Origin of the sequence: Pseudophaeobacter arcticus DSM 23566 (assembly GCF_000473205.1) — a bacterium.
GTDB lineage: Bacteria > Pseudomonadota > Alphaproteobacteria > Rhodobacterales > Rhodobacteraceae > Pseudophaeobacter > Pseudophaeobacter arcticus.
On sequence record NZ_KI421507.1, the window covers coordinates 2,281,845 to 2,339,165 of the forward strand.

The following is a 57,321-nucleotide window of genomic DNA, read 5'->3' on the forward strand; positions in this document are numbered from 1 at the left end:
ACGCGAAGTGTCCCGCTACACCTCACAGCATTAGCCAAGCGGACTTAGCAGTTTTGCAAAAATTTGAAAAAGTTGCTCCAAAACCCATAATTCGCACGAGTTTGCAAAAATTTGCAGGGCCTTCGGGGCTATAGTGCAAATTTTTGCGCGTCTCTGTGACGCAAGGTTATGATGATTGCTTGCTCCGGAGCTGCGCTTGCGCATAACTCTTTTGAAACAAAACGCGTGGAGGACGCCGATGTCTTACAAAGAGATATATGCCAACTGGAAAGCCGATCCTGAAGCCTTTTGGATGCAGGCCGCCGAGGCAATTGATTGGGTGGAGGCCCCGACCAAAGCGCTGACCGACAAGGGCGACGGGCTGTATGAATGGTTCGCGGATGCCCGCGTCAACACCTGCTACAATGCGGTGGATCGCCATGTCGAGGCCGGCAGAGGCGAGCAGACGGCGATCATCTATGACAGCCCCATCACCCATACCAAACGCGAGATCTCTTATGTGGAGCTGCGCAACCGCGTGGCCAATCTGGCAGGCGCACTGCGGGCCAAGGGCATCGAGAAGGGCGATCGCGTCATCATCTATATGCCGATGATCCCCGAGGCGCTGGAGGCCATGCTGGCCTGCGCCCGTATTGGCGCGGTGCATTCGGTTGTCTTTGGGGGCTTTGCCGCCAATGAGCTGGCAGTGCGCATTGATGACGCCACCCCAAAGGCCATTATCGCTGCCTCCTGCGGGTTGGAGCCGGGCCGTGTCGTACATTACAAACCGCTGCTGGACGGCGCCATCGAGCAGGCCGCGCACAAGCCCGAGTTCTGCGTTATCCTGCAACGCGAACAAGAGGTTGCCGAGCTTATTGAAGGCCGGGATGTCAACTGGCACGGCTTCCAGTATGGTGTTGAACCTGCCGAATGTGTGCCGGTGGAAGGCAATCATCCCTCCTATATTCTCTACACCTCTGGCACCACGGGCCAGCCCAAAGGGGTGATACGTCACACCGCCGGTCAGCTGGTGGCGCTGAACTGGACCATGAAGAACATCTATAACGTCGATCCGGGCGATGTGTTCTGGGCGGCGTCCGATGTTGGTTGGGTCGTGGGCCACAGCTATATCTGCTACGCGCCGCTGATCCATGGCAACACCACGATCGTCTTTGAGGGCAAGCCCATCGGCACACCGGATGCGGGCACCTTCTGGCGGGTGATCTCGGAACATAAGGTCAAAAGCTTCTTCACCGCCCCCACCGCATTCCGTGCGGTCAAGCGCGAAGATCCCAGGGGCGAATTTGTCGGCAAATATGACCTCAGCTGCCTGGGCCAGGTCTATCTGGCCGGTGAGCGCGCCGATCCCGATACCATCACCTGGGCGCAGGATAAGCTGAAGGTGCCAATTGTGGACCACTGGTGGCAGACCGAAACCGGCTGGTCGATTGCCGCCAACCCGCTTGGCATTGAAGAACTGCCCACCAAACTGGGCTCCCCTGCGGTGCCGATGCCCGGCTATGAGGTCGATATCCTGGACGAAGGCGGCCATCCCATTGCCGCCGGAGAGCTGGGGGCCATTGCCATCAAGCTGCCCCTGCCCCCCGGCACCTTGCCAACCCTGTGGAATGCCGAAGAGCGCTTCAAGAAAAGCTATCTCACCACCTTTCCCGGTTATTATGAAACAGGGGATGCCGGCATGAAGGACGAAGACGGCTATCTCTATATCATGGCGCGCACCGATGACGTGATCAATGTCGCCGGGCACCGGCTGTCGACTGGCGCCATGGAAGAGGTCCTGGCAGGCCATCCGGATGTGGCGGAATGCGCGGTGATTGGCGTCGCTGACCAGCTGAAAGGTCAGGCACCACTGGGCTTTCTCTGCCTCAATGCCGGGGTTGATCGCGATCCCAGCGAAATTGTGGCCGAAGTGGTCAAGCTGGTGCGTGAAAAGATCGGACCTGTGGCCGCCTTCAAACTGGCCATTGTTGTTGACCGCCTGCCCAAGACCCGTTCGGGCAAGATCCTGCGGGGCACCATGGTCAATATTGCCGATGGCACCGCCTGGAAGATGCCGGCGACCATTGATGATCCGGCGATTCTGGATGAAATCACCGTCGCCCTGCAGAGCCTTGGCTTTGCAAAGGGCTAGCAACTGACCGATGTGGTCGAAGGGCAGCCCTGCCTTTCGACCACATAACGCACAGCTCAGCCGAAATCTTGTCCGATGCGCTAATTTCTAAAAACGGAAACCGGAATTACCTCTGGTTTCCCTTGCAACCCAAAATCACCGCTCTACCCTGCCGCGCAGGAGATGAGCAAAATGAACACAGATGATATTTGGCGCCTGAGCGCCACCGAACTTTCCACCCACACCCGCGCTGGCGATATTTCCGCCGAAGCGGCGGTACAGGCCTCGATTGACCGGATGAATGCGGTGAACCCTGGCCTGAATGCGGTGGTTGAAGACCTGAGCACCGAGGCGCTGAACCGCGCCCGGGATCTCGACAAGGCCCGCACAGCGGGTGCGGCGCCGGGGCCGCTTCAGGGGCTGCCCGTCACCATCAAGATCAACGTCGATCAGGAAGGCCATGCCACCTCTAACGGGGTGACAGCCTTGAAAGACCTGATTGCGCCCGGGGATGCGCCCGTGGTCGCCAATTTGGAAAAGGCCGGCGCTGTGGTGATTGGCCGAACCAATACGCCCGAGTTCTCCTTTCGCGCTGATACTGATAATCCGCTGTTTGGCCGCACCCATAACCCCTGGGGGCGACATATTTCCCCCGGAGGCTCATCCGGGGGGGCTGGTGCTGCGGTGATGGCGGGTATTGGCGCCCTGGCCCATGGCAACGATATCGGTGGCTCGCTGCGGTTTCCGGCGGCGGCCAATGGCGCGGTGACAGTAAAACCAGGCCTGGGACGTGTCCCTGCCTGGAATCCCAGCCAAAAGGCAGAGCGCGGCATGCTGGCGCAGTCCATGTCGGTGCAGGGACTGATCACCCGCTCGGCTGCGGATCTGCATCTGGCGATGCCGTCGCTGATTGCGCCAGATCCGCGCGACCCGTTTCATGTCCCCCTGCCCTGGCGCGGAGAGCCTCTTGAAGACCCGATCAAGGTCGCCTTTACTCGCAACACCTTTGGCTATGACCTGCACCCAGAGGTCAATCTGGCGCTAGAGACAGCCCGTGATGCGCTGACAGATGCTGGCTATGTCGTTGAGGAGGTTGAGCCCCCCAATGTGTTTGAAGCCGGGCGCACCGGTTATCGGGCACTGATGGGTGAAGTCTATGCAATGATGAAGCAGGACGTCGATGCCGCCGGCTCCGATACCGTCCGCCAGATCTTTGACGTCTATTTTCAGGAATTCCCGCCCTTTGCCGGCACTGAGCTGTTGCAGATGATGGCCAAGCGCAGCCACTATGCGCGCCAATGGTCCATGTTCATGCAGGACTATCCTTTGGTTCTCACCCCGTTCCTGCCGCAGCCATTTTTCAAACCCGACCGCGACACCGAAGGCGCGGAAGGCGTGCATGAGGTACTAGGCTGCGCCGTCTATTCCTATGCTATGAACTATCTCGGCCTGCCTGCGGGCTGCGTGCCTGCGCGATTGGCCCCGCTGGCAAGCGGGCCGCAGCCGATCAATGTGCAGATCGTCGCCCGTAGCTGGCGCGAAGACATGGCGGTGGACGCCTGCATCGCGATAGAGCAGCGGGTTGGTCGGTTTAGTCCACATCTTTGGGATCTTATGGCCTAGGGCCCCCCGGCCCCAAGAGGTGTTTCACGGCCTCACAGCCACCCGAAAAAAACAGGCTGTGAGGCCCCTGTCCAATAGGGCTGCTGATCTGTAGGACGGACCAGCTGACACCAAAGGAAACCGGGAGATAGAGCGACCCATCTCCCGGCACCTTTCGTACAATGAAAACTCGCTGACGCACGACTGCCTTCCGCCAAAGGGGCCAAATTCGTCGCTCAAGACGGAACCAGCTCCAGCTAAAGGCAAACAAGAAAGCAAGACGCCCTGCCTGAAACTCCCGTTTGTTCAGAGTGCCTCAGTCCAGAGGCAGTGCACCAGCCCTCTCACAAAAATGTGATCGCATGTCGCACAGAGCCGTTTCGCCATAGCCACCTAAAATTTGCCTGCTATCCGGCTGAATTTCATCAGATTTAACCAGATGCACAGGGTGTTTTCAGGTAAACTGCTCTGAGATCAGGCGCTCTTCCAGGCCATGACCCGGATCAAACAGGATCTTGTGCCGGATGCTGGGTTCGGTCTGAATTTCCACCCATTGGATATCTGGGCAGGAGATAGAATCCGCATCGGCCATGACCGGCCGTTTGTCCGCCTCCAGCACGTCAAAGCGCACCTTGGCGCAGCTGGGCAGCAACGCCCCCTGCCAGCGACGCGGGCGAAAGGCGGCAATAGCCGTCAGCGCCAGCACATCAGAGCCAATGGGCAGGATCGGCCCATGCGCGGAATAGTTATAGGCGGTGGATCCCGCCGGGGTGGAGACCAGCGCCCCGTCACAGACCAGCTCTGACAGTCGTTGGCGACCATCTACCGAAATCTTCAGCCGTGCCGCCTGCGGGCCTGCCCGCAGCAGTGAGACCTCATTGATCGCCAAGGCCTTGTGGACGGCACCATCCCTATCCATCGCGGTCATCGACAGGGGATTGATAATCTCTTCCTCTGCCGCCTCAAGCCGGGCAAGCAGGCCATCCTCATGGTATTCATTCATCAAAAAACCAACCGTGCCCCGGTTCATACCATAGACAGGCAAGGCCAGATCAACCGCCTCGTGCAGGGTTTGCAGCATGAAGCCGTCCCCCCCCAGAGCCACGATCACATCGGCATTTTCCGGCTGCGCATTCCCGTGCTGTTTCACCAGGGCATCACAGGCCGATTGCGCCACGGGGGCGTCACTGGCCAAAAAGGCGATTCTCATTGTCACTAAACCCTGTTTCCGGTGTGAGCCATTTTGTTCCGAAACAAGCACAGCTGAACCACAAAGACCAGTGTTGCCGCTCTATGTTCGATTATTGCCGCTTTACAGCCTTTAAGATCTGTGATGTTTCCGATAGGAAATCTCACAGATTACCCAACCCTGCCACCTCCTACTTAGCGGAGCCACCATGACAGCGACCACCCGTGATCCCGGATTCTTCACCGAAGCCCTCTCTGATCGTGACCCAGAACTCTTTGGCGCAATTACCGACGAGCTGCACCGCCAGCGCGACGAGATCGAACTGATTGCCTCCGAGAACATCGTCTCTGCGGCCGTGATGGAAGCGCAGGGCTCTGTGCTCACCAACAAATACGCCGAAGGCTATCCCGGTCGCCGCTACTATGGCGGCTGCCAGTATGTCGATGTTGCGGAAAACCTCGCCATTGACCGCGCCAAGCAGCTGTTTGGCTGTGAGTTTGCCAATGTGCAGCCCAACTCTGGCTCTCAGGCCAACCAGGGTGTGTTCCAGGCGCTGATCCAGCCCGGCGATACCATCCTTGGCATGGACCTCTCTGCTGGTGGTCACCTGACCCATGGCGCGCGGCCCAACCAGTCGGGCAAATGGTTCAACGCCATTCACTACGGTGTGCGCGAAGACAACAACCTGATCGACTATGATCAGATCCAGGCGCTGGCAACCGAGCATCAGCCCAAGCTGATCATTGCGGGTGGCTCAGCCATCCCGCGTCAGATCGACTTTGCCAAGTTCCGCGAAATTGCTGATTCCGTCGGCGCCTATTTCATGGTCGACATGGCCCATATCGCTGGCCTGATTGCCGCCGGAGAGCACCCCTCGCCCTTCCCACATGCCCATGTGGCAACCACCACCACCCATAAAACTCTGCGCGGTCCGCGTGGCGGCATGATCGTCACCAATGACGCGGATATCGCCAAAAAGATCAACTCGGCGATCTTCCCCGGCATCCAGGGTGGCCCGCTGATGCATGTGATCGCAGGCAAAGCCGCCGCTTTTGGTGAAGCGCTGCGTCCCGAATTCAAAGAGTACCAAAAGCAGGTCCGCGCCAATGCGGTTGCCCTGGCGGATGAGCTGGTCAAAGGTGGCTTGGCTATCGTCACCGGCGGCACCGACACCCATGTGATGCTGGTCGATCTGCGCCCCAAGGGTGTGACCGGCAACATTGTCGACAAGGCTCTGGGACGCGCCCATATCACCACCAATAAAAACGGCATCCCCTTTGACCCTGAAAAGCCCACAGTGACCTCTGGTATCCGTCTGGGCACCCCTGCGGGCACCACCCGTGGCTTTGGCGAGGCTGAATTCCGCGAGATCGCGCAGCTGATCGTCGAAGTGGTTGATGGCCTGGCCGCCAATGGCGAAGAGGGCAATGCCGAGGTCGAGGCCACTGTACGTGGCAAGGTCTCTGCGCTTTGCGCCAAATTCCCGCTCTATCCCAACCTCTAAGGTCTGGAAGAGCGAACTATGACATAGGGCGCCGCTGGATCTTTCAGCGGCGCCCTTTTTCCGTCTGCCCCGGGGCCAAAGACATTTTGAAAACCACCAGTCAGTAATCAACAATCAAAAACCACCGGCAAATTCCTGGACTTTGACCTGCGCCACCGCCCTGACGCATTGGCGCGCTGCTTGATGAAAAGGGCAGTTCAGATAAAGCCGCGCCAGCGCAGGACGATCAGCAGCAGCACAAAAACCACCAGTACGGAAAACGCCATACTGCCCAGGATCTCGAGCACGCGCCCCTTGCGACGATCAGCAGCGTCGATCTTTCTCAGGTGATTTTTCACTTCCCGAGCGGCCTTTTTCAGGGATTTTTCATCCTGGGTCTGGCGCAGTTTGGGATGCTCCAGCATCGGCAATGCATCGGCCAGACGCATTCCTTGTTTATAAATCCGCCGCGGCAGCTGGCGTCGGGCCTTGCCCAAAGCAGCTGCCAGATCCCCCGACGCCGCAGCGTGGGATTTCAACAACTCCTGAACCTCTTCGATATCTGCAAAGATGTCTTGGGCCATTGCTTTGTGCTCCGCTCTTGGGCGCGCAACGCGCCGCCCCGGTTTCCTGCACACAGTAGTTACCGCAAGCATCCCTGCGCCTCAATGGGTCTGGCCATGCCTCGGCCCGAAGGGTATCACTGCCTCATGCTGAACTACATTCTACATGGTACCCCCACCGATAAGCCCTCTTTGCTGGTTGCGCATGGTCTTTATGGCTCTGCCCGCAATTGGGGGGTGATCTGCAAAAGGCTCGCGGATGAGCGGCAGGTGGTGGCGGTCGATCTGCGCAACCACGGGCACAGCCCCTGGACATCGAATCACAGCTACCCGGAAATGGCCGAAGACCTGGCCGAAGTCATTGCGGCGCATGGCGGCCAGATGGATGTGATTGGCCATTCCATGGGCGGGAAAACCGCCATGATGCTGGCCCTGAATCATCCTGAAATGGTGCGCCGCCTGATTGTCGCTGATATCGCCCCGGTGCCCTATGGCCACAGCCAAATTCAATTCATCAAAGCGATGCGCGCGGTGGATTTTGACCAGGTAGACCGACGCAGCGATGTTGAGGAGCAACTGGCCAAAGCCGGTGTCGAGCCTGCCTTGCAAAGCTTTTTCACCCAGTCGCTTGATCTTCCAAACAAAGCCTGGCGGCTCAACCTGGACACGCTGGCACGGCATATGCCCGACATCATGTCCTTTCCCGAAACACCAGCCCAGTGGCAGGGTTCTGTGCTTTTTCTGGCCGGGGGCAATTCGGACTATGTGCGCCGCCAAGACCGCGAGGTCATCTTGGCCCGGTTCCCCAACGCCCGCTTTGCCAAGATCCCCGGCGCCGGCCATTGGCTTCATGCAGAAAAGCCACGCGAGTTCGAAGCCAATGCCCGCGCCTTTTTAAACGCCTGACCACCTAAACAGGGCCACCCTCAGCGCGGCCCCCAGAAGACAGGCTCATTCAAGACGGGTCCATTCAAGACAGGCACATTCAAGACAGGGCGCTTCTGCGGCCACCTTTGGGTGGGCCAGTCCAGATGGTCGGCCAGTCCAGATGGTGGGCCTATCCAATTGATAGGGGGCTGCCCAGTGGGGCAGTTAATGTGCCGCGTTTCGATAGAGCTGGCGCGCCACCAGCCAAGCCACCGGCAGACCCAGAACTGCGCCACCAACTGCCGCCAGCAGGATTGCATTCACCGACACAAACCCGGCAACCAGAACGGCGATCACACCAACCCCAGCCAGGCTGCTGCCAATGAGAGAATAAAGAATGGATGCAAGGCGTAACATGGGGGCCTCCTCGGATGCCAAGTTAAGAATATGAATCATGTCCTAACCAAACCCGCGCCACTCTTCTTTGATCCGGATCAGTTCACCTCAAACACTCATGCCGCGATCGACAGGTTCTTCTACCGGTGCGCCCGCCTCTTTCCACTCGGCAAAGCCACCGACGTTGTAGACCTCGCCATATCCCATATCTTTGAGCAGCTTACCCGCAAGGGCGGCACGGCCACCGCTGGCACAATGCAGCACCACAGGGCGATCCGCACGCAGGGCGGTATCATAAAAGGGGCTGGCCGGATCGGCGCGAAACTCCAGCATGCCGCGCGGAATATGATGTGATCCGGTAGCGCGGCCCTGCACTTCCAGCTCGGGTGCATCGCGTACGTCCAGCAACAAGGCCCCCTGCGCGATCAAGTCCTGCGCCCGGGCCACCGGGATGCGCGCCACTGCTGCATTTGCTTCAGCCATCATCTCTTGCAAGGAAATTGCCATTTTTCTCTCCTGGAACTCGCTTGGCATCACCGGATGCCTGCCGCTTTGCTCCAAGATGGCGCTGTTCGAAAGCTGAGAAAACCCCTGTTCAACGGGATGTGACTATTTGGCCAGAGGCAGATCATACAGGCCAACATCGCGGTGTATGGCCCAGTCATCGCCATTCCTGGCGGCAAAACCGTCACGCCAATAGACAGGCGTCACTACGGTATGATTTTTGAGGGGGAAACTTGGTGCCCAGGAGAGGACTCGAACCTCCACATCGTTGCCAATACTAGCACCTGAAGCTAGCGCGTCTACCAATTCCGCCACCTGGGCAGGTGTCGTGTTGGGGCCGTATACGGCGATGCGCGGTGGGCGTCAAACGGAAAATCGAAGCTAGACAATAAAAATTCACGACACCGCCCGATAGCAGGCAGGATCCCAGGAGGTTTTCATAGTCAGGTTTCTTTTCAACAGCTTATCCCGTCAGCCAGGGGGAGGTCAGAGGGCGGGCAAGAGGGTTAAATTTTCTGCCCTATTTGATCCTGCGCAAAGCGAGGCCATGCAATAAGGGACAAATGGGAGTCATGAAACAGATTGATCGCCTTGCCGCGCTTGGGCTTTTTGACAGCCGCGTGCCCCGCTACACATCCTATCCCACTGCCCCGGTGTTTAGCCCCGATGTCGGGCTGAGCTCGCAACGGCGGCAGCTGGCAGCCCTGGACCCAAAGGTTCCGGTCTCGGTCTATATCCACATTCCTTTTTGCGAACGCCTGTGCTGGTTCTGCGCCTGTCGCACCCAGGGCACCCAATCGCTGAGCCCGGTTGAAAGCTATATCGGCACTCTGGAGGCCGAACTTGCCTTGCTGGCAGACACCCAGCCAAAAGGCCTGCGCATGGGGCGGCTGCATTGGGGCGGCGGCACTCCTACAATTCTGCCTCCTGCCTTGATCCACAGACTGGCCCGCGCTGTCAAAGATGTATTCCCTCAGACCCCAGACTGGGAGTTCTCGGTTGAGATCGACCCGACTTTGGTGGACCGGGACAAGATCGCCGCCCTAGCCGCCGAAGGCATGAACCGGGCCAGCATCGGCATCCAGGATTTTGATCCCCTGGTGCAAGAGGCCATTGGCCGACAGCAGCCCTATGAGGCGACCCTGGCCTGTGTCGAGGATCTGCGCGCTGCCGGCATTACCTCGCTGAATGCAGATCTGGTCTACGGCCTGCCGCATCAGACCCCGGCCCGCATGGCGGATACCCTGGACAAGGTGCTGAGCCTCAAGCCCGACCGCATCGCGCTGTTTGGATATGCCCATGTGCCCTGGGTTGCCAAACGCCAGAAGCTGATTGACGAGACGGTTCTTCCAGACGATCAGGCGCGCTTTGCCCTGGCTGGACAATCGGCAACCGCCTTTGCCGAAGCCGGGTTCCAAGCCATTGGCATCGACCACTTTGCCCTGCCTGACGACGGCCTGGCCAAGGCGGCGCGTAGCGGCCATCTGCGGCGCAATTTCCAGGGCTATACCGAAGACACCTGCCCTGCCCTCATCGGTATTGGAGCCTCGTCAATCTCGCGGTTCCTGGGCGGCTATGTGCAGAATGCTGCGGCTACTCCGGCCTATATCAAACATATCGAGGACGGGCACTTGGCTGGCGCACGGGGCCACGAGATGACAGAGGAAGACCAGATGCGCGCCCGCGCCATTGAGATGATCATGTGTGACTTTACCCTGGACCGAAGCGCTCTCAACCTTCAGTTTGGCGCGCTCACCGCCGGACTGGACGCGGATCTGGAACAGGTGGCTGCACGCTTTGGCGATCTGGTCCGTCTGACGGACACAAAGCTGGAAATCACCAAGGCGGGACGCCCAATGACCCGGATCATTGCCAGCCTGTTTGATGCCCATATGCCTGCGGATGCCAAATTCAGCCGCGCCTCATAAACCGGTTGGGTGGCCCTCATGCCGAGAGACCGCCCCACAGCCAAGGCCGCCATTTCATCAGCACGGCACTACGCCCAGGTCAGAAAAGAATGAGGGGGCAAACCGGATGGTTGCCCCCTCATCTGTTGTTCAATCCCGTCGATCAGATCGAGGTTCCGGGCTCACTTCTGTGCCAGGCTCCGGGCCCTGATCAGAACCCACGGCCAGACGGGTGCGACGCATAGATCGCTGCGATCTTTTTCACCGCCTCTTCCGGGCTCAGCTCTTCGCTTTCGCCGCTGCGGCGCGAGGTCAGTTCAACCACACCGTTTTTCAGACCACGCGGGCCAACAGTGATGCGCCAGGGCAGGCCAATCAGATCCATGGTGGCAAACTTGCCGCCAGCGCGTTCCTTGCGATCATCATAAAGCGGCTCCAGGCCCAGGGCCGTCAGCGCCGCATAAAGCTGGTTACAGGCCGCGTCGGCCTCGTCGTCACCCTGCTTCAGATTGACGATACCACAGTGGAACGGCGTCACGCCTTCGGGCCAGATGATGCCCTTGTCATCATGGCTGGCTTCGATGATGGCGCCCAACAGACGCGACACACCAATGCCATGCGAGCCCATGTGAACCGGGGTAGGTTTGCCATCTGGCCCCTGCACGGTTGCGCCCATGGCTTCGGAGTATTTGGTGCCAAAATAAAAGATCTGGCCAACCTCGATGCCGCGGGCCACCCGGCGGCGCTCTTCCGGCACCTCGTTGAACAGGGCCTCGTCGTGGGTCTCATCTGTGCGGGCATATTTTGAGGTGAATTCCTCCAGCACGCCCTGACACTGCTCAACATTGTCATAGTCGATTGCGCGGTCGCCAAAACTCAGATCGGTGACGGCGCTGTCATAAAAGACCTCGCTCTCGCCGGTTTCTGCCAACACCAGGAACTCATGGGTGTAGTCGCCACCAATCGGGCCACCATCCGCACGCATCGGGATCGCTTGCAGGCCCATGCGCTCATAGGTGCGCAGGTAGCTGACCAGATGACGGTTATAGGCGTGCAGCGCGTCTTCCTTGGTGAGGTCGAAGTTATAGCCGTCCTTCATGTAGAATTCGCGCCCCCGCATCACGCCAAAGCGCGGACGGATCTCATCGCGGAATTTCCACTGGATGTGATAGGCGGTCAGCGGCAGATCCTTGTAGGAGCTGACATGGGCACGGAAGATATCGGTGATCAGCTCTTCATTGGTGGGACCATAGAGCATATCGCGGCCATGACGGTCGCTGATGCGCAACATTTCGGCGCCATAGTCATCATAGCGCCCCGACTCTTGCCACAGATCTGCCGATTGGATCGTCGGCATCAGCATCGGAATGTGACCGGCGCGCATCTGCTCTTCATGCACAATGCCCTCGATCTTTTTCAGCACACGGAAGCCAAGCGGCAACCAGGAGTAAATCCCGGCAGAGGATTGCTTGATCATCCCGGCCCGCAACATGTAGCGGTGGCTGACAATCTGGGCCTCGGAGGGGTTCTCTTTCAGAACAGGCAGGAAATAGCGGGACAGGCGCATGATGGCTCCAGAGCTGATGTGGTTCGTATATTCGTGATCCCGCCCGGTTTAGTGGCTGTGACGGAGACGAGCAAGGGCAGAGGTACGAAAGCGCTGTCCGCCTGGCAATTCCATCGCCACGCCCGGGAGCTTTTGGCGAGCTTCCCGTGCCCGCGTGTCGCTTTTTCATCCTCACACCGCAAAAATAACTTGAACGGTCATACAAGAATAGCTCTGTTAGCGGAAACCTTCCGGTCAGCCCGGAGCTGCCTTGCTGTCTTTGAGGAGAAAGACTTGAACAATACCATTCTTGAACCAGCCCGTGAGATACCGGTGATCCATGAAACCGAAGTGCTCGTGGTGGGGTCTGGCCCCGGTGGGCTGGCGGCGGCATTGGCCGCTGCGCGGGCTGGCGTCGCAGTGACTCTGCTGGACCGGTTTGGCTGCTTTGGCGGCAATATCACCACCGTCGGCGTGGAGGGCTTTGCCTGGTACCGCCATGAGCAAACGGTTGAGGCCGGCGGTATCGGCGGGGAATTCGAAGATCGCGCCAAAGCCATGGGCGCCGCCGTGCCCGAAAGCCAGTCCCTTTCCTATGAGCTGGACAGCGAGGGCTTCAAGCTTGTGGCGGACAAGCTGGTAGAAGAGGCCGGGATCCACCCCATGCTGCACCGGGTCTTTGTGGCACCGATCCGGGAAGGCAGCCGCATCACCGGCATCATCGTCGAAAGCAAGGCAGGCCGCGAAGCGGTGCTGGCCAAACGGGTCATCGACGCCACCGGCGATGCTGACATTGCCCATATGATGGGTGCCCCCACGATCAAAACCCCGGCAGAGCAAATGCAGGCGGCCAGCGTCATGTTCCACATCGCCGGTGTCGACAAGCAAAAATTCCTGGAGGGCGTCAAGGCCGATCCGCAGACCTATGCCGATTGGTCCACCGGCGAATGGCAGGTGGAGACCTCCGGCAAGGAAGACAAGATGTATTCTCCCTTTTTGGCCAAACCCTTTGGACAGGCGATCCGCGACGGGGTGATCCCCGCGCATCTCAACACCATTGGCGGCACCTGGGGCGCGGTGCATGACAGTGGCGAAATGACCTATATGAACCTGGTGCATCTGGCAGGCGTTGACGGCACCGATCCCGACAGCATGACCCGTGGCGAGATCGAAGGCCGCAAACAGGCCATGTTGGCGATACGGGCGCTGAACGCCTACACACCGGGCTGCGAGGCGGCGCGGCTGCGCAATTTTGGCATGACAATCGGCATTCGCGATACCCGCAAGATCGACGCGCACCACAACATCACCGAAGATGAGACCCGCAATCAGGGCCGCTTTGACGATAGCATCGGGATATATCCCGAATTCATTGATGGTTATGGGGTGCTGATCCTGCCCACCACCGGGCGCTATATGCAGATCCCCTATCGCGCCATGTTGCCAAAGGGAATCAAAAGCCTGCTGGTTACCGGCCGCGCCATTGGCGGCGATAAAATCGCCCATGCCGCCACCCGCAACATGGCCTGTTGTGCGGTTGCGGGGCAAGGCGCAGGCATTGCTGCTGCCCTGTCGGTCAAATCAGACTGCGCGCTGGATGCGGTTGAGATCACCGCTCTGCAGGCAGAGCTGAAGCGTCAAGGCGTCAGGATACACTGATCCGGCCCATCGCGGCCCTGCCCGGCCCGCTACCGGATAACAGAGGTCACGGCGCCGTCCGCAGGGGTGAGCGCCCGAGCATGACATTCGGCGCAAAAAACAGCTAAGATCAGAACCAGAGACGCGCGCTCCCCTTGCAAGGGGAGCAGCCTTGGGCGATGACTGGGCAAGGATCACATGGATCAGTCCGCAAAAAGGCAGTGCAGTCATGGCCCTTCCGGCAAAAAAGCAATTTAAATACTGGGGCATTGCCGCCCTGATTTTTTCCGTTGTGATGTGGTCTCTGGGCGATGTCTTACTGCCATTTGTGCTGGGTGCGGCCATTGCCTATCTGATTGACCCTATTGCCGATCGGTTGGAAACCATGGGGTTAAGTCGCGCGGCTTCCACGGCGGTGATTGTGGTGCTCTCGATGCTGGTCTTTTTGCTGGCTTTGCTCATCGTGGTTCCGACGCTGATCAACCAGATGATTGACCTCACCGAAACCCTGCCCAAGGCCTTTCGGGATCTGCGGGCCTTTGCGCAGACCCATTTCCCCTCGCTCTTTACCGAAGGCAGCCGGGCGCAACAGACCATTGCCTCAATTGTTGGCACATTGCAGGGCAAAGGAATTGAACTGGTTGAGGGCATCGCCGGATCCGCAGCTTCGCTTCTTAATGTATTGGTATTGTTTATCATTGTTCCAGTGGTTGCCGTCTATCTGCTGCTCGACTGGGACCGGATGATTGCCCGTGTGGACGAGCTGCTGCCGCGCGATCACGCCCCGGTCATCCGCCGCCTGATGGCGCAGATCGACGCGGTTCTGGCCTCCTTCATTCGGGGCATGGGCACCGTCTGCCTGATCCTGGGCAGCTACTATGCCATCACGTTGATGATTGTTGGCCTCAACTTTGGGCTGGCGGTGGGCTTCATTGCCGGGATGGTCACCTTCATTCCCTACCTTGGTGCGCTGATTGGTGGCGCATTGGCCATTGGGCTGGCCCTGTTCCAGTTCTGGGGCGACTGGTGGTCGATTGGCATCGTCGGCGCAATCTTTGCCTTTGGTCAGGTGATCGAAGGCAACTATCTCACCCCCAAGCTGGTGGGGAACTCCGTCGGATTGCACCCGGTCTGGCTGTTGCTGGCTTTGTCGGTATTTGGCGCCCTCTTTGGCTTTGTTGGCATGCTTGTTGCCGTCCCTCTGGCCGCCGCGCTTGGGGTGGTTGCGCGTTTCCTGGTTGAGCAGTATCTCGACAGCCGATTGTACCAGGGCCTGGAACACCCGGCACTGCAGCAGAAAGACGAGTCCTGATATGGCCCAGCAACTCAGCTTTGATTTGCCCGCCAAGACGGCTCTGGGGCGGGACGATTTTTTTGTCGCCCCCTCCAATGCCATGGCCGTGGCACTGTTGGATCCTTCGTTTCACTGGCCCAGCGGCAAACTGGTCCTGACCGGGCCTGCCGGCTCTGGCAAGACCCATCTCGCCCATGTCTGGGCCAGCCAGACCGGTGCCAAGATCCTGCAGGCCGGCGACCTGCAAGAAGACCAGGTGCCAGACCTGGCGCAGGCTCCGGTGGTGGTGGAAGATGTCCCCGCCATCGCTGGCAATCGCGACACCCAGAATGCCCTGTTCCACCTGCACAATCTGGTTCTGTCCAATGGTCATGCGCTGATGCTGACCGGGCGAGCCGCCCCAAATCTTTGGCAGCTGTCACTTGCAGATCTGCAAAGCCGGGTGCAGGCCGCTACCCATGCAGAGCTGCAAGCCCCAGATGATGCGCTGCTCGCTGTGGTTCTGGCAAAACTGTTTAACGACAGGCAGGTAACGCCAAAACCTGATGTCATTCCCTATCTGGTGGCACATATGGATCGCTCCTTTGCAGCCGCCGCTGTCATCGTGAACCAACTTGATAGCATGGCCCTTTCCGAAGGGCGCACTCTGTCGCGGCCACTAGCGGTCAGGCTGATGTCACAAGAACGTCCAATTGATCTGCTACAAGTAACCAAAAATGTCGCATATAGCGGCGATTGACCAGACTCCGGGCTTGGCCCATCGTGACGCTGTACCGCAGAATTTATGAGGCGACTATGACCGCAGACAAGGACCGCCCCACCCCTGATTGGGGCCCTTTTGGTCGCCCCGTTTTTGAAGACCCCAGCGCCCGCGCCCTGTCGCGTGTTGGTGTTGTTGACGTCGGCTCCAACTCGGTTCGTATGGTGATCTTTGACGGCGCCGCGCGCAGCCCGGCCTATTTCTACAACGAAAAAATCATGTGTGCCCTGGGCGCAGGCCTGTCGGAAACGGGCAAGCTGAACCCCAAGGGACGCGTCAGGGCGCTGGCAGCGCTGCGCCGGTTCCAGCACCTGGCCCAAGGCATGGGGCTGCCGGGGCTGTCGGTGGTGGCCACAGCCGCCGTGCGCGACGCCGAGGATGGTCCGGACTTCTGTGCGGAAGTTCTGCGGGAAACCGGGTTAAAGATATGGGTCATTGATGGGCGCGAAGAGGCCCGGCTTTCAGCTCAGGGTGTCTTGCTGGGCTGGCCTGGGTCTTATGGGCTGGTCTGTGATATTGGCGGCTCCTCGATGGAGCTGGCCGAAATCCATGACGGTGAGGTTGGCAAACGCGTGAGCTCATCACTGGGGCCGCTCAAGCTGCGCGATATCAAAGGCGGGCGCCGCGGGCGCAAGGCACATATATCGTCGGTCATGAAGGAACTGAGCGCCGAAATGGGCCAGCAGACTGACCGGCTGTTTCTGGTCGGCGGCAGCTGGCGTGCCATTGCCCGCGTTGACATGTTGCGGCGTGGCTATCCGTTACGGGTTTTGCACGAATACCGCATGACCGCGCGGGATGTCCGTGAAACCCTGAAATATATCGATACCAACGACATCGAAGAGCTGCGCGCCGCCTGTGGCATCTCCAGTGCCCGGATGGTGCTGATCCCCTATGCGATCGACGTGCTGTCGCGATTGGTCAAAACCTTCAAGCCCAAGGATATAGCAATTTCCAGCTACGGCATTCGCGAGGGCCTGCTCTATGAGCAGATGCCGCAGCGGCTGCGTAACCGGGATCCGCTGGTGGAATCCTGCCGCTTTGCCGAGTCAAAAGACGCGCGTCTGCCCGGATTTGGCAAAACCCTTTATGAATTTGTCACCCCCCTGTTCAGCTCTGGGCCGCAAACCCAGAAACGCCTGATCAAGGCGGCCTGCCTGCTGCATGATGTCAGCTGGCGCGCCCACCCGGACTATCGCGCCGAAGTCTGTTTTGACAACGCAACCCGCGCCAATCTTGGCGGCTTGAAACATTCCGAACGGATCTTTCTGGGCCTGGCCCTGCTGCATCGCTACCGCAACAAGAGACAGGGCACCGCCTTTGAGTATCTTTATGATCTCTTGGACGAAAAGGGCCAAAAGGAAGCGGAGATCCTGGGCAAGGCCATGCGTTTTGGCGCCATGCTGATGGTCAGCGAGGATGGCGACATCGGCACATTGAAATGGCAACCCCGCAAACGTCATCTCTGTTTGGAGCTCCCCGGTGCCTCGGAAGATTTGTATGGCGAGGTGGCCGAGAGCCGTCTAAAATCCCTGGCCGAGGCATTGGAGGCCGAGCTTAGCGTCAAAATCACCAAGTAGGGCCAGATGACGTGGCCACGCGCCAGCTCTCCTTTTGGAGCGGTGGCATGTAGGGGGAATCACAGATCTGTGGATCCGTCGCCCGCCCCCTCAGAGGCCCCGCCTTCAGGTGTCTCGACCTCTGGTTCATCTGGTTTGCGGCGGATAATGATATCGCCATTGGGTAAGATTTCGGGCGCCTCATAGCGGCTCCAGTCTTCAACCTTGTCAGCGATTTCAGCCAGTGCCGGCCCCATTTCCGCCAGGAAGCTCTGCATTGAAGGCCCAATCTGGGACATCAGCCCTTCCAGCTCTTGCAGGGAGGGCGCCATTTCTTCGCGCAGCCCTTTCCAGAATAGCTCAGCCCCGCGCTCCATCAGGCTGGAGCCATCCTGCCTGTCTTGGGGCTGCCTGTCTTGGGGCTCACTGTCTTGGGGTTCATTTGTCTGCGCAACAAGGGGGAAAGCCATCAGGGAACAGGCAACAGAACCGGCAATAAGGGCGGGGGCGAGAATATGTTTCATGTGGTCAATATAGTCTCTCTGTGTAGGATTTTAAGTCAGCTCAAGGTCCAGCGAGACCGGAAAATGATCCGACGCCGCCAAGAGCGCCTCCCGCAGGGGAATGTTGTCATAACATTCGGCATCCTCAAACGGGTGCCAGATGCGCCAGCGCGGCGCATAGGCCTCCAACCCGTGGGAGATCATGATATAATCAAGAAGAGCGCGAAGATAGCTCTTGGTCTCTGGGTTATAAAACCGCGAGGTCGAAGGCAGCACGGTCTCGCGTGGTTTCAGCAGGCGCTGCGCATGAGGATCGGTCAGCTCGCTACCCATGACAATCTCAACCGAGGATTTTCCAAACAGGCGTTCATATTCGTCCAGCCCCGGCCCGTCATTGAGATCCCCCATGACAATCACATGTTCGCCGGCCTCAATGTGGTCTGTGACACGCCGGTGCAGCCAGATCGCCTGCGCCAGCTGCTTGCGCCGGTTGGCAATGGCAAGCCGCACCACGTCTTTGGCGTTATCAGCCCCATGCGGGGCCTTTGATTTCAGGTGCGCACCGATCAAACGCAGAGCCACGCCCTCTTTGGTACTGACCCGCAGCTCTAGCGGTGGCTTGGAAAACCGGACCCGGTCCATCCGGTCATCCACATCCAGATCAATAAGAAAGCTCTTGTCAAAGCCTGGCGTCTCTTGGCTGGACTGGGGATCGACCTCGACGGTCAGCACAGTTGGATCATAAAGCAGTGCAATCTCTTGATGGGTCTCTGTGGCAAAGCCGGAAACGGCAATGTTGGTGCGCAGACCTGCCTCTGCCGCAAAGCGTTCCAACGCCCTGGTACAGCGCTGTTTTCGCCCGGTGTTTGGCGCCTCGACAACCATCACCGCATCCGCATCCAGGCGTTGCAGCACATGGGCAATTCCCCGGCCCTGGGTGTAGCGATCCACGCCATAGCGCCCAGAGGGTTTACCATCGAGCATCAAGTTATCCGCATCGTCAAACAGATGCGCGAACCATTCGATATTATAGGTGACCAGGCGCATGTTTTTCGCATCCATTGATCTGATCCCAGGCCCGGTTGATATCAATCATGCGTTTTTCTGCCAGTCGGACCGCCTCTTCCGGCACGCCGCGCCCGATCATTGCGTCCGGGTGGGTGTCACGCACCAGTTTGCGCCAATGTTTGCGGATCTCCTCGCGCGGCATATCCGCAGGCACCCCAAGCACCGTATAGGGGTCCTTGGGCGCATCCGGGACAAACCGCGCCCTGAGCGCCTGAAACTGCTCTGGCGTCTGGCCAAAGATCCGGCTCACATCCTCCAGAAACTCGTTTTCACCGGGATGATAGAAGCCATCCGCCATGGCGATATGAAACAGGCCCTCCATCAGATCGCACAGCGTGCTGCTGTCTGCGGCAAACATCCGTTGGATACGGGCCGCATAGTCCTGATATCCGGCGATATCTGTCCGGGCCATATCAAAGACCCGTGCCGCACCGGCCTCATCGGCTTGGGCAATCTGGAACACTTCGCGAAAAGCGGTGACCTCATCCCGAGTGACCTGGCCGTCTGCCTTGGCCATTTTGGCACCCAGAGCAACCACCGCAATGGCAAAGGCCACCGACCGCTCTGGCGGGGTTCGCAGACGGTCAAAGACGTCCGCAAGGCTTTCACCCTTCCCAAGCGCAGACAGCGCATCTGATATTCTGGCCCAAAGCGACATATCAAAACCCTAGCGTTAAACCCACCTGATGTCAGTGCTGCCCGCCCGGTACAGACATAAATCACCGGCGAAGTGGCAAATCACTGCCGATGCCGCCCATATTTAGCGCAACATGCGGCGACCATGTGGTGTGTCGAACTCCGCCTCAAACCCCACGGGGCCAACTTCAAAACTGATCCGCGGATCAGACATTGGCACCGCCGCCTGCAGAGAGCCTGCCTTGGGGTGGGAAATCACCAGGTGGTGAAGCCGGCAGCCCTGCTGTTGCAGCGCTGGTGCCGGATGGGCCGAGTGCCATTCAATCAGCGCCGGGAACATATTGTCATAGGGTAGGATACCGTCCGCCGGCACCGCCATATCCCACTTCAATTCCCCCCGCGTCAGCGAGACCGGCGCCCCTGCCCCCTTGGGCAGATTGGCCAGTTGCGCGGGCAGATCGGTGCAGCGGCAAATCCAGTTGCTGATCCGGGGCGAGCCGGAGAACCGGTCGAGATCAAACCAACAGGGCCGCCGCTGGGGGGTGGCCGTCGGATCAATGGCGATGGCTTCGAGATAGAGCCCATCCGCCAGCCCAAGCAGGGAATTGTGGGTGCCAAACATCGCATGCTGTCCGCCCGGCTGCAGGGCGACCCCAAGCGCGTCTTCCACATGACTCCGCGCCTCTTCCAGAGTTGCGCCCGCGACGGCCAGATGATCCAGTTCCATCATGCTCTCCTATTTTGGCCACACCCTAGCCGGCCCTATGTGACATTCAAGCGCAAAGCTCAGGCTGCCGCCGTTGGCAGATCTTCATACTCTGGAAACCATAAGGTACTGCCAGCGCTTGAAATCTGATCTGCACACCATGAAATTAAGGGGGCTTTGGGCATGGTGGGGGCATCAGATCATGGTGAGATCATGGAGCGCCCTCTTCTTTGTCCGTGCCTAAAACACGTCAGGGGACGTGGTAATTTGTGAACGAGGTCGAGGAGGTCACCTGATGCTGATCCAAGGCGCAATGAGCCAGGAACTACTGTCGAGCCTGAATAGGAAATCGACAAAGATGAATGGTGAGCAAGCGGAAAAGCTCGCAGCCTTTCTGTCCAGTTTCGAGCCCAACAGGCTGTTGGACGCCAATGCCCGTACAATGATCATCCAGATCAAAGAACAGGGTCAGGGCAACGGGAAAAATCTCGACTCTGCCCTGGCGGACTCTGGCAGAGACGTAAACGACCTGGGCGCGCGGACTGGCTCAAACGGACCCGTGGCACCGGAACGTCCTTTGCCGCCTCAGGAAAGGCAGGGGATCGCAACTGTTGACGACGATATTGTCGAGCTGATCGCCGCCACCGTTGAGGACTATGATGCAACCAGTGAAGATGCATTGAGTTTAGGAGAGACCGTTTTGGCGGCCTTGGAAGAGGCCGGGTATGACAATTCGCAACCCGCCATCGACTTCTACGCGTAACCCCCCCCAGCAGCCGCAGACCATAGCTGTTGCGTGTTGCAAAACCTCGGAACGCAAATGGGCGCAGGATCCCCCACGCCCATAAATTTGATGACCAGGATAGTCGGCATATCCAGCCGCTTTGACTGGATTGAAACCTACCCCTGTCAGCTGCGCGCTGCGCGGATCAGTTTCAGAACATCCTGCGCGGCCTCGGGGATATTGGTGCCGGGGCCAAAGATCGCCTTGACGCCATTGTCATAGAGATACTGGTAATCCTGCTGCGGAATAACCCCGCCGCAAATAACCAAAATATCCTCGGCGCCCTGGGCTTTCAACTCCTGCACCAATTGCGGCGCCAGGGTCTTGTGGCCGGCGGCCTGGCTGGAAATGCCAATCACATGCACATCATTGTCGATGGCATCCTGCGCGGCCTCTGCGGGTGTCTGGAACAACGGGCCTACATCCACGTCAAAACCGATATCAGCAAAGGCTGTGGCGATCACTTTGGCGCCCCGGTCATGGCCGTCCTGGCCCATCTTGACCACCAAAAGACGAGGTCGGCGCCCTTCTTCTTCGGCAAAGGTTTCGATGCTTTTCTGGATCGCGGCAAAGCCTTCGTCGCCTTCATAAGCCGCACCATAGACACCCGCCAGAGTTTTCACTTCGGCGCGGTGACGACCAAATTCTTTCTCCATCGCCATGCTGATTTCTCCAACTGAGGCCCGCATCCGCGCTGCCTCGACGGCAGCCTCCAGCAGGTTTCCACCATTCTTGGCCCGATTGGTCAACTCATCCAAAGCCGCCTGACAGGCCGCCTCGTCACGCTCGGCACGCATCTTCTCCAGACGGGCAATCTGGCTTTCACGGACCGCGACATTGTCCACATCCAGGATGTCGATCGGGTCTTCTTTTTCCTTGCGGTATTTGTTGACGCCAACAATCACCTCTTCGCCGCGGTCGATCATCGCCTGACGCCGCGCGGCGCTTTCCTCGATGCGCAGTTTCGGCATACCCGAGGCCACGGCCTTGGTCATACCGCCCATTTCCTCGACCTCCGACATCAGCGCCCAGGCCTTGTCGATCAGCTCGTTTGTCAGGCTTTCGACGTAGTAGGATCCGGCCAGCGGGTCGACCACATTGGTGACACCGGTTTCTTCCTGCAGCACCAGCTGGGTGTTACGGGCAATACGCGCCGAGAACTCGGTGGGCAGTGCGATGGCTTCGTCCAGCGCATTGGTGTGCAGCGATTGCGTGCCCCCCAGAACCGCCGACATCGCCTCATAGGCGGTGCGGATCACGTTGTTATAGGGGTCTTGTTCCTGCAGGGACACGCCCGAGGTCTGGCAATGGGTGCGCAGCATTTTTGAACGGTCAGACTTGGCGTCAAATTCGGTCATGACGCGATGCCACAGGGTGCGCGCCGCCCGCAACTTGGCAATTTCCATAAAGAAATTGGTGCCGATGGCAAAGAAGAAGCTGAGGCGACCGGCAAACGTATCGACATCCATCCCCGCCTCGGTGGCGGCGCGAACATATTCGCGACCATCGGCCAGAGTATAGGCCAGCTCCTGCACCAGATTGGCGCCGGCTTCCTGCATGTGATAGCCGGAAATCGAGATCGAGTTGAACTTGGGCATCTCATTGGATGTGTATTCAATGATATCCGAGATGATCTTCATCGAAGGTTCAGGCGGATAAACATAGGTGTTGCGCACCATGAATTCCTTCAGAATATCGTTCTGAATGGTGCCTGCCAGCAGCGCTTTGTCATGGCCCTGCTCTTCGCCCGCAACGATAAAGCTCGCCAGAATTGGGATCACTGCGCCATTCATGGTCATCGAGACCGAGACCTTGTCGAGCGGAATACCGTCAAACAGGATCTTCATGTCCTCAACGGAATCGATGGCCACGCCGGCCTTGCCGACGTCCCCGACCACACGTTCGTGATCGCTGTCATAGCCCCGGTGGGTCGCCAGATCAAAGGCCACAGAGACACCCTGCTGACCGGCAGCAAGGTTGCGGCGGTAAAAGGCGTTGGATTCTTCGGCAGTGGAAAAGCCCGCATATTGCCGGATGGTCCAGGGACGTCCTGCATACATGGTGGCCTTGACGCCGCGGGTGAAAGGACCAAAGCCAGGCAGCGTGCCCATATGCGGCAGATCTGCGGTGTCTTCAGCGGTATAGAGTGGCTTGACCTCGATACCTTCGAGCGTCTTCCAGGTCAGGTCTTCGAGTGGGCGGCCACGGAGCTCTTTTTCAGCCAGAGCCCGCCAATCGTCTGTCTTGCTTGTCATTGGGTCTTCCTCTTGTCACATCTGTTTGGGGCAGGTTTAGTCCCGCCACCTGGTGTTCTGGATCCTGGAGCAGCTGCGCCAGCCCATCGGCGCCGGCAGTCAGCCACATCAGATCATCAGCATAATTCTCGCGCAGCATGGCGCATTGTGTCTCGTCAAAGGGGCGCCAGCGCCCCTCTCCTGCGGGCAGATCCTGGGCCGCATTTGTCAGCAGATGGGCCCGCAGATCTTCCAGCCGCAAAGAGGCGTTGAGACGTACCCGTGCATAGCTGCGGGGGGCGTCACAATTGCTCAGCAGCTCCAGTTGCAATTCAGGGCGGCCGCCAAAGATCTCGAATGGCAGGACTTTGATCTCAACCCCGGGCATGGCGCAGGCAATATCGGCAATCACATCACGCCAGCTGCGGCTGCTCTCGGCCAGGTTCTGCAATTGCAAATACGACGGGACGCGGTGACCACGGGTAACCGCATAGGTCAAGGCCGAGGTCCAGTAACTTTCCAGGCTGCGAATATTAAGCGCCACATAAGAGATCTGCCCATCAAAGGCTTCGGCGTAGCGTGCCATCCGCTCTCCGACGCCACTATAGAGATCACCGAGACGCAGATTGGTGCGGGTGCTGCCAATGAGGTTTTCATCACTGACAATCAGATGCTGAATGCCGCGCTCGCGGCTGTGGTTCAGGTTCATCCTGATCCGCCCCTGCGCCCGTTTTGCCAGCGCCTGAGAATTGACCACCGAGACCGTTGGTAAAACGCCGTGAAACAACCCGTTGCGGGTGCGGCGCGGTCCCCAGAATCCAACCCCCTGCAGTTCGAGCTCCGCCGCATTCTGGCGCAGGTATTCCTGAAAAGAGGTCGTGGCACAGCGGTGTGCCCCAAGATGAAGACAGGTTTGCATCGCATTTCCAATTCTTTGGACAGTAGGCACGTTTCGTACCCCTGAAAAGGGAGTCTGCGTCATCATCGCCCACAGACCCTCTCAAAGCGATTAACAGGCATGAATTTTTTTCTAAAAACAGACCGATTGACCATCGCATTTATGCGCCATGCGCATATATTGAGGCCAACAGGAGAGATTATGAAACCAATCCTAGCCCTTGTTTTGTCGAGTTTTCTTCCATTTGCCCCGGCGGTGTCAGCCCAAGGCTCAGAGCCAGAGCCCCCCATGCTTGTCCAACCCGGAGAAGAGGCCGATCTGGCCAGTTTTCTGTGGCACAAGCGCCCAATTGTTGTCTTTGCCGACAGCCCAGAGGACCCCCGGTTCAAAGAACAGATGGCCCGATTGACCAGCGAGGCGGAGGCCTTGTTGGAGCGCGATGTCGTGGTTCTGACCGATACCACCCCCAAACCTGCCTCAGCTCTGCGCAAGCAGTTACGCCCGCGTGGGTTCATGTTGGTTCTGGTGGGCAAGGACGGTGGTGTGAAGCTGCGCAAACCACATCCCTGGACGGTACGCGAGCTGTCGCGCAGCATCGACAAGTTCCAGGATCGTTTACAAGAAGTCGAAGACCGGCGCGAGAACTGAGATTTATCCCGTTGCAGCGCGAAAATTTGCGCACCTAGCCTATAGGTTAGCCGTTGCTCCGCACATAGATGACCGCCTTGGCCTGTCCATCCACAATCATGATACCGTCCCCTTCGGGAATAAAGGCCATGCGCGATGTCGGGTTCATGATCGCCTGATGGTAGATGGATTTGACCAGCTCGCTCATGCAGTTGATCCCGGCCAGGCCGGAGTTGAGCACGCTGATCCCATGCGGCAGATCGCGCGACATGATCGCCTCGACCAGCGCATTGGGGGATTTGCCGCCAACCTTGAAAACCACCGGCTGCCCCTCTGCCAGCATCTTGAGACCAGTGTCCACCGAGCGCGCAGTGCCCAAAAGCGAGGAGATGCGCGGGCTTTCGGTGTGAAACACCGCCGCCGTGCAGGTGCCATTGGATTCGAAGTAGTAGGTATCGCCCAGAGTAACCCATTCGGAGAGTTGAGCACGCAGCTCCTCTTCCTTGTCCAGCGCGCAGCCGGGCAGAAGAACCAGTGTCGAAATCAAAGTTACTGCCAGTCGAAACATGTGCCACCTCGCAAGACCCCAATGGGGTTGGTCTCGCACAGAGGTCTGAAGATTTGGTGCATAAAGCTGCACGGCACGAGACAGAGGCAGGCTCAGCGCGACCAAAAGGTCGCAGCTGACACCCAGATTTCGCGGCCAGAGCACCCTGCCCCGCCCGTGAAATCCAGCTTATGCCTGCCCCGGTGATCACTCCTCAAATTCCATGATCACCTCGTCAACCGCCAGGCTGTCGCCTGCGCTGGCGTTGATCTTGGCAATCACGCCCTTCCTCTCGGCGCGCAGGATGTTTTCCATCTTCATCGCCTCGACCGAACACAGGGTCTGACCTTCCTGGACCTCATCGCCAACTTCGACATTAATCTTCACGATCAGCCCCGGCATCGGGCAGAGCAGCAGTTTCGAGGTATCCGGCGCCACCTTTTCCGGCATCAGTTCGGCCAGTTCGGCCTGACGCGGCGTGCGCACATGCACCTTGAGATCGGCCCCCCGCGACCGAATGCGGAATCCACCAGAAATCTTGCCCACTTTCAAAACCAGCGGGGCGCCATCGACATCAATTGTCGCCAGCTGATCACCCGGTGTCCAATCGCTGGCGATGCGCATGCTGCCGCCATCCTGGAAGGTGACCGTGGCCCCCAGTTGGTCGGCCTCAATGCTGACCGGGAAGCTCTGCCCCTGCAGGGAGACAACCCAGTCGGAGCCAACGCGGCGTTCGTGATTGTCCATCCGGCCCGACACCCGTGTGCGGCGAATTTCGGCAACCCGGTGCATCGCAGCCGCCGAGGCCGCAATCCGGCGCAGCGCCTCTGCAGGCAGGTCAACACCAACAAAGCCTTCGGGATACTGTTCTTCGATAAAGGCGGTGGTCATGGCGCCCTCAATAAAGATCGGGTGATCCATCACCGCCGACAGGAAAGGCAGGTTGTGACCGATGCCTTCGACCTCAAACCCGTCCAGGGCATTGCGCATGGCCTCGATTGCCTGATCGCGGGTGGGCGCCCAGGTGCAAAGTTTGGCGATCATCGGGTCATAATACATCGAGATTTCGCCGCCCTCATAGACGCCGGTATCATTGCGCACCGCGATGCCCGCGCCCGCAGGCGCATCCCCCTGCCATTTGCCATTGTCCAGCAGCGGGCCACCCGACAGCTCAGCTGGGGGACGGTAGCGGGTCAGGCGGCCAATCGAGGGCAGGAAGCCCCGATAGGGGTCTTCGGCATAAAGCCGGTTTTCAATCGCCCAGCCGTTCAGCTGCACATCGTCTTGCGTGATTGTGAGCGGCTCGCCATTGGCGACCCGGATCATCTGTTCCACCAGATCGACGCCGGTGATCAGCTCGGTCACCGGGTGTTCCACCTGCAACCTTGTGTTCATTTCAAGGAAGTAGAAGTTCTTATCGCCGTCCACGATAAATTCCACGGTCCCGGCAGAGGCATAGTCCACCGCCTGCGCCAGGGCGACAGCCTGTTCGCCCATGGCTTTGCGGGTGGCTTCATCCAGAAAGGGGCTTGGCGCCTCTTCCACAACCTTTTGCTGGCGACGCTGGATCGAACATTCCCGCTCGCCCAGGTAGATGCCATTGCCATGGGCATCGCAGAGCACCTGAATTTCGATATGGCGCGGTTGCGTTACAAATTTCTCGATAAATATCCGGTCATCGCCAAAGGAACTTGCCGCCTCGTTCTTGGAAGACTGAAACCCTTCGCGGGCCTCTTCGTCGTTCCAGGCAATCCGCATGCCCTTGCCGCCGCCGCCAGCAGAGGCCTTGAGCATCACCGGATAGCCGATCTCGCGCGAGATCTTTACAGCCTCCTCGGCGTCTTCGATCAGGCCCATGTGGCCGGGAACGGTGGAAACACCGGCTTCCTGCGCGATCTTCTTTGAGGTGATCTTGTCACCCATTTTCTCGATGGCACCAACGGGGGGGCCGACAAAGGCAACGCCCTCGGCCGCCAGGGCCTCAGCAAATTTGGAGTTTTCCGACAGGAAGCCATAGCCGGGATGAACCGCCTGGGCACCGGTTGCGCGGATCGCCTCCATCACCTTGTCGATGACAATGTAGGACTGGTTGGCAGGAGGCGGGCCGATATGCACCGACTCATCGGCCATTTGCACGTGCAGGGCCTGCTTATCTGCATCCGAATAGATGGCAACAGTTTTGATACCCATCTTGCGGGCAGTCTTGATAACACGGCAGGCGATCTCGCCCCGATTCGCGATCAGGATCTTTTCAAACATTGGCAGTCCCTTGTTCTTTTGTATGCCGGAATGCAAAACGCCGCAGGCGAGCTCTTGGCTCGCCTGCGGCGTTTGCGTGAATAGCTGCTGTCGCCCGAACGGGCTGACAGATCAGTGAAACAGATGCAGTAGTCGCCCTAGCAACGGCCGGGGTTTTCCTTGCAATAGATAAGATTGGCCGCTGTGCCGACCGCAGCCCCGGTGAGCAAATGCCCCCCCAGCAAAGCCGATCCGACGGCCCCCGCACCGGCGCCAAAGGCGACTTGTTCGCCCGTGGTGTCGCCACAGGCAGACAGGGCCGTGAAAAGCCCCAGCGCAGATGTGTAAAGGATTGCCCGCATAGTATTATAACTCCTTTTTGTGGAGAGATCTGCTCTCGCCACCAAGAACCAGCTACCAACCCATCGGGCAAGAGGGCATCGTGCAACCCGGCAAAATGAGCAGCCGCGCGCCCAAAGGCCGCAACCTCTCGGCGGGCTTTCGCCGTCGCCCCGCTACCGCGCGCGACATCAGCATCCATTCCCCAGCCAAGCAACCGCTCAGACAAAAGGGCAAAGCCCGCACCCCGACCAGCAGCGACAGGATCCATGCCCTGCCCTCCCTGGTCATCTGCGCGCGGCTTTGCCCCAATCATCACAGATCCTTACCTTCAAATGCATCCGGGAAAGTCCGCTGTGCCAGCTCCACATCAAGAACCAGCAAAGCCTCGTAAGAGGCCGGGTCAAAAGGGTCTTCTGCGGGGAGAACTTCGCGGCCAAAAAGCCAGCTCAACCGACCGGCATCCAGATTACCCCGTTCAAAGGGCTGGTCGCCAAAGTGCTGCAACAATGCCTGCATAAAGGCGGCATCAGCGCGTCGGTCCGCCGGTTTGCGATCCCGGAACCGTTCGCGTCTGGTCAGTTCGGTTACCCCCTTGGGATTGGGGCGACGGACGATAAATTGAAAATCTGTTCCTGGCAAACGGCCAGGGAACCCTCGGTGCTTTAGCATGATGGTGCCTCCGATCCGGCACCCCGAGGGACGGCTGGGGCCGGCCACAGGGCCGGACCCCATGTGTCGTTACTTGTATTTGCCGGTGTATGTTGGCTCAACCGAGATGGGCTCGGGCTCAACCACAACGAACTCTTCTTCACGGCTACCACAGGCGGTAACCATCGCCAGCAGACCTGCCAGCGTGATAAACTTGATGCTCTTGGACATTTCTGTCTCCTGAATGTGTTTCCGAGACCGCCAGAACCTGATGCCCTGTGCAGCCTCAACCTCAATTTGCGAAGGGTACAGTGACCTTTCGCGCCAAGGATAGCCGGATTGCCGGTAAAATCACATCGAAAACCACCCCACACGGGGGGCTGTGGCCGCAAAGCCGCAAAACACCGCCGATGACAAGAGCGAGCCGCAAGATGTTGTAGAGACATCAGAAAGCCTCCCAAATGCAGCGGCCTTCGTCAGGACGATAGGCTTCAAAAAACTGGGTTGCCTCGGGGTCCGGGGTGCCAAATTCCACAGGCCGGTCCGAAAAGGAGATCACCACCATGCTGGGGGACAGATCATGCTGGCGCAGATAATCCAGCGCCAGCGAGTCGCAGAGATAATCCATATCCGCAGCCCTGCTCTGGAAATCCGCACCCACCTCTGCCCCCTCCGGCGCCTGACGTGAAATGCCGGGGACAACAAACCGGAACCGCGCCCAAAGCGCACCTGGGCTGTCGTCCAGCAAGACTTCCGACAACAGCACCTGCTGCCCCGAGGGCACCGCCACAGGGACAAAGGCCCCCGCGAGCTCCGCCTCCTCGGCCTGAAGGATCTGAGCCGCAAGCAAAAGAAACAGGGCACCGCCAAGCAAAACGTTTTGTACAGGTGGGAATAGGCAATCACCAAATCCGCAACCCCACCCCCCAATAACTTGGGCTCCTCCGGGCGGGGCTGCTGGCGCTGCGCCATTGGCGCGCGCTGTCTGGTATTGTCTCTGGCGGATCATTGTCCAGTCTCGACCTCTTTGTCAAACCCTGTTGTAGATTTGTGCAGTTTTACGTCTGATTGCGCGTTCTTTAAGCGGTTCCTGCCTCGCTTTGCGTGCCGCAGCCAGCGACTGCGCTTTGCCTCATCCTCCAGTACCGCCTTGATTTCAGAGGCCAAGTTACCCGGCACCCGCCCCGCCACACGGCCACCAGCCGTCACCAGCAAGCCCTCGCCCCAGGCTTCGACCTTCACCACCGGCGAAAAGCCCCGCACAGCCTGAACCGCCCGCCACATGTCCTGGCGGATCTGCTGCGCCAATCGCAGCGGCTCCGCCAGTGGCAGCACAATCGTGACCGCCACATCAAAGCGCGGCGGTGTCTGACGCGCCACTGTCAAAACGCCCTCGTCTCGAAAGAGATGCCACTTGCCACGCATCACCTCGCGCCAAACCCACAAAACGCAAGCTGACCAACAGCTTCGAACGCGCTGCAACCAGCAACTGAAACCGTGAACACCTGACCTTTCCAACGCCCAGTCATCGCCCTGCGCCTTCCCTTTCATCTTTCCAAAAAATACCTTCGGGGGTGCGGGGGCAGACAGCCCCCGCGACACCACGCGCTCAGAGCGGAATATTGTCGTGCTTTTTCCAGGGGTTCTTCAATGATTTACCCCGCAACGAGGCAAAGGCACGACTGACCCGGCGACGGGTGGATTTGGGCTGGATCACCTCATCGATAAAGCCGCGTTCGGCCGCCACAAAAGGATTGGCAAAACGGTCCTCATAGTCTGCCGTATGGGCCGCGATCTTCTCGGCATTGCCCAGATCTGCGCGATGGATGATTTCGGTGGCGCCCTTGGCCCCCATCACCGCAATTTCCGCGGTGGGCCAGGCGTAGTTGAAATCGCCGCGCAGGTGTTTGGAGGCCATAACGTCATAGGCGCCACCATAGGCTTTGCGGGTGATCACTGTGACCTTTGGCACGGTGGCTTCACCGTAGGCAAACAGCAGCTTGGCGCCATGTTTGATCACGCCGCCATATTCCTGGCTGGTGCCAGGCAGAAAGCCCGGAACATCGACCAGGGTCAGGATTGGAATTTCAAAGCAATCGCAGAAGCGCACAAAACGGGCAGCCTTGCGCGAGCTGTCGATATCAAGACAGCCCGCCAACACCATGGGCTGGTTCCCAATAACACCCACCGTCTGCCCCTCAAGGCGGATAAAACCGGTGATGATGTTCTTGGCGTAGTCCTCCTGGATCTCGTAGAAATCGCCCTCATCCGCCACTTTGACGATCAGCTCTTTCATGTCGTAGGGCGAATTGGGGTTCGCAGGGATCAACGTATCCAGGCTGTCCTCGATTCGGCCTGGCTCATCAAAGAAAGGACGCACCGGCGGCTTTTCGCGATTGTTGAGCGGCAGGAAATCGACCAGACGGCGGACCTCGGCCAGGGCCTCGACATCGTTTTCAAAGGCCCCATCAGCCACAGAGGACTTTTTGGTATGGGTAGAGGCGCCCCCCAGCTCCTCGGCGGTGACAACTTCGTTGGTGACGGTTTTGACCACATCGGGGCCGGTCACAAACATGTAGGAGGTGTCTTTCACCATAAAGATAAAATCAGTCATCGCAGGCGAGTAGACCGCACCGCCGGCACAGGGCCCCATGATCACCGAGATCTGCGGCACCACGCCGCTGGCCATGATATTGCGCTGAAACACCTCGGCATAGCCCGCCAGCGAGTCGACGCCTTCCTGGATCCGGGCGCCACCAGAATCGTTCAGGCCAATGATTGGCGCGCCATTCTGAATGGCCATATCCTGAATTTTGCAGATCTTTTGCGCATGGGTTGCCGACAGCGAGCCACCAAAGACGGTAAAATCCTGACTGAACAGATAGACCATACGGCCATTAATGGTGCCCCAGCCGGTGATCACACCATCCCCCGCAGGCTTTTGTTCTTCCATGCCAAAATCGGTACAGCGATGCGACACAAACATGTCGAACTCTTCAAAACTGCCCTCATCCAGCAGAAGCTCGATCCGCTCGCGCGCGGTCAGCTTGCCACGCCCGTGTTGCGCATCAATGCGGCGCTGACCGCCCCCCAGTCGCGCAGCGTTGCGACGGTCTTCCAGTTCGGACAGAATATCTTTCATGGCACAGATCCCCATATAGAATTTGCCACAGCCTATCGCCGACACGGGTTGGACCAAAGGCATAAATGGCAAATTTGCAAAGATTTTGCATAGACCAACTGAATAGCTGAATAACTGCTAATTTCGCATTGTTTCCCAAATCGGTCCAATGCAACATAATTTCGCCGCATTGCGTTCACTTTTTGTTCAGAGCTGTGGCTGCAGTATCGAGCTCGACTCAATCAAATTCGGGCAGAGCAATGTTAAGTCGTGACGAAATCATCGAGGCCATGCAATACGAGCGGTTCCACATCAGCAATCCGCTCAACACCACGGACAGCGCCCCGATCAAGATCACTTACCAATATGCCGGCGGAAGTGAGCCCGATGACCTTCCCACATCAGCAGACTATGACGGATGGCGCCGCATGAGGACGGCAGAAAAAGCCAGCTTTGAGGCGGCTCTGGAGCATATTGAAAGCTACCTCAACGTCGACTTTGTTCAAACCAAACGCACCAGTGATCCGGATTTGAATGTGGCGGCCGTCAGCCTTCCCGGCGCGACCATAGGCAGCGGAGGCTATAGCATTCGCTACCAAGGCGAGAACATTACCCAGTGGGATGGCTTTGTTGCCTATGACGCAACATTGGACCTGTCCTCTGAGAGCTATACCGACCTGCTGCTGCATGAGTTGGGACACGCCATGGGGCTGCGCCATACATTTGAAGCCGATACCCCCCTGCCGAGCCAATACGAAAACAATCTCTATTCCCTGATGTCCTACCGGGCCAACCCCATGAACGGAGAGCACAGCGATGCGCTTATGCTGTTTGATGTGCTTGCCCTGCAAGATATCTGGGGGGCTGCGGTCAATAATGAAAACGATACCCGCTACACAGGCTGCCGCACCAACACCGTGGACAGTATCTGGGACAGTGGCGGCATAGACGCCCTGGATGCAACGGGTCGCACAACCGCAGTGACGCTGGATCTGCGACAAGGGGCCTTCTCGTCCTTTGATGCGGATCATGACGTGGTTATAACCTTCGGTTGCGAGATTGAAAACGCCTATGGCGCCAGGGGTAACGACCGGATTATCGGCAATGATTTGGACAACCTGCTGCGCGGACATGGCGGCAGGGATCTATTGGCTGGCAAGGCTGGGGACGACCGGCTGGAAGGTGGGTCTGGCGGCGACACGCTGTGGGGCGACCATGGGGACGACATGATGTTTGGGGGCCGCGGCGGCGACCGGATGCGGGGCGGCGCGGGCGACGACTGGCTGAGCGGCAACCGTGGCCAAGACCTGCTGGATGGTCAGGCTGGCGATGACTTCCTGATCGGGGGACGTGGCAAAGATGTTTTTATTTTCAAGAACAATGGCGGCTCGGATACCGTCGCAGATTTCACCCCCGGCAAAGACCAACTCAATATCATTGGTCACGGCGATATCGACAGGCTGCTGGATCAGGCGCATGACACCGACAAGGGACTATTGTTCGATTTTGGCGCAGGCGACAGCCTGCTGCTTTTCGACGTCACCCTGGACAGCCTGGGAGATGACTTTCTCATTTGAGACGATCTGGGAATAGACAATCTCAAAAAGCTAATCTAAGTCCGGAATATGCAAAATTCCCAAAGCTCCCCAAAGCGCGGATTGAGCCAACCGCATATTGCAACTTTGATCCTGCTGGCCGGCCTGTCCGCGCTGGGGATGAACCTGCATCTCGCAGCCCTGCCCAGCATGGCCAGCTATTTCGAGGTGGACTACCGTGTCATGCAGCTGTCGGTTTCGCTCTATCTGGCGGGCAACGCGGTTGTGCAGATATTTGTGGGTCCCATTTCGGACCAGATGGGGCGGCGCCCGGTGCTATTGGCCAGCATGGCGCTGTTTTTGGTGGCGACGGTGGGCTGCATCTTTGCCACCAACGTGGAAATGTTCTTTGTTTTCCGGGTCGCGCAGACTGTTGTGGCCGCGACCATGGTGCTGAGCCGCGCCGCCGTGCGTGACATGTATGATACCAATGACGCAGCCAGCATGATTGGCTATGTCACCATGGGCATGGCCGTGGTGCCGATGATTGGCCCCGCCATTGGTGGCCTTCTGGACCAGTGGATGGGCTGGACCGCCGTGTTCTGGATGCTCTTTTTGATGGGCGCCCTGACCCTGGCGATCACCTATTTCGACTTTGGGGAGACCGCTCACAAAAGCGGCAAAACGCTCGGCGCCCAGTTTGCCGAATACCCTGAGCTGCTTTGTTCCCCGCGCTTCTGGGGCTACTCCCTGGCCTCTGGCCTCGCCTCCGGTTCTTTCTTTGCCTATCTCGGTGGTGCGCCCTTTTTGGGAACCGAGATTTACGGCCTCAGCAGTGCTGAAATTGGCATCTATCTGTCTGCACCGGCCGTTGGCTATTTTATTGGCAACTTCCTCTCGGGCCGCTTTTCGGCCCGGATCGGGATCAACCGGATGGTGCTCTGGGGCTGCACTATCAATGGGGCTGGTGTGCTTGTTTCGCTTCTCATTGCCCTGGCTGGTGCAGATACATTCCTCACCTTCTTTGGCCTCATGTGCTTTGTTGGCATGGGCAATGGCATGGCCATTCCCAATGGCACAACCGGTGCGATTTCTGTGCGCCCGCATCTGGCTGGTACCGCCTCTGGCCTGAGCGGCGCCATCATGATCGGCGCTGGTGCTGTGCTGAGCGCCTATGCCGGTTTTCTTTTGAAACCGGATTCAACCGCTGTGCCTCTCCTGTTGTTGATGCTTGCCACAGCCATTGCCGGGCTGGTGGCAATCCTGCTGGTGATCCTGCGTGAAAAGCAATTGGGCAGCTAACTTGCCGCGCCCGTGACTTTGCAACTATACTGTTCTTGGACAGCAGATTTGCAAAGGGACCTCCAATGGCCACACAGAAACTCTATGCAGGGGCAAAACTGCGGGAAATGCGGACCCGGCTTGAGCTGACCCAAAAAGGCTTTGCGGCCAAGCTTGGCGTGTCGCTGCCCTACCTCAACCAGATGGAAAACAACAACCGGCCGGTATCGACCACCGTTGTGCTGGCGCTGGCGCAGGAATTTGGCCTTGATGTGACCGAGCTGTCGACCGGCGATAGCGAACGGCTGGTCAGTGACATGCGCGAGGCCATCGCCGATCCGGTCTTTGCCGATGAGGCCCCGCCCCTGGCAGATCTGCGTCTCACGGCCTCCAATGCACCCGCACTGGCCCGCGCCTTTCTCAGTCTGCACCGCGCCTATCGCCAGACCCATGAACGGCTTGCCTCGCTCGACGAAGCCCTGGGACGGGAGGATTCCCGCGTTCAGGCCAGCCCCTGGGAAGAGGTGCGCGATTTTTTCCACTACTGCGACAATTACATCGACGCCATAGACCGGGCCGCCGAACGTTTTGCCGGATCGGCAAATGTGCGGCTTGCGGCAACAAATGCGCTGGAAAATGCCGGTATCACCATTTCGCTCACCGATATGGACGGGCTGCGCGGCTATGATCCCGCGACCCGCACCCTGCAGCTCTCCAACCGCTCCAGCCCGCCGACACAGGTGTTTCAACTGCTGCTGCAAGTGGCGCTGCTTAGTCAGGACAGTCTGCTGGAGGCGACGCTGGATTTTGCCCGTTTCCAAAGCGACGAGGCCCGCGCCATCGCCAAAATTGGCCTGGCCAACTATTTTGCCGGTGCCGCGTTGATGCCCTATGGTCGCTTTCTCGCCGCGGCCCAGGAGGATCGTCACGATCTGGAGCGCCTCGCCACCCGGTTTGGCGCCTCAATCGAACAGGTGGCGCATCGCCTCTCTACCCTGCAACGGCCCGGCGCCAAGGGCATTCCGTTTTTCTTTGTCCGGGTGGATCAGGCCGGCACCATCACCAAACGCCACTCTGCGACCCGCCTGCAATTTGCCCGCTTTGGCGGCGCCTGTCCCTTGTGGAATGTACACCGTGCCTTTGAAACACCGGGGCGGTTCCTGCGGCAATTGGCCGAAACCCCGGACGGTGTGCGCTATATCTCGCTGGCGCGGGACGTGTCAAAATCTGGGGGATCCTTTGGCTCGCCGGTGCGGCGCTACGCCATTTCCCTGGGTTGCGAAACCCGCCACGCTGAGGCTCTGGTCTATGCTGACAATCTGGAAATGAGCCATGCCTCTGCCTATGAGCCCATCGGCATTTCCTGCCGCATCTGTGAGAGAAAGACCTGCCATCAGCGCTCGGTTCCGCCGCTGGAACGGCGTCTCACCATCAACAATGATCAACGCGGTGTGCTGCCCTACGAAGTGAGCTGAACACCGGCACCAAGGTCAGAACCGCAATGTAAAAAAGGGGGGCGTCAGACGCCCCCCGGATACTCGTGACTGTACATTCAGCTGTCCTGCTTCAATCTGTTTCAGATCTTTGCAGCCTCAGCCTTGGTAACATCAGGCCTTGGCCAAGATGTTCCAAATCTCATCTTTCAGCACACCGCGCTTTTTGCGCAGCTCCACCTCGGCCAATTCTTCCAGTGGCTCAACATTGGTTTCGGCGCGATGTACCGCACGGTTGACCTCATGATATTCATCCGCAAGCTTGGAAAAATGAGCATCGGACTGCTTCAGCTGGCTCATGGCTTCCACTTTGTCGGGAAATTCCTCTGCCAGTTCATGGGGGGTATTGGACATCTGTTCGCTCCTTATATTTGGGTCAAGAACAGGTTATTGCCCCCACGGCCCCGCCACCTTGACGCGGATCAAACAAACATCTGAAAACACAAATATGGCTGCATTTTTTGCCCCGGCGGATCCCGGCTGTATTCAGGCCAGCGCGGCGCAAAAAAGCCGCTGTTCCCGGAGGGCGGAAACAACGGCTTGGTGGTTTTACTCTGAAAGCCCGGCCTAGCGCTGGCTCACCTGCCAGTTTTTATTGAACCAGGGTTCGGCATTGGAGGCAGGCAGCCGCCGCCCCAGTATATGGTCTGCGGCCTTCTCTCCGGTCATGATCGAAGGACCGTTAAGATTACCATTGGTGATGCGTGGGAAAATGGAACTGTCGGCAACACGCAGGCCCTCAACGCCGATCACCCGGCATTCAGGATCAACCACCGCCATCGGATCATCCAACGCACCCATCTTGCAGGTACCACAGGGGTGATACGCGCTTTCCGCATGTTCGCGGATAAAGCCATCAATCTCCGCATCGCTTTGCAGGGCTTCGCCGGGCTGAATTTCGTGCTTCACAAAGGGGGTCATGGCCTCCTGCGCAAAGACCTCGCGCGTCAGGCGGACACATTTCCGAAAATCAATCCAGTCCTGCTCCGTCGACATATAGTTAAACAAGATCTTTGGAGCCTCCTTTGGATCGGCGCTGGCCAGGGTGATCTCGCCGCGCGATTCTGAGCGCATCGGCCCCACATGTGCTTGGAACCCGTGCCCTTCGGCCGCCGCCTGCCCGTCGTAGCGCACAGCAATTGGCAGGAAATGGTATTGGATATCCGGGTAATCAATACCCTTGTCAGACCGGATGAAGGCCGCACTTTCAAACTGGTTCGAGGCGCCAAGGCCCGTCTTGCTAAAGAACCACTGCGCGCCGACCAAGGCCTTGCCCAGAAGGTTCCAGTATTTGAACAGGGTGATGGGTTGTTTGCAGGCATATTGGAAATAGAACTCCAGATGATCCTGCAGGTTTTTCCCAACACCGGGCCGGTCTGCGACCACTTCGATCCCGTGCTCCGCCAGATGCTCCGCCGGGCCGATGCCCGACAACATCAGCAGCTTGGGCGAATTGATCGAGCTGGCAGCCAGAATGACTTCGATCTCCGCCTCAATCACCTCAACCTTGCCGCCACGTTCGACCTCAACCCCGGTGGCACGGCCTTCTGTGATCACCACCCTGCGGGCCAACGCCCGGATCATCTCGCAATTGTCGCGCTTGAGCGCAGGTCGGAGATAGGCATTGGCGGCAGACCAACGCTGGCCTTTGTAGACGGTCATCTCCATCGGGCCAAAGCCCTCTTGCTGCTCACCGTTGTAATCTTCGGTCACCGGATAGCCCGCCTGCGCACCCGCCGATACAAAGGCGTCATGCAGCGGATTGTCACGCGGGCCACGAGTCACATGCAGCGGGCCGGTCTTGCCGCGCCAGTCAGCATCGCCGCCCTGACCGCGATTATCCCAGGTTTCCATCCGCTTGAAATAGGGCAGTACATCGGCGTAGGACCAGCCATAGGCGCCGCTTTCGGCCCAGTGATTATAGTCTCCGGCGTGGCCGCGCACATAGACCATACCGTTGATCGAGGAAGACCCGCCGATCACCTTGCCGCGCGGTGTCACCAACTCGCGATTATCCAGATGTGGCTCGGGCTGGGATTTGTAGCCCCAATCGTACAGCGACATGTTCATCGGATAAGACAGCGCTCCCGGCATCTGGATCAGCGGCCCCATATCCGTGCCACCATGCTCGATGATCAGGACAGATTTCCCTGCCTCAGACAAACGGTAAGCCATGGCGCACCCGGCCGAGCCCGCCCCCACAATCACATAATCCGCTTTCATCACATCTCTCCATCGCGCATGCGGGCTGGGTCAAGGAGGCCGCCAGGCGCCGCACCCATGTGCGGCCTGGCCCTTGAGGCATCCCAAAATCGTCTCATCATTGGCCCGGGGTCTGCTGAGGCAGGCAGCGCCTCCTCAGCAGACCCCTTTTCTTTGCCCATTCGGGCAACGGGGTGGGTGGGTGGGCGTTGCCAGAATGGGCAATCAGAACGCCGCCTCAACATCGCCCATGCGCACATAGACCGATTTCACCTGGCTATAGTGCTTGATTGCTTCTTTGGAATTCTCACGCCCGACGCCCGACGCCTTGACCCCACCAAAGGGCGCTTCGACCGGTGCATCGTTGTAAGAATTGATAAAGCAGCTGCCCGCCTCCAGATTGCCAATCACCCGGTGTGCACGGGTGAAATCCTTGGTGAACACCCCGGCGGAAAGGCCAAATTCGGTGTCATTGGCGCGGGCGACAACCTCTTCTTCGGTTTCAAAATCCAGCACCGACATGACCGGGCCAAAGATCTCTTCGCGGGCAATGGTCATGCCATCGGTGACATCGGCAAACACGGTGGGCTGAAGATACCAGCCCGGCATGTCGCAGCGTGCGCCACCACAGATCAGCCTTGCGCCCTCGGCCTTGCCCTTCTCGATGTAGCCCAGAACGATATTCATCTGGTTTTCGTTGACCATGGGACCAAAACTGGTCGCCTCATCCATGGGATCGCCAATAACCGCATTGCCGGTCCGTTCCGCCAGACGCGCCAGGAATTTCTCCTTGATGCCTTTCTGGACAAAGACCCGTGTCCCGTTTGAGCAGACCTGCCCAGAGGAGTAGAAATTGCCATTGATGGCGCCGCCGACGGCATTTTCGATATCCGCATCATCAAAGATGATCATCGGCGATTTGCCACCCAGCTCCATGGTGACATGTTTCATGCCTTCAGCCGCCGCCGCGTAGACTTTCTTGCCAGTGGGGGCCGATCCGGTCAGCGAAACCTTGTCGACGCGGGGATCTGTCACCAGCGCGCCGCCCACCTCGCCCATGCCCTGCACCACATTGAAAACCCCGGCGGGCAGACCTGCCTCATGCAGGATTTCGGCAACCTTCAGGGCACAAAGCGGCGTTGCCTCGGAGGGTTTGAACACCATGGTATTGCCACAGGCCAGCGCTGGTGCGCCCTTCCAGCAGGCAATCTGCGTCGGGTAGTTCCAGGCGCCAATCCCAACACAAAGCCCCAGGGCCTCGCGAATGGTATAGACCCAGTCTTCACCCAGCGGGATATGCTCGCCGGTCAGACTGCCCGCCAGGCCACCAAAATATTCCAGCGCATCCGCGCCCGAGGTGGCATCCGCCACCAGAGTTTCCTGCAGCGGTTTGCCTGTATCATAGGTTTCCAACACCGAGAGCTCATGGTTGCGCGCGCGGATGATGTCTGCCGCGCGGCGCAGGATGCGGCCACGCTCGGTACCAGTCATCCTGGCCCAGGCTTTCTGTGCGGCCTTGCCGCTGGCAAGCGCCTGTTCAACAATTGCGGGTGTGGCGGCATGCACCACTGCGATCTGTTCGCCACTGGCGGCATAGACCACCGGGATCGGGGTCCCGGAGGTGTCTTCGACATAGGCGCCATTGATGAAATGGCTGGCTTTGGGCTGGGCGGGGTGAGTCATGATTTTATGCCTCCGGCGGGGATATTTGGGGCCAAATGAACTGGCGGGATAAGGAATTCGGGTTATTCGCCCCGGGGAAAGCGTTTGCTTTCCTCAAGGGTGTTGAGGTCCATGTGGTTGCGCATGTAACGCTCGGAGGCTTTTTGCAGCGGCTGGTAATCCCAGGGGTAATAGCCCCCCTGACGCAGGGCCTCATAGACCACCCAGCGACGGGCCTGGCTGGCCCTGATATCCGCGTCAAACCGCGCCAGATCCCAGCGCGCCTCCGACTTTGCCCGGAGCCTCTGCAAGGTGCCCGCATGGGCCGGGTCATCGGCCAAATTGGTCAGTTCCAGCGGGTCGGCCTCCAGATCAAACAGCTGATCGGGATCGAGACTGCAGCGGTTGTATTTCCACTTGCCATAGCGCAGCGACACCAGCGGCGCATAAGAGGCCTCGGCGGCATATTCCATCGCCACCGGGCTGCTGCGTTCCACGCCTTTGGCCAGCGGGCACAGATCCTCCCCATCGGTCCAGGGGGCGATCTCTTCCATTGGCAGGCCAGCCAGCGCCCCTAGGGTCGGGTTCACATCCAGCGTCGACACCGGGGTTTCAACCAGCCCTGCAGGCAGGTCGGGCGATGAAATCATCAGAGGCACCCGCGCCGAGCCGTCGTAAAAGCTCATCTTGAACCAGAGCCCGCGCTCGCCCAGCATATCGCCGTGATCCGAGACAAACAGGATGGTGGCCTCTTGCCGCGTGTCTTCCAGCACCTGCAGGATCTCACCGATCTTGTCATCCAGATAGGAGATATTGGCAAAATAGGCGCGGCGCGCCCGTTTGATATGCTCTTCGGTGATGTCAAAGCTGCGCCAGTCATTGGCGTCAAAGATCCGCTTGGCATGGTTGTCGTGATCGTCATAGGCCATCGCCGCGGTCTGCGGCAGCAGATGCTCGCAATCCTCATAGAGATCCCAGTATTTGCGGCGCGCCACATAGGGGTCATGGGGATGGGTAAAGCTGACGGTCAGCGCCCAGGGGCGGTCGTCCAGGCCACGGGACAGCTCATAGAGCTTAGCAGTGGCATTGTAGGCCACCTCGTCATCGTATTCCATCTGGTTCGAGGTCTCAGCCACCCCGGCCCCCGTGACCGAACCCATGTTGTGATACCACCACTCGATACGCTCGCCAGGTTTGCGATAGTCCGGCGTCCAGCCAAAATCGGCAGGGTAGATATCGGTGGTGAGACGGTCCTCGAACCCATGCAGCTGGTCGGGGCCGACAAAATGCATCTTGCCCGACAGGCAGGTGTAATACCCGGCGCGACGCAGATGATGGGCATAGGTGGGAATGTCGGAGCGAAACTCGGCGGCATTGTCATAGACGCCGGTGCGCGAGGGCAGTTGCCCCGACATGAACGAGGCACGCCCCGGCGCGCAGAGCGGCGAAGCGGTATAGGCATTGGCAAAACGGGTCGAACGCGCCGCCAGCTTTTTCAGATTCGGCGCATGCAGCCAGTCAGCTGGCCCATCCGGAAAAAATGTCCCATTCAACTGATCAACCATCAGAACCAGAATATTTGGCTTTGTCATCCGCATGTCTTCCCGTGTTTTGGGGCCTGGCCCGGTTTCAACTCAATCAGTCTAATCCCCCCGCAAGAGAGCGATTGTAAATATGCGTCATGTCTGACGCGCTGCCCCCTGTCATTGACGGGAAGGCCGCAGATCAAAGCCGCGCAGTGGAGGCCAGCAATCCGATGGAAATCGAGGCTGTTTTCCTTCGGCGAAGATGTGATGCGCATCACCTCGCGACGCTTGTCTCTCCCAAATTGGGCTTTTGTCGCCCTTGAACATGGGAGTGGCTTGTAGCACGAAAACCTAATTCCCAAAACGCAATTCTGAATAGCTATTCAAGTTTTTATTTCAAACATCAACTGTTGAAACCTTCCTCCAAGTGGCGCAAAACTTCGTCATGGGAAGAAAACGTATTAGAGACATCCGCAACGAAGAATTGATCGCAGCGACCATCGTGGCCGTGCACAAACGTGGTTACTCTGTTGTTACAATGGCAGAAATCGCACGGGAAGCCGGTGCTTCGGCGGCTTCGATCAACTATTACTTCGGTTCCAAGGAAGGCCTGATGGAGGCCACTATGCGGCATTTGCTACGCAAATTGCGCACAGCTATGATTGACGGCTACAGCGCCGCCAAAACACCAAAAGAGCGGCTTTATGCGGTGATGGATGCAAATTTTTCGGATGGGCTTTTTACCGTGCCGCAGTGCAGTCTCTGGATGCAGTTCTGGGCCAATGCCCCCTATTCGCCCCGCCTGGCACGGCTGCATCGAATCAATCGCACCCGCGTCCGCAGCCATGTGCGGGCCGAACTGGCCAATCTGTTGCCCGCTGAGCGGATCGAAACGGCGCGTAGCGCCCTGCAGTGCTATATGGATGGGGTCTGGCTGGAAGCCGCGCAATCGGACCGCAGTGTCAATGCCAAAGCGGCCCGCCATGCAGCGCACCGGGTGGTGGATCTCTCCCTCTCCTAGGCCGCCTTACGCCAAATGTGGCCCTGGCCTGGCGCCAAGTATGGCCCTGGCAGCTGGGTTCAAACCGGCAAGGCTCAACGGATGGGAGTATCCGGGCCTGTTTCCTGCCTGAGATAGCGAAGCTCTGTTCCCCTGGGCAGGTAGACCAAGTCCAAAACGCTCTCGGTTACCTCTTTGATCTCGTAGCATAATCCGGTGCCGCCCTGACTATCCCAAGCATAAAGAAAGGGGCCGAGACCGTCAAATTCACCGCAAAATGGCATCACCGACAGATACTCCACGGAGGTCGAGGCACCGCCATATCTGTTCTGCCGTTCACTGCCCAGAATGGTGAATTGGTCATTGTTGTCGATCTCGGAATACCAGTCCCCCTGCAGCAGGTTAAGAACCCTGTCCTCATCGCTGGGAGCCCGTTCCTTTGCCGATCGTAAGACCATCTCGACAGAATCTTCATACAGCCCGACCCAGTCACCTTCGATCTGCACTGGCGTTGCTCTGGTCATTCGCCGCAGGGCCGCAAAAACCTCTGGCGGCGTCCTGCTATCTTCGACCACGGTGAAAACCCGCCCCGAGCCGATGAACCTGCAAAACTGAAGTCCCCCCTGAAACATCAAGCTGCAGTCAAGAAACACAGCTTCCCCGGTAAAGGGCACCCCCCAAGTTCCCGGCTCCAGGTGCGTCGGTTCTCTCCAGGGTTCAGAATGACTGCTCAGGTTTTGGCGGAAGCTCTTGTTTCCAAGGCCAGTATCTATTTTTGCAAAATAGGTTTTGTCATAGCCACGTGTCTCACAATCATTATCCCCCCCGATGGTGAAAAGTCCCGGTTGGGTACAAAAGGACAGCCGGTCATGGCGGAAGGTCCGCTCCGGGTTGCGGGCGTGAAAATAGTAGAACCGATACTGTAAATCGCGCCTTATTGGCGTCACGCAGGCCGCAGGTTGCACTGTCCACCAGCCTTCGGAGACCCAGCGCCCGTCTTGTTTATACCCTACCGCCACGTCATGGGGCAGGGCAGTGTCATTGCAGATCCGCAGCTCGGCCCAAGCCGGGCAGACAATTCCCCAGAGCAAAAACACCAGCGCACTTGAAATCATTTCATTCCGCAAGGCTATGGGTAAAGGTCCCCGCGTCTCACACAAGTATCCCTGTCAGTTCCAAAATTTAGCACCTTTTTCCAGCCCTACACCTTTGTTGCTACATCAGGAGGCGTGATTGCCCGCCTTTTTAGCATTGCCTCGCGCCAGGTGATAAAGCTGATAGCAGCCAGGATCAGCCCGCCACCCAGAACGACCCAGATGTCCACTGGCTCGGAAAACACCAAGGCTCCCAGTAAAGTCGCCCAGATCAGTTGAAGAAAGGTAACCGGCTGCGTCACCGTCACCGGGGCTGACGCAAAGGCAAGCGTCATGGTGAAATGGCCAGCAGTGGCACAACAGGCCACCGCAAATAGAATAGCCAGCTCCTCCAGGCTCGGGGTGACCCAGACCACGGCTGCAAAGGGGGCCAGCCCCAGCGTCACCCAGATCGAAAGCATGGCCACCACCGTCACCGGATTGGTGCCGTCGACTGTGAACTTGGCCAGCAGGTATGAGGCGCTAAAGGCCAGCGCTGTAAACAGCATGGCAATATGTCCCGGAGAAATCTCCCGAAAACCGGGGCGCAGAATGATCACGGCTCCGATCAGGGCAGCAACAACCGCTGCGATGCGTCGCACAGCCAGTTTTTCACCCAAGAACAACGCCGCCCCCAGGGTGATATAGACCGGCGACAGGTAGTTCATCGCCGTCACCTCAGCCAGTGGGATCTGGGTCATGGCAAAAAACCACAGGATTACGCCGCCTGAATGCACGACTCCGCGGCTGGCAAACAGCAGCCAGAGCTTTGGCGTCAGTTTTGTATTGCGCAGACTGCCAATCATGGGAAAGAGAAACACCAATCCCAGAAGATAGCGCAGAAAAGCAGATTCCGCGGGTGGGATACGGTGGCCCAGATATTTCACCAGAGCCGTCACCGCCACAAAGCAAAGACCCGTTACAAACATCCAGAACGCACCGATCATTGGATGTTTGCCACTATCTAGTTCTTCAACTTGCCTGTTCATTTTCAATCTGCCTGTTCATAGGGCCGACAGAACACCCATTCGCCGCCTCATACAACCCTTCACAAGTAAATCACCTCAAATGAGATTGCTTGCCCCTCTCCACTCGGCTGGAACCGCCGCCGCCTCCTATTCACATCAACAGCAGCTTGAGCGAAATGGCCCACATGGTCAGCCCAACGAAGAGATCCAGAATCTGCCAGGCGCCAGGCCGGGCAAAGACCGGTGCCAACAGGCTGGCCCCATAGCCCAGGGAAAAGAAAAACGTAAAACTGGCCAGCATTGCCCCAAGGCCAAACACCAGTGGATCGGCGTATTGCGCGGAAATCGACCCAAGCAAAACCACCGTATCCAGATAGACATGCGGGTTCAGCCAGGTCAGGGCCAAAACCGTTGTCAGCACGGGCACAAGAGGCATTTTGCCACCGTCCTGCCCGGTGTCGAGCGCCTCACCGCCCCGCCAGGCGGCCAGCAGGCTGCGCGCACCATACCAAGCCAGAAAGGCGGCGCCGCCAAACCGCATCACCGGCTCGAACCAGGGAAAGGCCAGAGCAAGGGAGCCAAACCCAAGGACCCCAGCAGCAATCAGCAGGGCATCGGAGCCGGCACAGGTCAGGCAGACCCAGAAAAGATGCTGACGGCGCAACCCCTGACGCAACACAAAAGCATTTTGCGCCCCGATCGCAAGGATCAGGCTGAAGCCAAGACCAAAGCCGGCAAACAGACTGGGCGGGAGGGAGGTCAAAAGGAGCATAAACGAGGGGCTTTCAGTTGTAGGGCGTTTGGTATCTCTGACGGCATCAGCAGCTGACCCCGGCTTTGACTACCCTGCCCAAAAAACGTAGTACAATTAATTATGCTTATCCAAAGTAAGATATTCTAATGCAGTTTGACCCCAACCACCTTTCGGCGCTGGCCGCCGTGCTGCGCCAGGGCACATTTGAGGCCGCAGCCCATAGTCTCTGTGTCACCCCCTCGGCGGTGTCGCAGCGGATCAAGGCCTTGGAGGAGCGCGTGGGCATCGCCCTGATCAAACGCGGCCTGCCCTGCACCGGCACAGAGGCCGGGCTGCGGCTGGCAAAACACGCCGAAGATGTTGCGATACTGGAGGGCCAGGTTTCCAGCGCCCTGGCCCTGGACCAAAACAGCCAGGAGGCACCGCCGCATCTGCGTATTGCGGTCAATGCCGACAGTTTGGCGACCTGGTTCATCTCTGCCATGGCGGCAACGCCGGGGCTGCTGTTTGATCTGGTCATTGATGATCAGGACCACAGCACCGATTGGCTGAAACGCGGCGAGGTCTCCGCCGCTGTCACCAGCCACAGCGCCCCTGTCACCGGCTGCAATGCCCAGCCCCTGGGCGCGATGCGCTACGAGGCCAGTGCCAGCCCCGCCTTCCTGCAAAAATGGTTCGGTCAGGGGCTCACCCCGGAGGCGCTTGCCCAGGCGCCCTGCCTTGTTTTTAATGCCAAGGATGCGTTGCAACAGCGCTGGGTCCAACAGCAATTTGGCCGCCAGATCACCGCGCCTTGCCATTTCATCCCCTCGACACAGGGGTTTGCCGATGGGGCGCAGGCCGGTCTGGGATGGGGCATGAATCCGGTTCAACTGATCGAACCGGCGCTAAACTCCGGTGCCCTGGTGCCTTTGCTGCCCGATAGCGCGCTGGAGGTTGACCTCACCTGGCAGGTGAGCCGTGTCATGGCCTCAGCGCTGGCGCCTTTGACAAAGGCAGTGCTAAGCTCGGCCAAACAACATCTGATCCAGCCCCTGCATCGGCAGGGCTAGGTCGTCCCCATTTCCGATCTGGAGCAGTCGCAATGTTCGCAAAATCCGCCCTCAGCTACGCACCGATAGCGCTGCCTGACCGCGCCGACTATTCTGATGCAGAGATGCAAACCAAGGCTGCGCAATACCTCGCCCATATGCAGCGCCGCCACACGGTACGCGACTTTACCCCAAAACCCATCGCCCGCGAGGTGATAGAGCTGTGTATCAAAACCGCTGGCACCGCGCCCTCGGGGGCCAATCACCAGCCCTGGCATTTTGTGGCGATTGCCAACCCGGCGTTGAAGCAACGGATCCGCCAGGAGGCCGAGGAAGAAGAGCGCCGGTTCTACGCCGGGGGGGCCGGGGACGAATGGATCAAGGCCTTGGAGCCCATTGGCACCAGTGCTGACAAGCCACATCTGACCACCGCCCCCTGGCTCATCGTTGTCTTTGCCCAGCGTTGGGGAGAGTTTGACGACGGCACCCGCTACAAAAACTACTACGTCCCCGAAAGCGTCAATATCGCCACCGGTTTCCTGTTGGCCGCGCTGCACAATGCCGGGCTATGCAGCCTGACCCATACGCCCAACCCGATGAAATTTCTCAATGCAGCCCTGCACCGGCCAGCCTCTGAAAAGCCCACAATGATAATCGCCGTAGGGCATCCCAGCGCAGAGGCCACGGTGCCAAGCGTTGCCAAGGTCAAAAAACCCCTCGAAGACATCGCGACGGTCTTTGAATGAACTGCCTATGCCTGCCTGCTTTTGCTCCACCAGTCTTTGGATCACCAGACTTTGGTCCATCCTATGACAGCTGAGCCGCGCAGCCTGGGTGCGAGCCTGCTGTGGCATATCCTGCTGCCGCGCGGGCTGGCGCTGCTGCTGTGGTGGGGGGCCAATCAACTGATCCAACTACCAACCAGCCTGGTCTGGGGATTTATCGCAGTGGATTGTCTCTGCCTGCTCTGGGTCGGCCGCGCCCATCTGCGTGCCGCCGACGCCCATATGCTCAGCTCCGGCGCCATGGCGCCGATCTGGGGTGGTTATCTGCTTTTGCTGCTCTCGGTGCTGGCCTCAATGTCCCTGTGGTGGCAGGCCTTGCTGATCGCCAACCGCCCGCCCGAGGGGCTCAGCTATTCTGAACAGCGCGCCCAGGACCATGCGGGTCGCTACAGTCTGACAGTTTCAGAGGACGGCCGTGCGTTGGTCTTTACCGGCGAGATTACCTTTGGACTGACCAAGGCCATCAAGGCGCAGCTGCTGCGCCACCCGGAGGTGAAGCAGCTTCATCTCACCAGTCCCGGCGGCCACATCTACGAGGCCCGTGGTGTGGCCCGGCTCATCCAGGCGCAGGGGATTTCCACACTGGCGCCAGGGCTCTGTGCCTCGGCCTGTACCCTGATGTTTGCTGCTGGAACCAAGCGCCAATTGGGCCCCAAAGGACAGCTGGGATTTCACGGCTACTCGCTTGAGATATTTGGTGGTTTGCCGCAGGTTGACCTGATGGCGGAACAGCGCAAGGACGGTGATTTCCTTGTTGGTCAGGGCGTCAGCACAGGCTTCATTCAGCAGATCTACGCCACGGCCCCAACAGAGCTTTGGCGGCCCAGCCCAGATCAGCTTTGGGACGGCGGTATGCTGCGCAGCGCGCCCTAACGCGACACAGTAGCCCCGAACGATAAAAGCCCCCGAAAGATCGGAGGCTTTTATCAGTATCCAGAATTTGCACAGCCAATTTGGCAGGACAGATCAGAGCTGATCCATCACCTCGTCAGAGGCTTCAAAATTGGTGGTGACGCGCTGCACATCGTCGTCGTCTTCCAGCGCATCCACCAGCTTCATCAGCTTTTGCATGCCTTCAAGATCCAGCTCGGTGGTGGTGGTGGGCCTCCACACCAGCTTGGTGCTCTCGGATTCGCCCAGCTCTTTTTCCAGCGCATTGGACACATCGTTCAGATCGCTGTCTTCGCAATAAATGATGTGGCCATCTTCCGAAGATTCCACATCCTCAGCGCCTGCCTCGATCGCGGCCATCATCACCGTGTCGGCATCGCCCACCTCAGCCTTATAGGTCACTTCGCCCTTGCGATCGAACATAAAGCCAACCGATCCGGTTTCCCCCAGGTTGCCGCCGTTCTTGGAGAAGGTCGAGCGCACAGTCGATGCGGTGCGGTTTTTGTTGTCGGTCATCGCCTCGACGATGACGGCAACGCCGCTGGGGCCATAGCCTTCGTAGCGGATTTCATCATAGTTTTCAGCGTCGCCACCCATCGCCTTTTTGATCGCACGGTCGATCACATCTTTGGGCACCGACTGGCTTTTGGCCTCTTTTACAGCCATGCGCAGACGGGGGTTTTTATCGGGATCAGGGTCGCCCATCTTGGCGGCCACGGTGATCTCCTTGGCCAGTTTGGAAAACAGTTTTGACCGCACAGCGTCCTGACGGCCCTTGCGATGCTGGATGTTTGCCCATTTTGAATGGCCTGCCATGGTAGATCCTTTGTGTCGTGCATGCTTGAATTGGCGCTCATATAGCCTGTGGCAGGGGCAGCTTTCAAGCACTGCTGACAGGCAAGCCGAATCCGGGGCGATATCAAGCAACACCGCCAGTGTCGCCTTGCCCCTGATGCGCCAATGGCTAGAGTGGCGCCATGACATTTGAACAGACCGCATTATTTGCCATTTTCGCCGCCGTCTTTGGCATGTTCCTCTGGGGGCGCTTTCGCTACGATATCGTCGCCTTTTCGGCGCTGATGATCGCGGTGGTGCTGGGCCTGGTCCCAACCAAGGAGGCCTTTGCCGGCTTTGGCCATCCGGCGACGCTGGTGGTGGCGCTGGTGCTGATCGTCTCGGCTGGGCTGGTACGCTCCGGGGCGGTCTTTCTGATCACCCGAACCCTGGTGGACAGCTCGCGCTCGCTGGGCGGTCATATCGGCTTGATGGGCGGCATCGGCGCGGTGCTTTCGGCCTTTATGAACAATGTCGCAGCGCTGGCGTTGCTGATGCCGGTGGATATACAGACCGCGCGCAAGGCCGGACGCGCACCAGGGTTGAGCCTGATGCCGCTGTCCTTTGCCACCATCCTGGGCGGCATGGCGACGCTGATCGGTACGCCGCCAAATATCATCATCGCCGCGATCCGACAGGAGACCATGGGCGAACCCTTTGGCATGTTTGATTTTGCGCCAGTGGGTGGAATTGCAGCGCTGGCCGGGCTTGTCTTTGTCGCCCTAATCGGCTGGCGCCTGATCCCGCAACGCGAAACCGGCGCGGGCAACACCGAGGCGCAACTGGCTGATTACATTGCAGAGCTTACAATCCCTGATGAGTCAAAGCTGATCGGCAAACGGCTTGGCATGCTCGACAAAGAGGCCGAACAGGCGGATGTCGCCATTCTGGGATTGATCCGCGATGGCAAGCGCCGCTATGGCCGCGCCGCCGGATCGCTGCTGCAGGCTGGCGATACCCTGGTGATCGAAGCCAGGCCCGAGGCCCTGGATGAGTTTCGCACATCGCTGTCGTTGCATTTCTCTGACGCGGCGCGCCAGGAAAAGCTCACCGCTGCCGGTGAAGGTCTCGAAGTGATTGAGGTGGTGGTGCCGGAAACCTCCCGCATCAATGGCCGCTCGGCCCAGGCGCTGGGGCTGGCCTGGCGGCAAAGCGCCGTTCTGCTGGGCCTGTCGCGACAGGGACGCCGCCTGACCAAACATATCCGCCAGACCGAGATCGAGGCCGGCGATATCCTGCTGCTGCTCTGCCCGCGGGATCGCGGCGCCGATGTGACCGAGTGGCTGGGCTGTCTGCCCTTGGCCGAACGGGGGCTGGCCGTGACCGCCAATGACAAGACCTGGGCCGCAATCGGGATGTTTGCATTTGCGGTGCTCGCCGCCTCTGTTGGGCTGGTCTATCTGCCTGTGGCACTGGGGCTGGTGGTTGTGGGCTATGTGCTGATCAAGGTGATGCCGGTCGCGGAAATATATGATCACGTGGAATGGCCGGTGGTTGTTCTCTTGGGGTCGATGATTCCCCTCGGCGCTGCCTTGGATTCGTCAGGCGGCACCGCCTTGATTGCCAATGGGTTGATCGACCTTACCGCCGGTCTGCCCTCCTGGATGGTGCTGACGGTTCTGATGGTGGTCACCATGACCCTGTCGGATGTGTTGAACAATACCGCCACCGCCATTGTTGCCGCCCCCGTTGGCATCCAGATGGCCAATTCTCTGGGGGTGTCACCCGATCCCTTCTTGATGGCGGTCGCCGTGGCCGCCTCTGCCGCTTTCCTAACCCCAATCGGGCATAAGAATAACACCCTGGTTCTGGGTCCCGGCGGCTATCACTTTGGTGATTATTGGCGCATGGGGCTGCCGCTGGAGATCCTGGTGATCGCCGTTTCGATCCCGTCTATTCTGGTGTTCTGGCCGATGTGAGCCCTGTCGCGCGCCGCCCCATTGGGGCACGGAACAGGCGCTACCCCCACGGCAAAGTGCCGAAGGAATTGCCCTAAGCCACTGGCTGCGCATAGGTTGGATACAGCCAAAGCGGGAGGGGCAGATGAGCGACAGTACAGAGACCCATGCGGATGTAATCATTGTTGGGGCCGGTATCGCCGGGATTACAGCCGCCTGCGAGCTGGGCGATCGTGGCAAGCGGGTGATCCTGCTGGATCAGGAACCGGCGCAGTTCCTGGGCGGACAGGCCCATTGGAGCCTTGGCGGGCTTTTCATGATCGACACGCCGGAACAGCGGCGCATGGGCATCACGGACAGCCACGACCTTGCCCGGCGTGACTGGATGGGCAGTGCTCAGTTTGATCGCGCCGAGGATGACTGGCCAAAACAATGGGCCCGCGCCTACCTGGATTTTTCCGCCGGTGAAATGCGTCCCTGGCTACATGAGATGGGCATGCGCTGGTTTCCCATCGTTGGCTGGGCGGAACGCGGCGGCAGCAGTGCCGAAGGCCACGGCAATTCGGTTCCCCGCTTTCACGTGACCTGGGGGACAGGCCCCGGCGTTGTTGCGCCTTTTGCCGCCCGCCTTCAGGCCCATGTTGCTGCCGGGCGTGTCCTCCTCCGGTTTCGCCATCAGGTGAGCCATATCATTGTCCAGGCGGGCGAGGTCAAAGGTGTCTCTGGCGAGGTGCTGGCCGCAGATTCCGCCCCACAAGGCGCGCAGACAAACCGCCGGGAAATTGGCGAATTCGAGGTCTATGCGCCTTCGGTCATCGTGGCCTCTGGCGGTATTGGCGGCAATTTGGACCTGGTGCGCAAAAACTGGCCGCGTGACCGGCTGGGCGCGCCACCAAAGAACATGGTGGCGGGCGTGCCGTTCCATGTGGACGGGCGTATGATTCCCATTGCCGAGGCCGCAGGTGGCCATGTGATCAATGGCGACCGCATGTGGCATTATACCGAAGGCCTGCGCAACTGGGATCCAATCTGGCCCAACCATGGCATTCGCATCCTGCCGGGCCCCTCGTCGATGTGGTTCGATGCCCTTGGCAACAGATTGCAGGCGCCCTGCCTGCCCGGCTTTGACACCCTGGCAACCCTGAAAGAAATCCTGAAAACCGGCTATGACTACAGCTGGTTCGTGCTGAGCCAGAAGATCATCGAAAAGGAATTTGCCCTCTCAGGGTCGGAACAGAACCCCGATCTCACCTCGGGGAAATGGCTGGAGGTGATCCGGTCCCGCCTGATGTCGCGTGGCAGTGCCCCTGCCCCGGTGGAGGCCTTTAAGAAACACGGGCAGGATTTTGTTGTTGCGGATACCCTGGCAGAGCTGGTCGAGGGCATGAACCGGATCGCCGAGGTGCCGCTGGAGGAAACCCATCTGCGCCGCCAGATTGAGGCCCGCGATGCACAGGTGGACAATAGCTTTGCCAAGGATGCCCAGGTGATTGCCATCAATGCCGCCCGCAACTATCGCGGCGACCGGCTGATCCGGACCGCCAAACCACATCGCATACTGGAGCGCAAAAATGGCCCGTTGATCGCGGTGCGGCTAAATATCCTCACCCGCAAGACCCTGGGGGGGCTACAGACCAATCTGGACAGCCAGATGGTCGGCGCCGATGGGACGGCGGTGCCGGGGCTGTTTGCAGTTGGCGAAGCGGCAGGGTTCGGCGGTGGAGGCTATCACGGCTATAATGCGCTGGAGGGTACATTTCTCGGCGGCTGCCTGTTCTCGGGCCGCCAGGCAGGGCGCTCTGATTTGATTGCCTGAGGCCCGCCAGAAACGATGGGCGCGCCGCTGCAACTGAATATTTTATCCGGAGATTCTGCAGCCTTTTGCATTTGCTCCAGAAACTTGTTCCCCTAAAGGTGGTCCTCCCGCGCAGATCGGACCTTCCCTTCGGGAGGGTCCTCTCCCCTTGGGCCCAGCGCCGCGCATTCGCGCGGCGCGCAACCGCCTGTGACCAAGACCCGGACTGGAACCAAGACCGGGACTGGGACTGGGACTGGGACTGGGACTGGGACTGGGACTGGAAAATACTCAAACTGCTGGGCTTTTACACCAGAGCCTCTCTGATGTCAGGACCAGTTACATCAAAACCTGTTACGTCAAAACCAGTTACGTCAAAACCAGGGACAGCAGTGCGATACCCCATGCCGTAGCAAACAGGAAAACCAAAAATCCACGTCTAAAGCTCATCAATGTGCCCTCGCTAAAAATACCTATTCAATTGATATAGGGCGAAGATTACCAATTTCACTTTGGCGGCTGATCATCGGCAAGATCCTGCCAGAGCCCTCCCCTCGCAGGATTTTGGCTTAGAGTGGCCAGAGATAGGGGATCAGGGCGGAGGCCAAAAGCCCAATGCTGAGATTGAGCGGAATACCAACGCGCAGGAAATCGGTGAATTTATAGCCGCCGGGACCATAGACCAGCATATTGGTCTGATAGCCGATGGGGGTGGCAAAGGAGGCAGAGGCCGCCACCATCACCGCCACCACCAGCGGACGCGGATCAACGCCCATGGCCTGAGCCAGACCAACCGCAATCGGCGTCACCACCACCGCGACGGCATTGTTGGAGACCAGCTCGGTCAGCACCGATGTCAGCAGATAAATCGCCCAGACCAGCACAAAGGGTGGCAAGCCGGTCAAAGCCGGGGCTATTGCCTCGGCAATGAGACTGACCGCACCTGAGCTTTCCAGGGCGGCCCCAATTGCAAGCATGGAAAAGATCAGGGCCAAAAGACGTCCATCAACAAACGAAAATGCCTCATCCGCGTCAATGCAGCGGGTGATCAGCACCAAGGCCACAACAACGATGGAAAGCAACAGGATCGGCGCCACCCCAAGAGCCGCCAGACCGACAATGGACAGCAGTCCAATAATCGCCAGCGGCGCATGGCTGCGTCGGTAGGCCCGCTGGGTGGGCTGCGAGACATCTGCCATATCCATGTCGGTTGCCAATCGCTGAATGTCACCGGGGGCACCTTCAAGCAGCAGCGTATCGCCAACCCGCACCACCAGATCATCCAGCTGCACGCCAATGTTCTGATTGCGCCGATGTACCGCCAGGACATAAACACCATACCGCCGCCGCAGACGCATCGCGCCCAATGAGCGCCCCACCAGACGGCAACCCGGCGTCACCAGCACCTCTACTGTCTTGGTCTCTACCGTCGAAACCTGATCAACCCGCCTGAGTTCCTTGTTGGCCTGGAGGCTCAACAATTCTGTCATTTCAGTCCGCAAAACCACGCGATCCCCCACCTGCAGCTCGGCGCCTTTGAGATTGCGTCGCAACGAGATATCCCCCCGCACAAGGTCAATAAGCCGCACACCAGGGCGTTTGAACAGCTGCACGCCTGTGACTTCGCGGCCGATCAGGTTGCTTTCGGGTGGGATAACCGCCTCGGTGAAGAATTTCATCTTGGAGCGATCACTGAGCAGCATCGCCATGCTGTCACGGTTCGGCAGCAGCCGGGGCGAGATATAGCGCAGATAGATCATGCCCCAGGTCACCAGCACGATGCCCAGAGGGGTAACCTCAAAAATAGAGAAAGGCTCCAAGCCCTGGGCCCGGGCCACACCGTCAACCAGCAGGTTGGTGGAGGTGCCAATCAGGGTCAGCGTCCCGCCAAGGATGGCGGCATAGCTGAGCGGGATCAGCATTTTTGAGGCCGCAACACCCAGCGTTCGCGAAATCTGCACAAAGACCGGGATCATGACCACCACCACAGGGGTGTTGGAAACCACGGCAGAGGCCGCGATCACAAAGACCATCAACAGGGCAATGGCGCGCTTGGGGTTGACTTCCGCCTGTTTGCGCGCCCGGGCGGTAAAGGCATCCAGCGCCCCGGTGCGCACCAGGGCCCCCATGATGATGAACATCGCCGCGATGGTCCAGGGCGCAGGATTGGACAACACCGCAATGGCGCGATCATAGGGCAGTACCCCGGTGACCAGCATAAGCGACACCCCGGTCATCGCCACCACCTCGGTCGGATAGGTTTCGCGCAGGAAAGCGACGAACATCAGCCCGACGATGGCCAGGGACAGCCAGGCGCTGCCATTCTGGGAAATACTGATCAGATCCATTTTGTCGATTGTCCCAAATTACCGATGGCAGATCAGACAGCACTGCGCCTCTCCCTGCCAGCAGCAAGTTTCCCTCATCACAAATGGCGGAGCAATGCTTTCATACCGCGACAGATACGCTGCCGCGGTAAAAAGGAATTTATGCAACAATCACTGAGATTTGAAAGAATTTCTTCCTGCAAACCAAGCTTTGCATTTTCAGCTTTGCGGGCCGGAGGGTTGCAGCAACCCGCCATTGCGCACCATATGGATCTCTTTGGCTTCGCCGGTGCGATCATCCGTCACCACCAGGGCTCCGGACAGGGTGGCTTCGCCTTCGGCCGGGGTAAAGCGGTTTTTGGGCATTCCTGTCAGGAACCGGCGCAGGGGCTCGGATTTTTCCATGCCAATCACCGAGTTATAATCGCCGCACATGCCCGCATCAGTGAGGTAGCCTGTGCCATTGGACAGGATCTGCGCATCGCCCGTTGGCACATGGGTATGTGTGCCCACAACCAGCGAGGCGCGGCCATTGCAGAAATGCCCCATGGCCATTTTCTCAGAGGTGGCTTCACAATGAATATCAACGATAACAGCCTGCGCCAGACCACCGCGCGGATGCGCCTTGAGCACGGCCTCAACCGCGCCAAAGGGATCATCAAAGGCCCGTTTCATAAAGACCTGGCCCAGCGCCTGTGTCACCAAAACCTTGCGCCCACCTGTCGCCTCGAACAGGCGGTGGCCCCGACCCGGCGCGCCTTTGGCAAAATTCAAAGGCCGGATGATACGCGGCTCTTTTTCGATGTATTGCAGCATGTCTTTTTGGTCAAAGGCGTGATCGCCCAGCGTCAGACAGTCCGCCCCGGCATCCAGCAACAGCTTGGCATGCGCCCCGCTCAGCCCCATACCATTGGACGCGTTTTCCCCATTGACCACGACAAAGTCGAGCCGCCATTCCTGACGCAGCCGCGGCAGGTTTTCGGTGATAGCGCGGCGCCCGGCGCGGCCCATCACATCGCCTAGAAACAAAATTCGCATTTAGCTGTCCTAGGCCGCGCAGCCAGGCAGGACAAGAGCCCGGAGCATGATACGCACTGATTTTTGACTCTGCTGCGGCATTCTCGCCTGGCCTAATTCCGAGTTTTGATCCCAATCCACTGCAGGGGATGCTAAAATTGTAAAATGCGGCTTTCCGTCACCACCATGTCCAGAGGCTGGTCGGTCTCTTCCAGGGGCAGCTCTGCGGCTTCCTGTGCATCAAAGGCAAAGCCAATGGCCAATGTCGCACGCTTGCCCCGCAGCAGCTCCAGCGTACGATCATAAAACCCGCCACCATAGCCAAGACGCCCCCCCCGGGCATCAAAAGCCACCAGCGGCACGATCAGGATTTCCGGTTCAAAAAAGTCGTCGACCTCTGGAACTGCCGCACCAAAGGGGCCATCCCGCAGAGCGCAATCCGGCTGCCAGCGGCTGAATTTCAGCGCCAGCCCCTTGCCCTTGATGACCGGCACACCAACCGGCCCGTGGGCGGCGGCCTCTGCCATGGCGGGCAGCGGGTCGATTTCGGTACGGATGGGTAGAAATCCGGACAGCGGCACACCGCGATATCCCGCCAGAACTTCGGAGAGATGCCCGGCAGCGCCTGGAAACTTAAGGTCAAAGGCGGCTTTGCGCCGCGCAAAGGCTGCCTTGCGGGCCGCCGCCTTTATCTCGGTCAGGTCGCTCATCACTCTCTCCTCCAGAAAAATACGCGGCCTTAAGAAAAATACGCGGCCTCAAGAAACAAACCGGGGCTATAAAAGAACCCAGGCCGCCAAGCCCAGAAAGGCAAAGAACCCAACCACATCCGTCACAGTGGTCACAAAGGCCCCAGAGGCCAAGGCCGGATCTACGCCCACCTTCTCTAGTAGTACCGGGATCACGGTGCCTGCCAGCCCAGCGACGACAAGATTGATCACCATTGCGGCAGCAAGCACCCCGCCCAGCGCCGGCGAGCCAAACCAGATAACACCCACGATGCCCATAACAACGGCAAAGATCACCCCGTTGACCAATCCAACCAGCACTTCGCGCCGGATCACCCGCCACACGTTGGATCCGGTCAAATCGCGGGTCGCCATCGCCCGTACCGCCACTGTCAGCGACTGCGTCCCTGCATTCCCCCCCATCGAGGCGACAATCGGCATCAACACCGCCAGGGCCACAAATTGGGCAATGGTGGCCTCGAACTGGGCAATCACCAGCGAGGCAAGCACCGCCGTCACCAAATTGACCGCCAACCAGGGAAACCGCCGTTTGGTGGTCTCGATCACCCGGTCAGCCAGCGAGCTTTCGTCGCCAACACCGGCCAGACGCAGAATGTCTTCTTCGTGCTCTTCATCCAGAACCGCCATGGCATCATCAATGGTGATCACCCCGGCCAAACGTCCGTCGCCG

General features: G+C 58.9%; 51 protein-coding genes and 1 tRNA gene (1 of these 52 cut by a window edge). 20 read left to right on the top strand and 32 right to left on the bottom strand.

Going from position 1 to position 57,321, the window contains the following annotated elements; all coding sequences use genetic code 11:
• The first annotated feature begins 238 nt into the window (after positions 1-238).
• Positions 239-2,131 (top strand): propionate-CoA ligase PrpE, encoded by a 1,893-nt coding sequence (gene prpE / locus ARCT_RS0115190; protein ID WP_027240828.1) that lies wholly within the window; start codon positions 239-241, stop codon positions 2,129-2,131.
• 171 nt (positions 2,132-2,302) lie between these two features.
• A complete protein-coding gene (locus tag ARCT_RS0115195) occupies positions 2,303-3,733 on the top strand; it encodes an amidase family protein (RefSeq protein WP_027240829.1) in 1,431 nt (476 codons plus the stop codon).
• Between the two features lie 433 nt (positions 3,734-4,166).
• Here the strand turns inward: ARCT_RS0115195 and ARCT_RS0115200 are convergent, their stop codons facing one another.
• A complete protein-coding gene (locus ARCT_RS0115200) occupies positions 4,167-4,922 on the bottom strand; it encodes an NAD kinase (RefSeq protein WP_036784985.1) in 756 nt (251 codons plus the stop codon).
• Positions 4,923-5,109: 187 nt separating this feature from the next.
• Here ARCT_RS0115200 and glyA point away from each other — a divergent pair, with 187 nt between their 5' ends.
• On the top strand, positions 5,110-6,405 hold the full coding sequence (glyA, locus tag ARCT_RS0115205) for a serine hydroxymethyltransferase (RefSeq protein WP_027240831.1): 1,296 nt from the start codon (positions 5,110-5,112) through the stop codon (positions 6,403-6,405).
• Positions 6,406-6,602: 197 nt separating this feature from the next.
• Here the strand turns inward: glyA and ARCT_RS0115210 are convergent, their stop codons facing one another.
• Entirely contained in the window at positions 6,603-6,968 is a 366-nt protein-coding gene (locus tag ARCT_RS0115210; RefSeq protein ID WP_027240832.1) for a hypothetical protein, read from the bottom strand.
• A gap of 126 nt (positions 6,969-7,094) precedes the next feature.
• Between ARCT_RS0115210 and ARCT_RS0115215 the strand changes: the two genes are divergently transcribed.
• Positions 7,095-7,853: an alpha/beta fold hydrolase gene (locus tag ARCT_RS0115215; protein WP_154665375.1), complete on the top strand. Its 759-nt coding sequence runs from the start codon at positions 7,095-7,097 to the stop codon at positions 7,851-7,853.
• Positions 7,854-8,039: 186 nt separating this feature from the next.
• On the opposite strand, the gene ARCT_RS0115220 is transcribed toward ARCT_RS0115215, so the two are convergent.
• From ARCT_RS0115220 to ARCT_RS0115230, 3 genes are all read right to left on the bottom strand, one after another.
• Positions 8,040-8,231: a hypothetical protein gene (locus ARCT_RS0115220; protein WP_027240834.1), complete on the bottom strand. Its 192-nt coding sequence runs from the start codon at positions 8,229-8,231 to the stop codon at positions 8,040-8,042.
• Positions 8,232-8,318: 87 nt separating this feature from the next.
• Positions 8,319-8,717, bottom strand: a complete 399-nt coding sequence (locus tag ARCT_RS0115225) for a rhodanese-like domain-containing protein (protein WP_027240835.1) — start codon at positions 8,715-8,717, stop codon at positions 8,319-8,321.
• Positions 8,718-8,948: 231 nt separating this feature from the next.
• A tRNA-Leu gene (locus ARCT_RS0115230) sits at positions 8,949-9,035 on the bottom strand.
• A gap of 251 nt (positions 9,036-9,286) precedes the next feature.
• Here ARCT_RS0115230 and hemN point away from each other — a divergent pair.
• The gene (hemN, locus tag ARCT_RS0115235) at positions 9,287-10,642 is read left to right on the top strand and encodes an oxygen-independent coproporphyrinogen III oxidase (RefSeq protein WP_027240836.1); all 1,356 of its coding nucleotides are present in this window, start codon (positions 9,287-9,289) and stop codon (positions 10,640-10,642) included.
• 190 nt (positions 10,643-10,832) lie between these two features.
• On the opposite strand, the gene proS is transcribed toward hemN, so the two are convergent.
• Positions 10,833-12,188 (bottom strand): proline--tRNA ligase, encoded by a 1,356-nt coding sequence (gene proS, locus ARCT_RS0115240; protein WP_027240837.1) that lies wholly within the window; start codon positions 12,186-12,188, stop codon positions 10,833-10,835.
• A 273-nt stretch (positions 12,189-12,461) separates the two neighbouring features.
• Here proS and ARCT_RS0115245 point away from each other — a divergent pair, with 273 nt between their 5' ends.
• The 4 genes from ARCT_RS0115245 (at position 12,462) to ARCT_RS0115260 (ending at position 17,439) form a co-directional block, all read left to right on the top strand.
• A complete protein-coding gene (locus ARCT_RS0115245; RefSeq protein WP_027240838.1) occupies positions 12,462-13,826 on the top strand; it encodes an FAD-dependent oxidoreductase in 1,365 nt (454 codons plus the stop codon).
• Positions 13,827-14,034: 208 nt separating this feature from the next.
• Positions 14,035-15,117 (top strand): AI-2E family transporter, encoded by a 1,083-nt coding sequence (locus ARCT_RS0115250; RefSeq protein ID WP_036785939.1) that lies wholly within the window; start codon positions 14,035-14,037, stop codon positions 15,115-15,117.
• Position 15,118: 1 nt separating this feature from the next.
• Positions 15,119-15,838 carry a P-loop NTPase family protein gene (locus ARCT_RS0115255; RefSeq protein ID WP_027240840.1) on the top strand — a complete coding sequence of 240 codons (720 nt, stop codon included), beginning with the start codon at positions 15,119-15,121 and terminating at the stop codon, positions 15,836-15,838.
• Positions 15,839-15,894: 56 nt separating this feature from the next.
• Entirely contained in the window at positions 15,895-17,439 is a 1,545-nt protein-coding gene (locus ARCT_RS0115260) for a Ppx/GppA family phosphatase (protein ID WP_027240841.1), read from the top strand.
• 59 nt (positions 17,440-17,498) lie between these two features.
• Here the strand turns inward: ARCT_RS0115260 and ARCT_RS0115265 are convergent, their stop codons facing one another.
• The 4 genes from ARCT_RS0115265 to ARCT_RS0115280 all read right to left on the bottom strand — a co-directional run bounded on the left by ARCT_RS0115265 (position 17,499) and on the right by ARCT_RS0115280 (position 20,352).
• Positions 17,499-17,942, bottom strand: a complete 444-nt coding sequence (locus tag ARCT_RS0115265) for a hypothetical protein (RefSeq protein WP_027240842.1) — start codon at positions 17,940-17,942, stop codon at positions 17,499-17,501.
• A 30-nt stretch (positions 17,943-17,972) separates the two neighbouring features.
• Entirely contained in the window at positions 17,973-18,968 is a 996-nt protein-coding gene (locus ARCT_RS0115270) for an endonuclease/exonuclease/phosphatase family protein (protein WP_027240843.1), read from the bottom strand.
• Positions 18,949-19,647 carry a molecular chaperone DjiA gene (locus ARCT_RS0115275; protein ID WP_027240844.1) on the bottom strand — a complete coding sequence of 233 codons (699 nt, stop codon included), beginning with the start codon at positions 19,645-19,647 and terminating at the stop codon, positions 18,949-18,951. Before ARCT_RS0115275 ends, ARCT_RS0115270 begins: the two co-directional genes overlap by 20 nt.
• Positions 19,648-19,749: 102 nt before the next feature.
• The gene (locus ARCT_RS0115280) at positions 19,750-20,352 is read right to left on the bottom strand and encodes a VOC family protein (protein WP_027240845.1); all 603 of its coding nucleotides are present in this window, start codon (positions 20,350-20,352) and stop codon (positions 19,750-19,752) included.
• A gap of 274 nt (positions 20,353-20,626) precedes the next feature.
• On the opposite strand from ARCT_RS0115280, the gene ARCT_RS0115285 reads away from it, so the two are divergent.
• Positions 20,627-21,094, top strand: a complete 468-nt coding sequence (locus ARCT_RS0115285) for a hypothetical protein (RefSeq protein WP_027240846.1) — start codon at positions 20,627-20,629, stop codon at positions 21,092-21,094.
• A 146-nt stretch (positions 21,095-21,240) separates the two neighbouring features.
• On the opposite strand, the gene scpA is transcribed toward ARCT_RS0115285, so the two are convergent.
• Together scpA and ARCT_RS0115295 are read right to left on the bottom strand one after the other, a co-directional pair.
• Entirely contained in the window at positions 21,241-23,370 is a 2,130-nt protein-coding gene (gene scpA, locus ARCT_RS0115290) for a methylmalonyl-CoA mutase (RefSeq protein WP_027240847.1), read from the bottom strand.
• Positions 23,333-24,268, bottom strand: coding sequence for a hypothetical protein (locus tag ARCT_RS0115295; protein ID WP_027240848.1), 936 nt, complete (start codon positions 24,266-24,268; stop codon positions 23,333-23,335). Before ARCT_RS0115295 ends, scpA begins: the two co-directional genes overlap by 38 nt.
• Positions 24,269-24,448: 180 nt before the next feature.
• Between ARCT_RS0115295 and ARCT_RS0115300 the strand changes: the two genes are divergently transcribed.
• Positions 24,449-24,895, top strand: a complete 447-nt coding sequence (locus tag ARCT_RS0115300) for a DUF4174 domain-containing protein (protein ID WP_027240849.1) — start codon at positions 24,449-24,451, stop codon at positions 24,893-24,895.
• A gap of 46 nt (positions 24,896-24,941) precedes the next feature.
• On the opposite strand, the gene ARCT_RS0115305 is transcribed toward ARCT_RS0115300, so the two are convergent.
• From ARCT_RS0115305 to ARCT_RS0115340, 8 genes are all read right to left on the bottom strand, one after another.
• Positions 24,942-25,442, bottom strand: coding sequence for a hypothetical protein (locus ARCT_RS0115305; protein ID WP_027240850.1), 501 nt, complete (start codon positions 25,440-25,442; stop codon positions 24,942-24,944).
• 186 nt (positions 25,443-25,628) lie between these two features.
• Entirely contained in the window at positions 25,629-27,680 is a 2,052-nt protein-coding gene (locus ARCT_RS0115310; protein ID WP_027240851.1) for an acetyl-CoA carboxylase biotin carboxylase subunit, read from the bottom strand.
• Between the two features lie 137 nt (positions 27,681-27,817).
• Positions 27,818-28,021, bottom strand: coding sequence for a hypothetical protein (locus tag ARCT_RS0115315; RefSeq protein ID WP_009811818.1), 204 nt, complete (start codon positions 28,019-28,021; stop codon positions 27,818-27,820).
• Positions 28,022-28,313: 292 nt separating this feature from the next.
• The gene (locus ARCT_RS0115320) at positions 28,314-28,670 is read right to left on the bottom strand and encodes a hypothetical protein (protein WP_027240852.1); all 357 of its coding nucleotides are present in this window, start codon (positions 28,668-28,670) and stop codon (positions 28,314-28,316) included.
• A gap of 69 nt (positions 28,671-28,739) precedes the next feature.
• Positions 28,740-28,880 carry a hypothetical protein gene (locus ARCT_RS28410; RefSeq protein WP_169731218.1) on the bottom strand — a complete coding sequence of 47 codons (141 nt, stop codon included), beginning with the start codon at positions 28,878-28,880 and terminating at the stop codon, positions 28,740-28,742.
• Between the two features lie 214 nt (positions 28,881-29,094).
• Positions 29,095-29,523 (bottom strand): DUF6497 family protein, encoded by a 429-nt coding sequence (locus ARCT_RS0115330; protein WP_240476325.1) that lies wholly within the window; start codon positions 29,521-29,523, stop codon positions 29,095-29,097.
• 131 nt (positions 29,524-29,654) lie between these two features.
• Complete coding sequence (locus ARCT_RS0115335; protein ID WP_027240854.1) at positions 29,655-30,074, bottom strand: hypothetical protein; 420 nt, start codon at positions 30,072-30,074, stop codon at positions 29,655-29,657.
• 184 nt (positions 30,075-30,258) lie between these two features.
• The gene (locus tag ARCT_RS0115340) at positions 30,259-31,791 is read right to left on the bottom strand and encodes an acyl-CoA carboxylase subunit beta (protein WP_027240855.1); all 1,533 of its coding nucleotides are present in this window, start codon (positions 31,789-31,791) and stop codon (positions 30,259-30,261) included.
• Between the two features lie 239 nt (positions 31,792-32,030).
• Between ARCT_RS0115340 and ARCT_RS0115345 the strand changes: the two genes are divergently transcribed.
• The 3 genes from ARCT_RS0115345 to ARCT_RS0115355 all read left to right on the top strand — a co-directional run bounded on the left by ARCT_RS0115345 (position 32,031) and on the right by ARCT_RS0115355 (position 36,061).
• Entirely contained in the window at positions 32,031-33,347 is a 1,317-nt protein-coding gene (locus ARCT_RS0115345) for a M10 family metallopeptidase C-terminal domain-containing protein (protein ID WP_027240856.1), read from the top strand.
• Between the two features lie 48 nt (positions 33,348-33,395).
• Positions 33,396-34,607, top strand: a complete 1,212-nt coding sequence (locus tag ARCT_RS0115350; protein WP_027240857.1) for a multidrug effflux MFS transporter — start codon at positions 33,396-33,398, stop codon at positions 34,605-34,607.
• Between the two features lie 65 nt (positions 34,608-34,672).
• On the top strand, positions 34,673-36,061 hold the full coding sequence (locus tag ARCT_RS0115355) for a helix-turn-helix domain-containing protein (RefSeq protein ID WP_027240858.1): 1,389 nt from the start codon (positions 34,673-34,675) through the stop codon (positions 36,059-36,061).
• A gap of 132 nt (positions 36,062-36,193) precedes the next feature.
• Here ARCT_RS0115355 and ARCT_RS0115360 read toward each other — a convergent pair whose 3' ends face one another.
• The 4 genes from ARCT_RS0115360 to betC all read right to left on the bottom strand — a co-directional run bounded on the left by ARCT_RS0115360 (position 36,194) and on the right by betC (position 41,535).
• Positions 36,194-36,433, bottom strand: a complete 240-nt coding sequence (locus ARCT_RS0115360) for a YdcH family protein (protein ID WP_027240859.1) — start codon at positions 36,431-36,433, stop codon at positions 36,194-36,196.
• A 213-nt stretch (positions 36,434-36,646) separates the two neighbouring features.
• On the bottom strand, positions 36,647-38,302 hold the full coding sequence (gene betA, locus ARCT_RS0115370) for a choline dehydrogenase (protein ID WP_027240860.1): 1,656 nt from the start codon (positions 38,300-38,302) through the stop codon (positions 36,647-36,649).
• Between the two features lie 204 nt (positions 38,303-38,506).
• A complete protein-coding gene (betB, locus tag ARCT_RS0115380; RefSeq protein WP_027240861.1) occupies positions 38,507-39,964 on the bottom strand; it encodes a betaine-aldehyde dehydrogenase in 1,458 nt (485 codons plus the stop codon).
• Between the two features lie 62 nt (positions 39,965-40,026).
• Positions 40,027-41,535 carry a choline-sulfatase gene (gene betC / locus ARCT_RS0115385; protein WP_027240862.1) on the bottom strand — a complete coding sequence of 503 codons (1,509 nt, stop codon included), beginning with the start codon at positions 41,533-41,535 and terminating at the stop codon, positions 40,027-40,029.
• Positions 41,536-41,914: 379 nt separating this feature from the next.
• Between betC and betI the strand changes: the two genes are divergently transcribed.
• Positions 41,915-42,490, top strand: a complete 576-nt coding sequence (betI, locus tag ARCT_RS0115390; protein WP_027240863.1) for a choline-binding transcriptional repressor BetI — start codon at positions 41,915-41,917, stop codon at positions 42,488-42,490.
• A 74-nt stretch (positions 42,491-42,564) separates the two neighbouring features.
• On the opposite strand, the gene ARCT_RS27175 is transcribed toward betI, so the two are convergent.
• The 3 genes from ARCT_RS27175 to ARCT_RS0115405 all read right to left on the bottom strand — a co-directional run bounded on the left by ARCT_RS27175 (position 42,565) and on the right by ARCT_RS0115405 (position 45,342).
• A complete protein-coding gene (locus tag ARCT_RS27175) occupies positions 42,565-43,584 on the bottom strand; it encodes a DUF1036 domain-containing protein (RefSeq protein WP_051360800.1) in 1,020 nt (339 codons plus the stop codon).
• Positions 43,585-43,670: 86 nt separating this feature from the next.
• Positions 43,671-44,591, bottom strand: coding sequence for a DMT family transporter (locus tag ARCT_RS0115400; RefSeq protein ID WP_027240864.1), 921 nt, complete (start codon positions 44,589-44,591; stop codon positions 43,671-43,673).
• A 130-nt stretch (positions 44,592-44,721) separates the two neighbouring features.
• Entirely contained in the window at positions 44,722-45,342 is a 621-nt protein-coding gene (locus ARCT_RS0115405; RefSeq protein ID WP_027240865.1) for a LysE/ArgO family amino acid transporter, read from the bottom strand.
• A gap of 128 nt (positions 45,343-45,470) precedes the next feature.
• Here ARCT_RS0115405 and ARCT_RS0115410 point away from each other — a divergent pair, with 128 nt between their 5' ends.
• The 3 genes from ARCT_RS0115410 to ARCT_RS0115420 all read left to right on the top strand — a co-directional run bounded on the left by ARCT_RS0115410 (position 45,471) and on the right by ARCT_RS0115420 (position 48,013).
• A complete protein-coding gene (locus tag ARCT_RS0115410; protein WP_027240866.1) occupies positions 45,471-46,376 on the top strand; it encodes a LysR family transcriptional regulator ArgP in 906 nt (301 codons plus the stop codon).
• A gap of 32 nt (positions 46,377-46,408) precedes the next feature.
• Complete coding sequence (locus ARCT_RS0115415) at positions 46,409-47,101, top strand: nitroreductase family protein (protein WP_027240867.1); 693 nt, start codon at positions 46,409-46,411, stop codon at positions 47,099-47,101.
• 63 nt (positions 47,102-47,164) lie between these two features.
• Positions 47,165-48,013: a COG3904 family protein gene (locus ARCT_RS0115420; RefSeq protein ID WP_027240868.1), complete on the top strand. Its 849-nt coding sequence runs from the start codon at positions 47,165-47,167 to the stop codon at positions 48,011-48,013.
• A 93-nt stretch (positions 48,014-48,106) separates the two neighbouring features.
• Here the strand turns inward: ARCT_RS0115420 and ARCT_RS0115425 are convergent, their stop codons facing one another.
• Positions 48,107-48,847 carry a YebC/PmpR family DNA-binding transcriptional regulator gene (locus tag ARCT_RS0115425; RefSeq protein WP_027240869.1) on the bottom strand — a complete coding sequence of 247 codons (741 nt, stop codon included), beginning with the start codon at positions 48,845-48,847 and terminating at the stop codon, positions 48,107-48,109.
• 161 nt (positions 48,848-49,008) lie between these two features.
• Here ARCT_RS0115425 and ARCT_RS0115430 point away from each other — a divergent pair, with 161 nt between their 5' ends.
• Both ARCT_RS0115430 and ARCT_RS0115435 read left to right on the top strand, forming a co-directional pair.
• Positions 49,009-50,784: an SLC13 family permease gene (locus tag ARCT_RS0115430; protein ID WP_027240870.1), complete on the top strand. Its 1,776-nt coding sequence runs from the start codon at positions 49,009-49,011 to the stop codon at positions 50,782-50,784.
• 124 nt (positions 50,785-50,908) lie between these two features.
• The gene (locus ARCT_RS0115435) at positions 50,909-52,579 is read left to right on the top strand and encodes an FAD-binding dehydrogenase (protein ID WP_027240871.1); all 1,671 of its coding nucleotides are present in this window, start codon (positions 50,909-50,911) and stop codon (positions 52,577-52,579) included.
• 548 nt (positions 52,580-53,127) lie between these two features.
• Here ARCT_RS0115435 and ARCT_RS0115440 read toward each other — a convergent pair.
• The 4 genes from ARCT_RS0115440 to mgtE form a co-directional block, all read right to left on the bottom strand.
• Positions 53,128-54,906 (bottom strand): SLC13 family permease, encoded by a 1,779-nt coding sequence (locus ARCT_RS0115440; RefSeq protein WP_027240872.1) that lies wholly within the window; start codon positions 54,904-54,906, stop codon positions 53,128-53,130.
• A 198-nt stretch (positions 54,907-55,104) separates the two neighbouring features.
• A complete protein-coding gene (locus tag ARCT_RS0115445; protein ID WP_027240873.1) occupies positions 55,105-55,923 on the bottom strand; it encodes a TIGR00282 family metallophosphoesterase in 819 nt (272 codons plus the stop codon).
• A 131-nt stretch (positions 55,924-56,054) separates the two neighbouring features.
• A complete protein-coding gene (locus ARCT_RS0115450) occupies positions 56,055-56,612 on the bottom strand; it encodes a 5-formyltetrahydrofolate cyclo-ligase (RefSeq protein ID WP_027240874.1) in 558 nt (185 codons plus the stop codon).
• 66 nt (positions 56,613-56,678) lie between these two features.
• On the bottom strand, positions 56,679-57,321 hold the 3' end of the coding sequence (gene mgtE / locus ARCT_RS0115455; RefSeq protein ID WP_027240875.1) for a magnesium transporter. It continues 749 nt past the right edge of the window; the window shows 643 of its 1,392 coding nt (coding positions 750-1,392); its start codon lies beyond the right edge, outside the window — the gene reads right to left on this strand; it ends in the stop codon at positions 56,679-56,681.

Bases quoted from the DNA above. Each gene is read 5' to 3' on its own strand.
- prpE (WP_027240828.1), top strand. From the start codon at position 239: ATGTCTTACAAAGAGATATATGCCAACTGGAAAGCCGATCCTGAAGCC.
- ARCT_RS0115195 (WP_027240829.1), top strand. From the start codon at position 2,303: ATGAACACAGATGATATTTGGCGCCTGAGCGCCACCGAACTTTCCACC.
- ARCT_RS0115200 (WP_036784985.1), bottom strand. From the start codon at position 4,922: ATGAGAATCGCCTTTTTGGCCAGTGACGCCCCCGTGGCGCAATCGGCC.
- glyA (WP_027240831.1), top strand. From the start codon at position 5,110: ATGACAGCGACCACCCGTGATCCCGGATTCTTCACCGAAGCCCTCTCT.
- ARCT_RS0115210 (WP_027240832.1), bottom strand. From the start codon at position 6,968: ATGGCCCAAGACATCTTTGCAGATATCGAAGAGGTTCAGGAGTTGTTG.
- ARCT_RS0115215 (WP_154665375.1), top strand. From the start codon at position 7,095: ATGCTGAACTACATTCTACATGGTACCCCCACCGATAAGCCCTCTTTG.
- ARCT_RS0115220 (WP_027240834.1), bottom strand. From the start codon at position 8,231: ATGTTACGCCTTGCATCCATTCTTTATTCTCTCATTGGCAGCAGCCTG.
- ARCT_RS0115225 (WP_027240835.1), bottom strand. From the start codon at position 8,717: ATGGCAATTTCCTTGCAAGAGATGATGGCTGAAGCAAATGCAGCAGTG.
- hemN (WP_027240836.1), top strand. From the start codon at position 9,287: ATGAAACAGATTGATCGCCTTGCCGCGCTTGGGCTTTTTGACAGCCGC.
- proS (WP_027240837.1), bottom strand. From the start codon at position 12,188: ATGCGCCTGTCCCGCTATTTCCTGCCTGTTCTGAAAGAGAACCCCTCC.
- ARCT_RS0115250 (WP_036785939.1), top strand. From the start codon at position 14,035: ATGGCCCTTCCGGCAAAAAAGCAATTTAAATACTGGGGCATTGCCGCC.
- ARCT_RS0115255 (WP_027240840.1), top strand. From the start codon at position 15,119: ATGGCCCAGCAACTCAGCTTTGATTTGCCCGCCAAGACGGCTCTGGGG.
- ARCT_RS0115260 (WP_027240841.1), top strand. From the start codon at position 15,895: ATGACCGCAGACAAGGACCGCCCCACCCCTGATTGGGGCCCTTTTGGT.
- ARCT_RS0115265 (WP_027240842.1), bottom strand. From the start codon at position 17,942: ATGAAACATATTCTCGCCCCCGCCCTTATTGCCGGTTCTGTTGCCTGT.
- ARCT_RS0115270 (WP_027240843.1), bottom strand. From the start codon at position 18,968: ATGCGCCTGGTCACCTATAATATCGAATGGTTCGCGCATCTGTTTGAC.
- ARCT_RS0115275 (WP_027240844.1), bottom strand. From the start codon at position 19,647: ATGTCGCTTTGGGCCAGAATATCAGATGCGCTGTCTGCGCTTGGGAAG.
- ARCT_RS0115280 (WP_027240845.1), bottom strand. From the start codon at position 20,352: ATGGAACTGGATCATCTGGCCGTCGCGGGCGCAACTCTGGAAGAGGCG.
- ARCT_RS0115285 (WP_027240846.1), top strand. From the start codon at position 20,627: ATGCTGATCCAAGGCGCAATGAGCCAGGAACTACTGTCGAGCCTGAAT.
- scpA (WP_027240847.1), bottom strand. From the start codon at position 23,370: ATGACAAGCAAGACAGACGATTGGCGGGCTCTGGCTGAAAAAGAGCTC.
- ARCT_RS0115295 (WP_027240848.1), bottom strand. From the start codon at position 24,268: ATGCAAACCTGTCTTCATCTTGGGGCACACCGCTGTGCCACGACCTCT.
- ARCT_RS0115300 (WP_027240849.1), top strand. From the start codon at position 24,449: ATGAAACCAATCCTAGCCCTTGTTTTGTCGAGTTTTCTTCCATTTGCC.
- ARCT_RS0115305 (WP_027240850.1), bottom strand. From the start codon at position 25,442: ATGTTTCGACTGGCAGTAACTTTGATTTCGACACTGGTTCTTCTGCCC.
- ARCT_RS0115310 (WP_027240851.1), bottom strand. From the start codon at position 27,680: ATGTTTGAAAAGATCCTGATCGCGAATCGGGGCGAGATCGCCTGCCGT.
- ARCT_RS0115315 (WP_009811818.1), bottom strand. From the start codon at position 28,021: ATGCGGGCAATCCTTTACACATCTGCGCTGGGGCTTTTCACGGCCCTG.
- ARCT_RS0115320 (WP_027240852.1), bottom strand. From the start codon at position 28,670: ATGCTAAAGCACCGAGGGTTCCCTGGCCGTTTGCCAGGAACAGATTTT.
- ARCT_RS28410 (WP_169731218.1), bottom strand. From the start codon at position 28,880: ATGTCCAAGAGCATCAAGTTTATCACGCTGGCAGGTCTGCTGGCGATG.
- ARCT_RS0115335 (WP_027240854.1), bottom strand. From the start codon at position 30,074: ATGCGTGGCAAGTGGCATCTCTTTCGAGACGAGGGCGTTTTGACAGTG.
- ARCT_RS0115340 (WP_027240855.1), bottom strand. From the start codon at position 31,791: ATGAAAGATATTCTGTCCGAACTGGAAGACCGTCGCAACGCTGCGCGA.
- ARCT_RS0115345 (WP_027240856.1), top strand. From the start codon at position 32,031: ATGTTAAGTCGTGACGAAATCATCGAGGCCATGCAATACGAGCGGTTC.
- ARCT_RS0115350 (WP_027240857.1), top strand. From the start codon at position 33,396: ATGCAAAATTCCCAAAGCTCCCCAAAGCGCGGATTGAGCCAACCGCAT.
- ARCT_RS0115355 (WP_027240858.1), top strand. From the start codon at position 34,673: ATGGCCACACAGAAACTCTATGCAGGGGCAAAACTGCGGGAAATGCGG.
- ARCT_RS0115360 (WP_027240859.1), bottom strand. From the start codon at position 36,433: ATGTCCAATACCCCCCATGAACTGGCAGAGGAATTTCCCGACAAAGTG.
- betA (WP_027240860.1), bottom strand. From the start codon at position 38,302: ATGAAAGCGGATTATGTGATTGTGGGGGCGGGCTCGGCCGGGTGCGCC.
- betB (WP_027240861.1), bottom strand. From the start codon at position 39,964: ATGACTCACCCCGCCCAGCCCAAAGCCAGCCATTTCATCAATGGCGCC.
- betC (WP_027240862.1), bottom strand. From the start codon at position 41,535: ATGACAAAGCCAAATATTCTGGTTCTGATGGTTGATCAGTTGAATGGG.
- betI (WP_027240863.1), top strand. From the start codon at position 41,915: ATGGGAAGAAAACGTATTAGAGACATCCGCAACGAAGAATTGATCGCA.
- ARCT_RS27175 (WP_051360800.1), bottom strand. From the start codon at position 43,584: ATGATTTCAAGTGCGCTGGTGTTTTTGCTCTGGGGAATTGTCTGCCCG.
- ARCT_RS0115400 (WP_027240864.1), bottom strand. From the start codon at position 44,591: ATGAACAGGCAAGTTGAAGAACTAGATAGTGGCAAACATCCAATGATC.
- ARCT_RS0115405 (WP_027240865.1), bottom strand. From the start codon at position 45,342: ATGCTCCTTTTGACCTCCCTCCCGCCCAGTCTGTTTGCCGGCTTTGGT.
- ARCT_RS0115410 (WP_027240866.1), top strand. From the start codon at position 45,471: ATGCAGTTTGACCCCAACCACCTTTCGGCGCTGGCCGCCGTGCTGCGC.
- ARCT_RS0115415 (WP_027240867.1), top strand. From the start codon at position 46,409: ATGTTCGCAAAATCCGCCCTCAGCTACGCACCGATAGCGCTGCCTGAC.
- ARCT_RS0115420 (WP_027240868.1), top strand. From the start codon at position 47,165: ATGACAGCTGAGCCGCGCAGCCTGGGTGCGAGCCTGCTGTGGCATATC.
- ARCT_RS0115425 (WP_027240869.1), bottom strand. From the start codon at position 48,847: ATGGCAGGCCATTCAAAATGGGCAAACATCCAGCATCGCAAGGGCCGT.
- ARCT_RS0115430 (WP_027240870.1), top strand. From the start codon at position 49,009: ATGACATTTGAACAGACCGCATTATTTGCCATTTTCGCCGCCGTCTTT.
- ARCT_RS0115435 (WP_027240871.1), top strand. From the start codon at position 50,909: ATGAGCGACAGTACAGAGACCCATGCGGATGTAATCATTGTTGGGGCC.
- ARCT_RS0115440 (WP_027240872.1), bottom strand. From the start codon at position 54,906: ATGGATCTGATCAGTATTTCCCAGAATGGCAGCGCCTGGCTGTCCCTG.
- ARCT_RS0115445 (WP_027240873.1), bottom strand. From the start codon at position 55,923: ATGCGAATTTTGTTTCTAGGCGATGTGATGGGCCGCGCCGGGCGCCGC.
- ARCT_RS0115450 (WP_027240874.1), bottom strand. From the start codon at position 56,612: ATGAGCGACCTGACCGAGATAAAGGCGGCGGCCCGCAAGGCAGCCTTT.